We start from the raw sequence: 55,998 nt of genomic DNA, 5'->3' as shown, positions 1-55,998 counted from the left end.
CTGCCTCGAAAGTGCCGGCTGGCTCAGTTTCGCCCTGACGGCCGACTGGCTGGTCACCGACGCCCTCAAGGTCAACCTCAAGCTCGACAACCTGTTCGACACCCGCTACACCCGCTATCAGGATGTAGCCGGGCTGGAAGCCGGGACCGATGCTTCCCTCTTCACCCAGAGCGGCCGCACCCTGAGTGCCAGCCTGCGCTACACCTTCGTGGGGATCTGATGCACAGCCTATTGATCCTGGCCAGCCTGCTGGCCACGCCGGCCCCCGCCTCCCCCCTGCCTGAGGCAACCCTGGAGGCCGCGCCCCTCATCCCCGAGCGCCCGCAACTGATGAAGGGGGAGATAGCCCGTCTCGATCCCTATGGTGGCTGGCGTGACGACAGCCGCCAGGATCCCGCCCTCCTGGCGCTGCTGCGCGAGCAGAACCGCTGGACCGAGCAGCAGCTCGCCGGCCAGGCGCCACTGGTGCAGCGCCTGCAGATGGAGTGGCAGGGCCGGGAGCGGGGCGAACCCGTGCCGGACGACTGGCTGAGCCAAGCTGGCAGCCAGTGGCGCATGGAGGCGGACGGCAGCCTGTGGCAACGCAGCGACTCCAATGACGCTCCCCGAAAGCGGCTGGCTCCCCGCCAACCTGCCGAGGGGTATTACGAGCTCGCCGCCTGGGCCCTGCACCCGGACGGGCACCTGCTTGCCCTGGCCGAAGACCGCAGGGGAGATCGGGACTACCGCATCACCCTGCTGGATCTGGCGAGTGGCGAGACACTGGCCTCTTTGCCTCACCGCGCCGGCGATCTGCTCTGGAGTCTGGATGGCAAGACCCTCTACACCCTCGCCAACGAGCGCCAGACCCTGCGCCCCTGGCAACTGCTGGCCTGGCAGGATGGCAAGGAGACCCTGGTGTATGAGGAGCGCGATCCCGCCTGGCTGCTCGGCCTCTATCGCACCACGGATCGCCGCCACCTGGTGCTGCAAAGCAACAACCACGACAGCTCGGAGCAATACCTGCTGGACGCGGGTCGGGCCGACCTGCTCAAGGGGCGCGAGCGCGGCCTCGAATACTACCTGGATACCCTGGGGGACAGGGTGCTGCTCAAGAGCAACCGGGACGGCGCCCTCGGCCTCTATCAGGTGGCCGACTTGAGCCTGGTGGCGAAGGGAGAGTGGCAACGGCTCTGGTCCGGCGAGGGCCGGGAACTCGAGAAGTGGCGCCTCTTTGCCCGGCACACCGTGCTGCAATACCGCAAGGAAGGGGATGACTGGCTCGATGTGCTGGACGCCAAGGGTGCGTTGACCCACAGCCTGCCGCTCACCGATGGCGCAGGCACGGCCTGGATCCAGGGCAGCCAGGAACCGGCCAGCGACAAGGTGCTCATTCGCCGCCAGGGGATGGCCGAACCACCTCACCAGCGCTGGCTGGATCTCGCCTCCGGCGCCTGGGAGGGGACACCCGAGAGCAGGGACACTTCTCCCTATCAGAGCGAGCGACGCTGGATCGCGGGCAAGGACGGGGTCAAGGTGCCTGTCTCCCTGGTCTGGCGCAAGGGCATTACCCACCCCAGGGTACTGCTGCTCTACGGCTATGGGGCCTACGGCACCCCCATGCGCCCCTACTACCAGCCCCGGGTGCTGAGCCTGCTGGATCGTGGCTTCGTCTACGCCATCGCCCATGTGCGCGGGGGCGGTCTGCTCGGCGAATCCTGGTACCGGGAGGGTCGTGGCCGGGACAAACAGCACAGCGTGGATGATTTTCTCGCCGTGGCCGATGCCCTGGCACGGGATCCCGCCATCGATCCCGCCCGGCTGTTTGCCATGGGCGGCAGCGCCGGCGGCCTGCTGGTGGCAGCGGCACTCAACCAGGCGCCCACCCGTTTCGCCGGAGCCGTGCTGCAAGTTCCCTTCGTCGACCTGCTGGGCACCATGCAGGATCCCGAGCTGCCCCTCACCCGGCAGGAGTACGCCGAGTGGGGCAATCCGGCCATCCCGGGTGACTATGCCGCGATGCGCCGCCTGAGCCCCTACGACAACCTGCACAAGGCCCCTTATCCCCCCGTCTATGTGACGGGCGGCCTGCACGACAGTCAGGTGCCCTACTGGGAACCCCTCAAGTGGATAGCCCGCCTGCGATCCCGTAGCACGGGAACAGGCCCCTATCTGCTGCGCACCGAACTCGACGGCGGCCACCTGGGCGCCCCCAAAACGGCGGCGCTGCGTGCGGCGCAGGAGTTTGCCTTCCTGCTCACCCTGGCGGGCGTCAACCACTGACCCCTTGTCCTCTTTTTCTGGAGTGAACCATGAAACCCTCTTCCCTGGCCCTCTGGCTGGCGGCAACCCTGATCTCATCGCCGCTGCTGGCGGCCGATCTGCAGTTTGTCGATGAACCACCCCTGACCACGACGCCGAAGCGCTGGCTCGAGCAGCGCCTCGGTGTGCTCCTCGCCCCCGATTACGACAGGGCCAGCCTGCTCGGCCACCATTACAGCTTTCGCCAGCTGGTGAACGGCCTGCCGGTGGCCGCCACCCAGGCCGCCGTCAGTGTCGACGGGGACGGCCGCCCCTGGCGCCTCTATCACAACCTGCGCCCCTTGCAGAGCACAGCGCCCGGCTGCGATGCCAGCGGCACCCTGGATCCCCTGCTCGCCACCCTGCGCACCGACGGCAACCAGATAGAGACGCTGGGGCCGGTCGAAGCCTGGTACTGGCGAGACGGCGATACCCTGGTGCCTGCCCTGCGCCAGCGGGTGCGCGAGCACAAGGCAGGCAATGCCAAGGCCAGCCAGGTGCAGCTGTTTGCCCGTTGCGACGGGGAGCAGGAGCTTGGCCGTCTCGGGGATCAGGCAACTACCCGCCCTCTGCATGTCGCCGACGCAGGCGATCAGCAGGTTCAGGCACGGGTGTTCGACCCCGATCCCCGCACCCGCCTGCAGGACGCCAGCCTGGTCTGGCACGATGAGCTGGTGCTGGCACAGGCCGCCTACCAGGATCCAGTTCCCCTGCCGGTGAGCCTGCAGGCCGGGCAGTATCGCCTGAGCGGCCCCCATGCCAGGGTGGTGGATGTCACGGCCCCCGAATCGGCCCCCTACAGCAGCAGTGACGTGCAGGGTTTTCGCCTGACCCGGGACGATCGCGGCTTTGCGGACATCAACGCCTACTACCATCTGGATCTCGCCCAGCGCCACCTCAAGGCGCTCGGCTTCACCGATCTCATCCCCGGGGCGCTCGACATCGACACGGACGCGGGTTATCAGGACAACTCCCTCTACGATCCGTTCGAACGCAGGCTGGAGCTGGGTCGCAGCGGCGTACCCGATGCCGAGGATCCCATGGTCATCTGGCACGAGTTCGGCCACGGGGTGCAGCACCACATCCTGCCGGATCTCGGGGAAGAGGGTGACTGGGGAGCCATCGGCGAGGGCTTTGGCGACTACCTGGCCGCCAGTCATCGTCAGCGCAGCGAAGCCGGTCGCCAGTTCGAACCCGCCATGGTGTTCAACTGGGATGCCCGCTTCACCGACCGAACCCCGCGCCAGCTCGACGATCTGCGCGCCCGCTACCATCCGGACTACCGCTACCCCGCCCACCGCACCATCAACGGCAGCAACGGGGATCAGCTCTGGGGCACCCCGCTGTTCCAGGCCCTGCTGACGGCGGTGGCCGAGCACGGCGAGGCGGCCAGGGACGAGTTTGATCGCGTCATCATCGAATCCCACTTCGGCCTGGGGCCGGCCATTCGCATGCCGCAACTGGCCCGGATCACCGTGGATACCGCCGCCCGTCTCTACCCGACGCGAGCCTATGCCCGTCTGCTGGAGCAGGCATTTCGCCAGCACGGGCTGCTGCAAGCTCCCGTCAATATCGCCCTCGCCGAGGGGAGCGCCATCCCGCTGGGGCAGCGCCAGTCGGTGCAGCTGACCTTCAGCAACCCGGGCAAAGGGGAAGTGACCCTAAACGAGCTGGCCCTCACCCTGCCAACCGGGTTGCAGGCCGATCCTGACAGCTGGCAACCAGCAACCCTGGCCGCCGGTGCCAGCATGATCACCACCCTGCGCCTGCTGGCCCAGAGCCCGCTCGCCTGCGGCGACGAGGCGAGCCTCTCGGTGAATCTCGCCATGAACGGTACCAGCCCCACCGAGCGCCAGTGGCAGCAATCCCTGACCCTGCCCATCGGCACCCCCGTCATCAGCCGGGCCAGTGGTCGGTCGCAGCGACTGAACGATGCCCAGAGCGAGGAGGTGCGCGGCCTGAGCGAAACCAGCCTGCTGCTGGAGAAGAGCGATGCCCGTGTGAGCGACAGGCTGCAACTGAGCCTGGATCTGCAGCACGAGGCACTGGATGAGCTGGAGATCTGGCTCAGCTCCCCCGCCGGCACCCGGGTCCAGATCTGGGACAAGGGTTACAGCCCCCTGCCGAGCCTGAAAGGGGTCTTCCCCACCGAGTTGCAGTCCCTGCAACCCTTCAGCGCCTTCGAAGGAGAACCCCTGGCCGGTCGCTGGACCCTGGAGGTGGTGGACAGCAAACCGGGCAATCAGGGTCTCCTGAACGGGTGGAGCATCAGCCAGCGTACCGGCGCCCAGTGCGGCAACACCGTGCCCGTGCCGGATGACGGCATCATCCGCTTCGATACCTCGGACAGCAGTGGCGGGGGGACCTTCCCCCTGCTCTGGCTGCTGCCGCTGGCCCTGTGGCGCCGTCTGCGTCGCCTCTGACTCTCCCTATATAAAGAAGAGAGGGGCCAAGGCCCCTCCAAGGACACACCATGACCATGAGAATGACCCCGATCGTCTGCCTGCTGGCCCCCCTGCTCAGCGCCTGTGGCGGCGGTTCGGACGAGGCTCCCCTGACCGCGCCGGACTACCGCCTGACGGTCAGCCTGCCCGCTGCGGGCACCCTGTGCATCAACCTGAACCAGAACGACGGCTGCGAAGCCAATGAGCCCGCCGTCAGCGGCGAGGCCGGTGCCCACACTCTGACCCGGCACCACCCTGATCTGCTCACCACTCCCCTGCTGTTCATTCCGGCGGATCCCGCCGCCCTGCCCCTGGCCCACCCGGCGGCGCGCCAGGACAACCAGCACCTCACCCCCAGCCCCCTCAGCACCCTGCTGCAAACGCGTATCTCGGACGGGCTGCCACCGGCTCAGGCCCTGACGGACGTGCTGCTCGCCCTGGCCCCCCTTCACCCCGGCCCAGATCTGGCGGCCCTGGCGCAGCTGGGCGACTTCAACCGCGCCCTCGCCGAGCTGGCCCTCACCGCCTTCGATGACGAGGCCACCCTGCCCGCCTTGGCCGCCAGCGAACGCCGCCAGCAGATCTGGCAAGGCCTTGTCACCCTGCTGCCCGAGCTCGCCCGGCACTTTGCCGCCAGCCCCGAGCTACTGAGCCAGCAGGCCAGACTCGCCGCCGTGCTGATGCAGCAGCAACCTAGGGCGTTGGTGACCGCCAGCGGCGTCACCACCTACACGGACGGGGTGGATTACCTGCTGACCCAGGAGCCTGCGGATCACCCGGGCCAGGAGGCGAGCCTGGGCCAGGCGCCCCTGCGCTATCGCAAGCTGGACGGCAAGGGGCAACCCCTGGCGGACAATGCCGACGAGTGGGAGTGCGTGGAGGATCTCAATACCGGCCTCGTCTGGGAGAAGAAGCTCGATGATCCGGACAGTCCGCGGGATCTGCACCGCACCTTCGCCTGGGAGTTCGACGAATATCACCCGACCCAGGAGGAGCGGGATTACGCCTGCCCCGAGGGGGAGGCTATCTGCTCCACCGAGCAGTATCGCCAATGGCTCAATGGACAACGACTCTGCGGCATCACCCACTGGCGCCTGCCCCACGCCCGTGAGCTGATGAGTTTGCAGCACTACGGCTCCCTCGCCCGCCAGGATGGCCAGCTCGTCACCCTGGATGTGCGCTACTTCCCCGATGTCGGTACCGGACTCAATGGCTTCGATGGCTATTACTGGAGCCAGACCCTGACCCCGTCCCGCCGGCTGGAGAGCGCGCCTCTGAGCGCCATCGCCCACATCTTCCTCGGCGAGGACGCCGGTGCCGACTATCCCACCCCAGTTCAAAACAGCAATGACGCCAACGGTCTGCAACTGCGCCTGGTGGCCGAGGTAACCCGATGAACAAGTATCTTCTGACCCTGCTGCTCACCCTGTGCAGCCCCCTGGCACTGGCCATCGCCATCTGCGACGACGCCCTGCCCCGTACCAGTCCCACCGCCCGTTTCCAGGATCACGGCAACGGCACCGTCACCGACAGGGGCACCGGTCTGACCTGGATGCGCTGCCAGCTCGGCCAGACCTGGCGCAACCAGAGCTGCGAGGGGGAACCCACCCGCCTCTACTGGCAACAGGCACTGCAGACGGCGGAACGGATCCGTACCGAACCGAGCCATGCCCTGTATGGCTTTGGTGGTCATCACGACTGGCGCCTGCCCACCATCAAGGAGCTCGCCAGCATTCTGGAGTCCGCCTGTTACAAACCGGCATTGAACGAAACCATCTTCCCCCGCGCCATGGCCGGGGATGGCAAGGAGGTGAACGACGGCTATGTCTATCTCTGGTCTTCCACCCCGGTGCCAGCCCTTCAGGGCGTCGCTTACCTGGACATCACCAGCGGCTCCGTCGCCCAGCGCGCCCCCCGCTCTTGGGCGAAACAGGTTCTGCTGGTGAGGTGACAGCCTGGCCATGGGGGCCACCCGGCCCCCTGTTTGACACTAGGCAAGAAGCGCCAAGGTGACCCTGGCCGTCAAAAAAGCATCAAATTGCGTCATGTGATGCCTGTTCAGGGCGGTTTTGCACGCCGCAGCGCTGGCATGAAACCGGCAGAGCGGTTAGTCTAGCGGCGTTGAACCAATCCCAAGAGGTACAGATGAAAACCGTGTTGCGTTTTAGCCTGCTGGGCGCCTTGTTATTGGGTGGCCATGCCTTCGCCGCCGAACCGAAAAAATTTGATATCAGCATGTTCCCCGCCGCCGAAGTGAACCAGGAACGTGTCGTGATCCGTCTGCCGGAAGTCGAGAACGAAGCCGACATGATGGTCGAGCTGCAAGTCGGCAAGAAGATGCTGGTCGACTGCAACCTGCCCCGCTTCGCGGGCAATCTGGAACAGCACAGCGTCAAGGGCTGGGGTTACAACTACCTGACCCTGGGCCAGGTCACCGGCCCCGTCAGCACCCTGATGGCCTGCCCAGACGGCCAGAAGAAGGAGAGTTTCGTCCAGATCTACGGTCAGGGCTTCTTCGTGAACTACAACTCCAAGCTGCCCTTCGTCATCTATGTGCCCCAGGAGTACGAGGTGCGCTATCGTCTGTGGCGTGCCGACAACCTGGCACAGCCAGCCATGATTGAGTGAGTGCCGCGCACTCGGGTTCAGCTCAGTCATGATGACAAAAAGGCGCCATACGGCGCCTTATTTTTAGCTTCCAAACCCGTTTTTGAGCGGTTTTTCCTGTACAAAATCTGACATAACTCCACTATTTTTCAGGCTTTTTTGTGCAGCGCGCCGCAAAATGCCCCCTCGAGATGCGACAAACCCTGTTCGATAAAAGATATTTATTAACATAGTAAGAAAATTGATTTTGCACTCTGCGACGGCCTGATGATACTTGCCCGCAAAGGTCAAACTAACCAGAACAAGAGCACTATGAGCTTCGAATCAGACAAGCGTTTCAACGACTTCAAACATTTTCCCCGTGGCCTGCGTCGCAGTGGCGAATTCACCGTGGCCGAAGCGGACAGTCTGGAAAAATATGGCACCGTGATGCTGGCGCTCTATCAGGGCAACCTGGCCCCGCGCGATGACGTAGAAAGTGCCTTTATCGAACAGGTCAAATCCGGCGCAGCCGGCAACAACCCCCACGCCAAGGTGTGGTTCAAATACCTGAAGGTGATTGGTCCCAAGCGCGTGCACCGTCTGTGCACCGTCGCTGGCGGCGCCAATGAAGATGCGGGTGGCAGCTTTGAAGGCGGCGGTGGCGGCAGCGACGAGTCCCTCGATTAATGGATACCGAGCTGCTTCGGACCTTCATCGAGGTCAGCAAGACCCGGCACTTTGGCCGGGCGGCTGAAAATCTCTACCTGACCCAGTCGGCGGTGAGCTTCCGGATCCGCCAGCTCGAGCAGCAACTCGGGGTCAGCCTGTTTGCCCGTCATCGCAACAACATCCGCCTGACTGCCTCCGGTGAGCGTCTGCTGCCCTACGCAGACGCCATTCTGCATACTTTGGGGCGCGCCAAGCAGGACGTGGCCCTCTCCCCCGGTTTCAGCCAGCAGCTTGCCATCGGCGCCCCCGCCGTCTTCTGGGAGCTCGACTTCAACGACTGGCTCAACCATGTCTATGCCCTGGCCCCCGGCCTCGCGGTGCGCCTCGAAACCGCCTCCCGCGAGCACCTCTGTCGCCAGTTGCTGGAGCGCTCCCTCGATCTGGCCCTGCTCTCCGAGCCGACCAAAATCGACGAGATTGCCCTGCACCCCATCGGCGAGCTGGTGTTCGAACTGGTGAGCCGGGAGCCGGCCGCAAACGCCGACAGCCTGATGCAGATGCCCCACATTCATCTCGACTGGGGCACCAGCTTCGAACCGCCATCGAGCCGATTGCAGAGCCTGCAGAAGACCCCAGTTCTGCATTCAAGCTCCGCCAGCATGGCCCTGCAATTCGTACTGGCCAACGGCGGCGCCGCCTACCTGCCAAGGCGCATGGTGAGCCCCTTCCTGGAGCAGGGGCAGCTTCATCTGGTGGAAGGGGGCCAATCCCTGAGCCGCCCGCTCTACCTCGCCTATCTGGAGAAATCCGACCGCCGGGAGCTGATCGATCAGCTGCTGACCCTGCCGCTGGGCTGGCATAACGCCGACTTGCGTCAACCGCCTGCCGAATGAAACAGGGCGATTTCACGCCCAGACCTGTGTTTTCATCTACCCTGGTTATCGGTGCAGCACAAACAACATGAAAAAGGGGCCATCAGGCCCCTTTTATATGGATGTCTTTGTGCATCAGCCGTGATGGCGACGGTCGTTGGCCTGCGCCAGCAGGGTGCGGCTCTCGCGCAGGAACTCCTCCGCCCGCTCGCCGAAGAAGCCGGAGACCTGGCTGAAGGCCTCGATGAAGCCCTCCCTGTCGCCCCGCTCCAGCAGGCCCAGCGCCTCGCCGAAGTTCTGGTAGTAGCGGCGGATCATCGCGAGGTTCTGGGGCGACGACAATATGATGTCGGCGTAGAGATGGGGATCCTGGGCGAACAGCCGTCCCACCATGGCCAGCTCCAGCCGGTAGATAGGAGAGCTTAAGGCAAGCAGGCGGTCGATGTTGGCCTGCTCCCGGGAGAGATGCCAGCCGTAGGCAAAGGTGGCAAAGTGGCGCAGCGCCTGAATGAAGGTCATTGCCTCGTCGTGGGCCTTGGCCTCCACCTGCTGCAAACGCGCCCCCCAGATGGTCATCTGCTCCAGCAGCCACTGGCTGGCGGCGGGTTCGCGCCCCTGACAGCAGACGATCACCTGCTTGGCGAGGCTCGCCACGTCCGGCCCGAACATGGGGTGCAGCCCCAGCACCGGCCCCTGGTGTACCGCCAGCATATGGGCAAGCGGTTCACTCTTGACGCTGGTCACGTCCACCAGCAGGCAGTTCTCAGGCAGGTTGCCGAGCCGGTCGATCACCTGGCAGGTGACGTCGATGGGCACCGCCACCATCACCAGTCCGGCGCCGTGCAGGATCTCGTCGGCGCGCGGCCAATCGGCCTGACCCAGGGTTTCGACCCGGTAGCCCGAGAGGCTGAACAGGTTGCCGAACAGGCGGCCAAGCTGCCCCTGGCCACCGATGATCACCACCTTGCCGAGCTCAGGCTTCATGCACTTGAAGTGGTGCTCCTTGTCGCTGGCGGACTCCAGAATATAGGACTCGCGCATCACCCGGCGCAACACATCCTCGATAAGGTCCCCCGGCACCCCCAGTGCCTCGGCCTCGGCGCGGCGGCGGGCCAGCATGCTCGCCTCCCGATCCGGTGCATAGATGGGCAGGCCGTGCCGACTCTTCACTTCCCCCACTTCCCCCACCAGGGCGAGACGGGCAGCCAGCAGATCAATCAGCTGCTTGTCCACCGCATCTATCTTGTCCCTGAGGGCATTCAACTCTTCCGCCATGTCCAGTCCCTGCTGGCGCCGCCCGCAGCGACGCCCTGTCATTCAAGAGGCAACAAGGTATCACTGCGTGGGCAGTGATACCTCGATGGTTCAATCAGTTACAACAAGATACCACGGCTTATGCCGATGTTCTGGCCAAAAGTGGTGCCGCCAGCTGGCTGTGGCAGCGGGCCAGCAGCGCATCCGTGGTCTCCCAGTCGATGCAGGCATCGGTGATGGAGACGCCGTAGCGCATCTCGCACTTGGGCTGCTCGCTGGACTGGTTGCCTTCGAACAGGTTGGATTCGAGCATCACCCCGATGATGGAGCGGTTGCCCTCCTGGATCTGGTGAATGACGTTGTCGGCCACCTTGGGCTGCAGCCGGTGATCCTTGCTGGAGTTGCCATGGCTGCAATCCACCACCAGACCGGGCAGCAGGCCCGCCTTCTCCAGCGCATCTTCCGCCAGCGATACATTGACCGAGTCGTAGTTCGGGTGCTTGCCGCCGCGCAGGATCACATGGCCATCCGGGTTGCCCTGGGTCTGCAGCAGCGCGACCTGACCCTGCTGGTTGATCCCCATGAAGGCGTGGGGGCTGGAAGCGGCCTGCAGCGCATTGATGGCGGTGCCCAGGTTGCCGTCGGTGCCGTTCTTGAAGCCGACCGGCATGGAGAGGCCGGACGCCATCTCCCTGTGGGTCTGGGATTCGGTGGTGCGGGCACCGATGGCCGACCAGGAGAAGAGCTCAGCCAGGTATTGCGGGCTGATGGGGTCGAGCGCCTCGGTCGCCAGCGGCAGCTCCAGCTCGGCCAGCCAGCAGAGCAGCTCGCGGGCGCGGTGCAGACCCAGCTCCACGTCAAAGGTGCCGTCCAGGTTCGGATCGTTGATAAAGCCCTTCCAGCCGACCGTGGTGCGTGGCTTCTCAAAGTAGACCCGCATGACAATGTAGAGAGAGTCCTGATAGGCGTCATGCAGCGCTTTGAGTCTGGTTGCGTACTCTTTGGCAGCGTCCATGTCGTGGATGGAGCAGGGACCACAGATCACCAGCAAGCGGTGATCGCGACGGTGGATGATGTCGGCGATGGTATTGCGGGCCCCTTGCACGAATGCCAGCGCGCGATCGGAGATGGGCAGTTTCTCCTTGAGCTGGGCAGGCGTGATCATCACTTGTTCGGACTGGATATGGATGTTGTTCAGGGGATCTCTTTGCATCTTCTCATTCTCTCTACTGTTTCAAGCCAAGGGCGCTGACCGTTCATTTTTGTTTACACAAGTCAGCGCTTTGTTACGCAACCGCCCCCACCTTACCAAGGAAAAACAAACAATCAAGTGAAACTAGCGTCTTTGCACGCTGACAGATGGATAAATGACCAAGAATGCAGAGTGAGACAACTCAAAAGTAGCGACTCGCGAGGCCAAATCAGCCTCAAATTGTAAACATTACATTACACCCATCCATTTCAATATCATCTCTCTGCCCCCTCTCATGGCCCCTTATCCCGGCGACGACACCGGGCACAAAAAAGCGGGGCACCTGGCCCCGCTTGCATTCCCGTGTTGCTCTTCTTTTATTATTTGCCGTGAGCCTTGATAGCCTCGACCGCCTTGTCGGGGAAGTCGCTGAATACCCCATCCACATCGGCTTGGTAGAGGAAGATGTTGAGCAGGTCGGTGAAGTCTTTCGCATAGGCCGGGATCTGCCCCTCATCCTGACGGAAGGTATAAGGATGCACCTTGAGACCGGCCGCGTGGGCCTCTTTCACCATGCCGGTGAAGACCGGCTTGCCAGGAGTGCCCGGCTCGGTCACCACCATGGGTTTCCAGGGACCGATTCCCTCGGCATAGGTGGCGATGGTCTTCATGGCCCCCGGCTTGAACATCCAGTCGTAGTCATAGGGGGTCGCCTTGCCCTTGGCGTCGTAGACCATGGTCTCGTTCCAGTCGGTCTCGGCCATCAGCTGCACCAGCTTGAGATCCATGCCCATGGCGGGCATCAGCTCGCCGTTGATGCGCTTGAGCTCGTTGGCATCGAAGCACTGCAGATAGACCTTGTCGCTCTTGCTGGTGTAGCCGTACTCCTTGAGCACGTTCAGCACCGCCCTGGAGATGTCCTTGCCCTCGTGGCGGAACAGCCAGGGAGCCTTGATTTCCGGGTAGATGCCGATGTGCTTGCCGGTGCTCTTGTTGAGCCCCTGGATCATCTCGATCTCTTCCTGGAAGGTATGGATCCTGAAGCTCGACTTCCACAGCGGGAAACGGGCCGGATAGACCGGCACCTGCTTGCCGTCCACCAGCTGGAACGGCTCGGTCATGCGCAGGGAGCGCACCTCGTCCAGGGTGAAATCCACCACATAGTAGCGTCCGTCCGGGCGGGCCCGGCCGGGGAAGCGCTCGGCCACGTCCGTGATGCCATCAAGGAAGTGATCGTGCATCACCACCAGCTGGTCATCCTTGGTCATCACCAGGTCCTGCTCCAGATAGTCGGCGCCCATGCCATAGGCCAGGGCCTTGGATTCCAGGGTGTGTTCCGGCAGGTAACCGGAGGCACCCCGGTGGGCGATCACGATTTTGCCTTCGTCGGCCGCCAGTGCGGGCAGCGCCAGGGCGGCCCCGAGGCCAAGGGCTATCAGGGTACGGTGAGGTTGCTTCATCAAGAGGTCTCGTTGTTATGGTGTGTAGGATGCAGGTAATTGTTATAGCAGGGGTTTATTGCAGTTTGACGGCGGGCGGCAAAGGCCGCCCGCCATGGGTCATCAGCAGGCTTCGGGCAGGGCGTGGTGGTGCTCGAGCAGCCAGGCACCGAGCTGCTGCTGTTCGGATTCCGACAGGCGCAGCCCCAGCTTGCTGCGGCGCCACAGGATGTCCTCCAGGGAGTGGGCCCATTCGCGCGCGATGAGATAGCGCACTTCGGATTCATACAGCCCGGCGCCAAAGTGCTGGCCGCGCTCCTCCTTCAGCCAGAGGCGGGCATGAGCGCCATAGGCTTCGGCGATGCGCAGGGCGCTGCGATCGTCGAGCCAGTCGAATTCCAGCGCAAAGGCACGCGCCAGTTCACGCACCGAGCAGTCGAACTCGCCACCGGGCAGCCGGCAGGAGGCGGTCCAGTCCTCTCCCATCTGGCTGAACCAGGGCTTGAGCTTGTTGCAGGCGGCCTGGGCCAGCTTGCGGTAGGTGGTGAGCTTGCCGCCAAACACCGACAAGAGCGGCGCGCCGTCGGATTCACCACTGAGCTCGAGCGTGTAGTCCCGGGTCACCGCCTGGGGTGAATCGGACTCGTCGTCACACAGGGGGCGCACCCCGGCATAGGTCCACACCACATCTGCCGGGCTTATCTGCCTGGTGAAGTGGGCATTGACCACCTTGCACAGGTAGTTGATCTCGGCATCGCTGATCTTGGCTTCCCGCGGGCTGCCCTTGTGCTCCACGTCCGTGGTGCCGATGAGGGAATAGTCCTGCTGGTAGGGGATGACGAAGACGATGCGGTTGTCCTCGTTTTGCAGGATGTAGGCCTCTTCGCGCTCATGGATGCGCGGCACTATCATGTGACTCCCCTTGATGAGACGAATGCCGCGGGGGGATTTCTCGCTCAGGCTCTCGTCATAGAAGGTCTTGACCCAGGGGCCCGCCGCATTGACCAGACCACGGCAGCTGACGGTGAACTGCTCGCCCCCTTCCCGCTCCAGCGTCAGGGTCCAGTGCTTGGATCCGCGCACCGCCTTGACGCAGCGGGTACGGGTCTGCACATCAGCGCCCTTGTCCCGCGCCAGCATGGCATTGAGCACCACCAGCCGGGCGTCGTCGACCCAGGCGTCCGAGTATTCAAAGCCCTTGTTGATACCGCTCTTGAGACCGTCCTGCGGCAGGAAGCGCAGGCCGCAACTCCCCTTGAGCTTGTCCCGCTTGGCCAGGTTGTCATAAAGAAAGAGACCGGCTCGGATCATCCAGGCCGGACGCAGGTGCGGGCGATGAGGCAGACGAAAACGCATGGGACGGGCGATGTGGGGAGCCATGCCGAGCAGGACCTCCCGCTCCGCCAGCGCCTCTTTCACCAGCCGGAATTCGTAATGTTCGAGATAGCGCAGGCCGCCGTGGATCAGCTTGCTGGAGTTGGACGAGGTGGCAGAGGCGAGATCGCTCGCCTCGAACAGCGCCACCTTCAGCCCCCGCCCCGCCGCATCTGCCGCGATGCCGACCCCGTTGATGCCGCCGCCGACGACGACCAGATCATAATGTTCGCTCATGTTCACCTACTTTCTTATTTTGTGTTTGCCATGACAGCAATGTTTGATTTCGCTCATATTAGAACATGAAAAACCAATAAACGAACATTTCGTGAGAGAAATGTGATCGCGATTGTTTTCACAATGCTAAAAATGCTGCCAGTCGGTGACGGCCAGGCAAGGCTACGGCATGTCGGAAACAGCCATTTCGGGCAGGGAAGAGAACAAAGAGTCCCGGATGGGGGCACCCATGAAGCAAGGTGATGAAGGCGATGGCGTGAATTCCTCGCAGGCGCCTAGCGTCGGTGCAAACCTGGCGCCAGAGTGCGGGGGCAACATCAGGGGTCAAAGAAGGTGTGTCAGCGCCAGGAACTGGCCTCTTTGGCGCCGCAAGGGAGACGCCGCAGGCCGGGAGGGGGCAGAAAAAAAAGCGGCCGCCCCGAGGCGGCCTGATGCCTGTGCGGGGAAGCTCAGCAGATATGGCAGGCGATCTGATGCTGGGACATCAGTCGCATCAGCTTCTCCGGCGGCTCCTGATCCGTGAACAGGGCGTGGATCTGGTTGAGATTGCCGAGGTTGACCATGGCGTTGCGGCCAAACTTGGTGTGGTCGGCGGCCAGGAACACCTGGCGGGAGTGGGCGATGATGGCCTGGGCGATCTTCACCTCGTGATAGTCGAAATCGAGCAGGGAGCCGTCGCTGTCGATGCCCGAGATGCCGATGACGCCGTAGTCCATGCGAAACTGGCCGATGAAGTCGCGGGTCGCCTCCCCGACAATGCCGCCATCCCGGTTGCGAATTTCGCCGCCGGCGATGATGACGGTGAAGTCATCCTTGGCGGTCAGGATGCTGGCGACGTTCAGGTTGTTGGTGACCACGCGCAGCTCCCGGTGGTCGAGCAGGGCCCGGGCGATGGCCTCGGTGGTGGTGCCGATGTCGATAAAGAGCGACGAGCCGTCGGGGATGTTGGCGGCCACTTCCCGGGCGATGCGCTCCTTCTCCTTGAGCTGCATCACCTTGCGGGCACTGTAGGCGGTGTTGACGGTGCTCGAATGCAGTGAGGCCCCGCCGTGATGGCGCCGGATCTTGTTCTGTTCGGCGAGATCATTGAGATCCCGGCGAATGGTCTGGGGGCTGACGTCAAAATGGGTCACCAGATCGTCGGTCGAGACGAAACCCTGCCGGGTCAGGACGTCCAGGATCTCCAGATGTCGTTGGGTTTGCTTCACGCTTGCACTCCGCAGATGAGACGAAAAAAGGCCCCGGCAGGTGCGGGGCCTTTGGCAGTGTACCTGATCCCTTTTCCAATCGATAAGGGCAGGATCACGTTTTATGCCTTATGGGCAGCCGCCTTGGCGGCAATCGACTCGTTCTCGTGCTTGAGGGTCATGGCCAGCAGGATGATGGAGAGCACGCAAGAGACGGTGAGCACCATGAAGCCGCCGTCCCAGCCGAAGTGGTCAACGGTATAGCCCAGCATGGCGTTGGCCGCGACCGCGCCACCCAGATAACCGAACAGGCCGGTGAAGCCCGCCGCGGTACCGGCCGCCTTCTTGGGCGCCAGCTCCAGGGCGTAGAGGCCGATCAGCATGACGGGGCCATAGATGAGGAAGCCGATGGCGACCAGGGCAATCATGTCGATGGTCGGGTTGCCCGCCGGGTTGAACCAGTAGACCAGCACGGAGAGGGTCACCAGCACCATGAACAGGATGCCTGCGGGGGCACGGCGGCCCTTGAACATCTTGTCGGAGATCCAGCCGCACAGCAGGGTGCCCGGGATCCCCGCCCACTCATAGAGGAAGTAGGCCCAGGAGGAGTGATCCACGCTGAAGTCCTTGGCCTCTTTCAGATAGGTGGGCGCCCAGTCCAGCACGCCGTAACGGATGAGGTAGACGAAGGCGTTGGCGATGGCGATGTACCAGAGCAGCTTGTTGTGCAGCACGTACTTCATGAAGATCTCCTTGGCGGAGAACTCCTGCTCGTGGCTTTCGTTGTAATCCTTCGGGTAGTCGTTCTTGTACTCCTCGATGGGAGGCAGACCGACCGACTGCGGGGTATCGCGCATCACGAAGAAGGCGATCACCGCGATGGCCGCCGCCGCCGCCGCAGGCACATAGAAGGCGCTGCGCCAGTCGTTGAACCAGCCCATGCCGAGGATGAACAGGGGGCCTATCATGCCGCCGCCCACGTTGTGGGCCACGTTCCAGACCGAGACGATCTCACCCCGCTCCTTCTGTGACCACCAGTGCACCATGGTACGGCCGCAGGGGGGCCAGCCCATGCCCTGTGCCCAGCCGTTCAGGAACAGGAGCACGAACATGATGCCAATGCTGGAGGTAGCCCAGTGCATGGTCCCCATCATGAACATGATGCCTGCCGAGAGCAGCAGACCGGCGGAGAGGAAGTAGCGCGCGTTGGATCTGTCCGACACGTTCCCCATCAGGAATTTGGAGAGACCGTAAGCGATGGAGACGCCGGACAGCGCCAGACCCAGATCCCCACGGGAGAAGCCCTGCTCGATGAGGTAGGGCATCGCCAGACTGAAGTTTTTCCGTACCAGGTAGTAACCCGCATACCCGAAGAAGATCCCGAAGAACACCTGCCAACGCATGCGTTTGTAGAAGGGATCCACCTTGTCGGCCGGCAGCCGGTCGATATGGGGTGCAGGCCTGAAGAGACTAAGCATGTTCTGCTTCCTTTTATTGTTGTTCTGGGCGGTTGAGGACGCCCCGCTCATGCCGGCGATCAGACGCGTCATAATTCGCAAGCGAGCCAATTATGCTCAATTGTGAACATTTGATCTGTGATGAGCGCTAAATTATTGCAGTTTTATTACAAAAATTGTGACGCTGTGAGTGAACGCGCATCCAGGGTCAGCCCACGCATGGCGTGGCCTTTAGCTACTCACTAAGGAGTAATATGGCCGATAACTGTTGCTTTTCGTCACATTTTCTTAGCAATGAATGGGATCTTGCCCACATTTCCGGTGGCGGGGGTATGGTGAATTGACGCAGAAGGTTTATTTTCTCTCTCGTCCAAGAACGAGCGCAAACGAGCATAACGTTTGCGCAAGCTCAAAAAACAAGAAGAAACGTTTTCGGGCGCAATGAATGGGAATGAAAGATAACAAAACGGAACATCAAACCTACTGTGGGTGGATATAAGGAATAACAACTATGAGCATACAAAGACCCAATACCCTGCTTGGCGAGTGCCTCGCCGAGTTTATCGGCACCGGCCTGCTGATCTTCTTCGGCGTCGGTTGCGTGGCCGCCCTGGTGCTGGCTGGCGCCAACTTCGGGCAATGGGAAATCTCCATTACCTGGGGCCTGGGTGTCGCCATCGCCATCTATGTCACCGGTGGCATCTCCGGTGCCCACCTCAACCCTGCCGTGACCCTGGCCCTGATGACCTTCTGCGGCTTTGACAAGCGCAAGGTGGTGCCCTTCATCATCGCCCAGATAGCCGGGGCCTTCGCCTCCGCCGCCCTGGTCTACGCCCTCTACAGCAACCTGTTCACCCAGTGGGAACTGACCCACAACGTGGTGCGCGGCAGCGTCGAGAGCCTCGGCACCGCAGGCATCTTCTCCACCTACCCCAATGCCCTGCTCTCCAACATGCAGGCTTTCGCGGTCGAGATGGTGATCACAGCCGTCCTGATGCTGGGCATCATGGCACTGGGTGACAACAACAACGGCGCCCCCAAAGGCTTCGCCGCCGCCCTGCTCATCGGTATCCTGATCGCGGTGATCGGCGCCTCCCTCGGCCCCTTGACCGGCTTTGCCATGAACCCGGCCCGTGATTTCGGCCCCAAACTGTTCGCCTTCGTGGCTGGCTGGGGTGACGTGGCCCTGACCGGTGGTCGTGACAACCCCTACTTCTGGGTCCCCATCCTTGGCCCCATCGTCGGCGCCCAGATCGGTACCGCCCTGTATGTGAAAGTGCTGGCTCCCTGCGTCCCGGGCAACCGCGTCGCCACCGAAGAAGCCGCCAAGCTGTCTAACAAAGAAGAGGCCGCCGCCTGAGAGCGGCCCTCCCCAACGTGTAACAACGTGGAAAATAAAAACGTGGAGAACATCATGTCTGCTGAAAAGAAATTTGTCGTTGCGCTGGACCAGGGCACCACCTCCTCCCGTGCCATTGTCTTCGATCAGGACGCCAACATCGTCGCGACCTCCCAGCGCGAATTCACCCAGCACTACCCGAAAGCGGGCTGGGTCGAGCACGACCCCATGGAGATCTGGGCGACCCAGTCCTCCGTCTTCACCGAAGTGCTGGCCAAGAGCGGCCTGCACAGCGAGCAGATCGCCGCCATCGGCATCACCAACCAGCGTGAAACCACCGTCGTCTGGGAAAAGGCCACCGGCAAGCCCATCTACAACGCCATCGTCTGGCAGTGCCGCCGCACCGCCGCCATCTGTGAAGAGCTCAAGGCCCGCGGCCTTGAAGAGTACGTTCGCGAAAACACCGGCCTGGTGCTGGATGCCTACTTCTCCGGCACCAAGGTGAAGTGGATCCTGGACAACGTGGAAGGGGCCCGGGAGAAGGCAATGAACGGCGAGCTCTTGTTCGGCACCATCGACACCTGGCTGGTGTGGAAGATGACCAACGGCGAGGTGCACGTCACCGACCCGACCAACGCCTCGCGCACCATGCTCTACAACATCCGCGACCTGAAGTGGGATGAGCGCATGCTGGACGAGCTGGGCATCCCCGCCTCCATGCTGCCGCAAGTCAAACCCTCCTCCGAGGTCTATGGCTACACCACCCGTGGCGGCGGCGCCCGCATCCCCATCGCCGGTATCGCCGGTGACCAGCAGTCCGCCCTGTTCGGCCAGCTCTGCTTCGAAAAAGGGATGGCCAAGAACACCTACGGTACCGGCTGCTTCATGCTGATGAACACCGGCACCGAGCCGGTTCGCTCCAGCAACGGCCTGCTGACCACGGTCGCCATCGGCCCGAAAGGGGAAGTGAACTACGCACTGGAAGGGGCGGTCTTCATGGGCGGCGCCACCATCCAGTGGCTGCGCGATGAGCTCAAGATCATCCACGATGCCCGCGATACCGACTACTTCGCGAGCAAGGTAGGCGACACCAACGGCGTCTACCTGGTACCGGCCTTCGTGGGCCTGGGCGCCCCCTACTGGGATCCGTATGCTCGCGGCACCATGGTCGGCCTGACCCGTGGCGCCAACCGCAACCACATCATCCGTGCGGCGCTCGAATCCATCGCCTACCAAAGCCGCGACGTGCTGGATGCCATGCAGCAGGACTCCGGCATCAAGCTGGCAGCCCTGAAGGTGGACGGCGGCGCCGTGGCCAACGACTTCCTGATGCAGTTCCAGGCTGACATGATGCACACCCCTGTGGTGCGTCCGACCCGCATCGAGACCACCGCCATGGGCGCCGCCTTCCTGGCCGGCCTCGCCGTGGGCTTCTGGAAGAGCTCCGAAGAGCTGGAAGACAAGTTCAGCGTGGACCGCGAGTTCATTCCGCAGATGGATCGTGACGATCGCGCCAAGCGCTACAGCGGCTGGAAGAAGGCGGTGGAACGCTCACGCCGCTGGGCCGAAGAGGAGTGATGGGGTAACCGACGCATCCTTGAGATGAAAAAAGCAAAGAGGCCGACAGCGATGTCGGCCTCTTTTTATTGGCGAGCACGACTGTTCTGACCGCCCCTGACCCCAGCCCTCCCCTTGCCAAGGGGTGGGAGAAAATGACCCCTCCCCCTCGTGGAGGGGGTTGGAACTGTCGACATGCCCTCTACAACGCCTCAGCACCGAGCTGCTCTTTCAGGAAATCGAGCCAGACCCGCAGCCGGATGTCCCGCTGGGCATCGGAGTAGAAGACCGCATGGATGGGGCGCGAGGCGCCGCTGTTGCTGCGGGCCAGCACCTCCACCAGCGCCCCGCTCGCCCTGTCATCCCCCGTCATGAAGTCCGACAGGCAGACGATCCCCTGCCCCGCCAGCGCCAGCTGACGCAAGGTTTCCCCGCTGCTGGCCCGCAGGGTCGGGGTGATGGCGAATCGGTCCCCCTGCTCCTCGCTCAATAGGGGCCAATGATTGAGGTGATCGGGGTGCAAAAAACCGAGCAACTCGTGGCCAGCCAGCAAGTCAGCCGGCTGGCGCGGGGTACCGCGTGCCTTCAGATAGTCGGGGGAGGCCAGCAGCCGCAGCCGCGAGCGGCCCAGCGGCAGGGCCCGCAGGGAGGAGTCCGTCAGCTCGCCGATGCGAATGGCCATGTCCACCCGCCGCTCCATCAGGTTGATGAAGCCCTCGGAGCTGTGCAGTTGCAGCTCGATGGCGGGGTAGCGGCGGCGAAAATCGCCGATGATGGGCACCAATCTATGCAGGATGAAGGGGGTGGCGGCGTCCACCCGCAATATGCCCTCCGGCTGCTCCCGGCGCATCAGCAGCAACCCTTCCGCCTCGCTCATCTCGGTCAGGATCTTCACCGCCCGCTGATAGAACCAGCTCCCCTCCTCGGTCAGGCTGACCCGCCTCGTGGTGCGGTTGAGGAGCACGGTGGCGAGCTTCTCTTCGAGGCGCTTGATGCCGCGGCTCACCACGGAATTATCCATGCCAAGATTCTCCGCCGCCTGGCGAAAGCTGCCCGCCTCCACCACCGCCACAAACAGGGTCAATTCATCGGAATGGGTCTTCATTGTTGTCATCCTGGCAAGAGTAATGGGCCTTTATAGGTGCAATGGCCGGGAGTTGGCAAGACAGGCGTCGCTTCGTATCGTGACGCACCACCTGTTTTATCTGCGCCCTTGCCAGTACAATGCCGCCAACCGGCACCGTATGGCGCCACACTATGGCAGGGACGATCCATGACATTCGACAACAGGCTGGCCGCCGCCCATCGGGAGCTGGCCGAGAAGGGCGTGCAAACGCTCAACTACAACCCGCCGATCATCTGGCTGCTGCGAAAGGCGGGGTTCACCATCAGGCCGCCCCACTACGAACGCTTTCTGATCAACGTTCTTGCCCTGGGACTCCCCATCGGCGCTATCTGGGGGGTGTTGATGTGGTGCCTCGGCTGGCAGGATGAGGTGAGCCCGGGGTTTGCCCTGCGCCAGAGCCTGCTGTTTGGCATCGGGCTCGGTCTGCTGATGGGGACCTGGTTCTGGTTTAGGCGCAAGCAGCTCAAGCTGACCCCCTGGGACGCCTTGCCCCACTCCACAAGCCCCACGCAAAAGCGCTGGCAACCGAAATAACCACCGATATCGACAAGGAGCGCCTTATGACCAGGGCCCATGAAAAACTGAACTATGTGGAATTTGCGGCCAGGGATCTTGCCGCCACCAAAGCCTTCTTTCAGGCCGCTTTCGGCTGGCAGTTCGCCGACTACGGCCCCGATTATTGCGCCTTCGAGGGAGAAGGGCTGGATGGCGGCTTCTACCGCGCAGATATGTGCAGCCAGAGTGCTCAGGGCGGGGCGCTCCTGGTGTTCTACAGCGCCGATATCGAGGCGACCCAGGGCAAGGTGAGCCAGCATGGCGGCACCATAGTGCGCCCCCTGTTCGACTTTCCAGGTGGCCGCCGTTTCCACTTTGTCGAGCCCAGCGGCAATGAATTTGCGGTCTGGTCCGAACCGGCCAGCGCTTGATAATACGCCGCCCTCCCCTGGCCCACCTGCACCACGACCAGCCATGGGGAGGCCACATTGCTGCACTCACCTCAATAGTGTTTTGCGACTGCTGCCCTGTATCCCCCAGTCTGGGGCGGGCATACTGACTCCCGTCTTAACGAGGAGGTTCAGATGCCATCCCCCCTGATCGTGATTGCCCAGCTTGACGCCAAACCCGAATTCGCCGCCCAGTTTCGCGCCGCCCTCGAGCTGCTGATCGCCGCTACCCTGCAAGAGCCGGGGTGCCTTCGCTACCAGTTGCACCAGAGCCTGGAGAGCCCCCACAGCTGGATGCTGTACGAGGAGTGGGAGAGTGAAGCTGCCCTCAGCGCCCACCAGCAGCAGCCCCATTTTCTCGCCTTCGTGGCCGACACCCAGGAGTGGTTTGCCAGCAGCCTGGTGCGCCGCTATCACAGGGTCTGAGGCTGCCGGCGCCCTCCCCGCCGGATCTGCACCGCAGGCCCGGCAAACAGACAAAGCATTGAGCGTAGAAACACTAACCTGAGGAATTTGATGATGAAGATGCCCAACCTGGGTCTTGGAACCTTCCGCCTGAAAGATCAGCCCCTTCGCGACTCCCTGCTCCAGGGGCTGGAACTTGGCTACCGCCATATCGATACCGCCCAGATCTATGACAACGAGGCCGACGTCGGCCAGTTGATGAGCGAGAGTGGCGTGCCCCGCCAGGATATCTACCTGACCACCAAGGTGTGGACCAGCGAGTTCGGTCCGGGCAAGGTGATCCCGAGCCTGGAAGTGAGCCTGGAAAAACTCGGCACCGACTATCTGGATCTGGCGCTCATTCACTGGCCCTCCCCCCAGGATGAGGTGACGATGGCGGTCTATCTGGAGCAGCTCGCCGAGGCCAAAGCCCGGGGCCTGACCCGGGAGATCGGGGTCTCCAACTTCACCGTGGCTCAGCTTAAACAGGCCATCGATATTCTGGGGCCGGGCGCCATCGCCCACCAGCAGGTGGAGATCCACCCGCTGCTGCAAAACCGCAAGGTGGTCGAATTCTGCCAGGCCCACGGCATCGCCATCACCGCCTATATGCCACTCGCCTATGGCAAGGTGCTCGCCGAGCCGCTCTTGATGGAGATCGGCCAGCGCCACGGCGTCTCGGCAGCCCAGGTGTCGCTAGCCTGGCTGCTGGCTCAGAATATGGCGGTAATCCCGAGCTCTACCAAACGGGAGAATCTGGCCGCCAACCTGGCTGCGCTGAAGGTGCAACTCAGTCGCGATGAGATGGCCGCCATCGCCACCCTGGATCGGGGTGAGCGCTGCGCCAACCCGGACTTTGCGCCGGATTGGGATTGATCCCCCTCATCCCCAGCCCTTCTCCCGCAAGGGGAGAAGGGGGCAGGTAACGCTCAACGGTATTTTTCAGCAGAAGCGGGAGGCACAATGCCTCCCGCTTTTTTTGTACCCAATACCGCGCGTCACTGCCACCCGCGCCGCTGGCCCCCTCCCCTGCAACCTTCCGCTGCCCTTCCCTCTTTATTCCCAGTTCGGTCTGTACGCTTTACCTCTGCACTCAACTCGCGCTGTACGGCCCCCTCTTCTCTCTGCAACCTCAGCCACTCCCACTTCCACTTCCACGACCCCATTGCTGCTGATTTGGCAAAAGTAATTTGACGTTACCGTCATTTTTACCAACAAACACCCTCGGCATACTGGCGCCATTCTCCCGTCGGGAGTCCCAATCCAAGGAGTTGTTATGCCACTGGCGTTATTTGCCCTCACCTTAAGTGCCTTTGCCATAGGCACCACCGAATTCGTGATCGTGGGGCTCATCCCCACCATCGCCGAGCAGCTCAATGTCTCGCTCCCCTCGGCGGGCCTCCTGGTCAGCCTCTATGCCCTCGGTGTCGCCATCGGCGCCCCCGTGCTCACGGCACTCACCGGCAAGCTGCCGCGCAAGTGGCTGCTGGTGGGGCTGATGGCCCTCTTCACCGTCGGCAACCTGCTGGCCTGGCAGGCCCCCGGGTACGAGAGCCTGATTGTGGCCCGCATCCTCACCGGGCTGGCCCACGGGGTCTTCTTCTCGGTAGGCAGCACCATCGCCACGGGTCTCGTGGCCAAAGAGAAGGCGGCCAGCGCCATCGCCATCATGTTCAGCGGCCTCACGGTCGCCCTGGTGACCGGCGTCCCGCTTGGCACCTGGATTGGTCAGGTCTTTGGCTGGCGCGAGACCTTCCTGGTGGTGAGCCTGCTCGGCCTCGTCGCCATGGTGGGCAGCATACTGCTGGTACCGGGGAACCTGCCGAAGGGGGCCGCCTCCAGCGTTCGCGAGCAGCTCTCGGTGCTCACCAGGAAGCCCTTGCTGCTGGTCTACGCCAAGACGGCGCTCGGTTACGGCGGTGCCTTCACGGCGTTTACCTTCCTCGCCCCCATCCTGCAACAGGTGAGCGGCTTTAGCGCCGGCGCGGTGAGCCTCATTCTGCTGGTGTACGGGGTATCGGTCGCCGTCGGCAATATCTGGGGCGGCAAGCTCGCCGACCGGATGGGCCCATTGCCTGCGCTCAAGCTGCTGTTCGCCGGGCTCGCCGTGGTGCTGCTGGTGCTCACCTTCACCGCGCCGCACCCGGTGCTGGCGGTACTGACCGTGCTGGTGTGGGGCGCCTTCGCCTTTGGCAACGTGCCGGGTCTGCAGGTACTGGTGGTGAAACAGGCCGAGCGCTACACCCCCAATGCCGTGGATGTGGCCTCCGGCCTCAACATCGCCGCCTTCAACGTCGGCATTGCGCTGGGCTCCGTGGTCGGCGGTTTCGTGGTGGAGCACCTCGGCCTGATGCACACCCCCTGGATTGGCGCCCTCATCGTGCTGCTGGCCTACGGCCTCACCCATGTCAGCGAAGCGGGCGAGCGCCGCGCCGCCCTTGCCTGACCCCCGGGCAAGCAAAAGGCCGACATCCTGTGTCGGCCTTTTTTCATGGGCAAGATGCGAGGCTCAGGGCTCCTTGAGATCCTCATCGGCAGCCCAGCGCGCCTCCAGCCAGAGCAGGTTGACCAGCCCGCAGAGCAAGGCGAACCCCAGCCCCAGCAACCAGGTGAAATACCACATATCGCGTTGATCCTTGTGTTGAAGCGGATTAGTAGAGGCTGTGGCCGTGCTGGCGCACCTGCTCGGCGCTGACCCTGCCGCGCACCACCCGATATACCCAGAGGGTGTAGCCGATGTTGACCGGCATCAGTACCCCGACGATCCCCAGCATGATAAGCAGGGTGCGCTCGCTGGAGGTGCTGTCCCACAGGGTCAGGCTGCTGGCCGGATCCAGGGACGAGGGCAGCACGAAGGGGAAGAGCGCGATGGCCACGGTCAGCATCATGGCGGCGCAGGCACCGCCGCTGGCAACGAGCGCCAGCCCGGACTTGCCGAAGCGGCTTGCCAGCGCGCACACCAGGGGCAGCAGGAGCCCGAGCACAGGCACGGCCCAGAGCACCGGATGGGCGACAAAGTTGCCAAGCCAGCCTGCCGGCACCGCCACCACCTCTTTCATCAGCGGAGTGAGGGCGCCGTTGAGATCGCCGATGGCCGTGATGCGATACCCCGCCATCTCTCCAAGCCAGACGCCGCCAAGGGCAAAGAGGACGCTCGCCAGGGGGCCGAGCCAGAGGGCGAGGCGGGCGCTGCGCGCCGCTATGGCCCCCTGGGTTTTGCACTGCAGGAAGCTGGCACCGTGCAGCAAGAGCAGCGCCAGCGCCGTTCCCATGGCGGTCAACAGCAGCGGCCAGTGGAACGCAAAGGCGCCGTAGTGGATGCGAAGGGCCGCATCGAAGCGAAACGGCAGCCCTTGCAGCACCAGGCCAAGGGTGGCACCAAACACCAGGGTCGGCAGCAGACCGCCCACCACCAGGGCGCGGTCCCACCAGCGGCGCCAGACCGGGTCCGGCAGCTTGCTGCGATAGTCAAAGCCCACCGGTCGCAAAAAGAGACCGAACAGCAGGAACATGAAGGGCACGTAAAGCGCCGAGAAGGCGGCGGCATAGACTAGGGGCCAGGCGGCAAACAGGGTGCCGGCACCGGCGATGAGCCACACCTGGTTGCCCTCCCACACCGGCCCCACGCTGTTGAGCAGCACCCGCCGCTCGTCATCCGTCTTGCCGACCACGGGCAGCAGCATGCCGACCCCGAGATCGAAGCCATCCATCACCACGAAGCCGACCAGCAGGAAGAGCACCAGCCCCCACCAGATCACTTTCAGGGTTTCGTAATCCATCAGGCAGGACTCCCGTTTTGCAACACTTCACCTTGATAACGACCCGTCTGCAGGCTGGCAGGCCCTTTGCGGATCACATGACGCAACAAGAACAACTCCACCACCAGCAGGCTGCTGTAGATGAGGAAGATGGCGATGAGGCTGAACCAGAGCTGCCCCGGTTGCAGCAGGGAGACGGAGGCCGACACCGGCAGCACGTCGCTGATGGTCCAGGGCTGGCGACCGAACTCCGCCACGAACCAGCCCGCCTCGATGGCAATCCAGGGCAGCGGAATAGACCAGAGCAGGGCCCTGAGCAGCCGCGGGGATTGCACCAGCCTGCCCCGGCACAGCTGCAGGAAGGCAGCGGCAAACAGCGCCAGCAGCGCCACGCCGATGCCCACCATCAGGCGAAAGCTCCAGAACAGCGGCGCCACCTGGGGGATGGAGTCCTCCACCGCCTTGGCGATGGCCCCCTCGTCCGCCTTGCCAATCTCCTTGGCATAGGGGGTGAGCAAGAGGCCGTAGCCCAGATCGCCTCGGTGGCGCTCGAAGGTGGCTCGCGCCGCCTGGTTGCTGCCATCTGCCCGCATCGCTTCGAGCGCCTCGTGGGCCAGCATGCCGCTGCGAATGCGCGCCTCGTGCTGCGCTTTCAGATCTTTGAGGCCCGTCACCTGTTCATCCAGGGAGCGGGTGGCGATGATGCCCATCAGATAGGGTATCTTGATGGCCGCGTGGGTGGTCTCGGCACGCTGATCCGGCAGGCCGAACAGGGTGAAAGAAGCCGGGGCGGGCTCCGTCTCCCACTCCGCCTCGATGGCGGCGAGCTTGACCTTCTGCACCTCCCCCGAGCGATAACCCGACTCGTCCCCGAGCACGATGACAGAGAGGATGGCCGCGAGGCCAAAACCCGAGGCGATGGCAAAGGATCGCAGGGCGAAGCGCACCTCCATGCCGCGCAGCAGATACCAGCTGCTCACCCCCATCACGAACAGGGAGGCCGCCACATAGCCTGCCGCCACCGTGTGGACGAACTTGACCTGGGCCACCGGGTTGAAGATGACCGCGGCCACGTCCACCAGCTCCATGCGCATGGTCATGGGGTTGAACTCGGCGCCGACCGGGTTTTGCATCCAGCCGTTGGCGATGAGGATCCAGAGGGCGGAGAGGTTGGAGCCGAGCGCCACCAGCATTGTCACCAGCAGGTGCTGACCGCGGGAGAGCTTGTCCCAGCCGAAGAAGAAGAGGCCCACCAATGTGGACTCGAGGAAGAAGGCCATCAGCCCCTCCACCGCCAGCGGCGTGCCGAAGATATCGCCGACATAGTGGGAGTAATAGGCCCAGTTGGTCCCGAACTGGAACTCCAGGGTGATCCCGGTGGTCACCCCCATCACGAAGTTGATGCCAAACAGCTTGCCCCAGAAGCGGGTGATGTCCTTGTAAATCACCTTGCCGGTCATCACGTAGGCCGACTCGGCGATCACCAGGATCCAGGACAGCCCCAGGGTGAGGGGCACAAACAGAAAGTGGAACATCGCCGTCGCCCCGAACTGTATTCGGGAGAGGCTGACCACATCATCCAGGCTTATCATGCATGACTCTCTATGTTGCATTTAACGGACAGGTTTTCGCCCGCCAAGTACACCATGGTCCATGACACCTATAACAGATGCAGTTATAGTGAAAAACACCTATAACAGTTTGGGCCCACCATGTCCCGCTACGGCCAGTTGGCAGACCAGCTGCAACAGCAGATCACGAGCGGCCTCTGGCAGCCGGGGGAGCGCATCCCCTCCATCCGCCAGAGCTGCAAGACCCACGGCCTCAGCCCCATGACGGTGCTCCAGGCCTATCAGCTGCTCGAAAGCCGCGGCCTCATCCTGGCGCGGCCCCAGTCCGGCTACTACGTCAAGGCCGCGAGCACGGCCCGGCGGGAGAGCCAGCCCCAGCAGGCCCGCTACAGCGGCTCGGTGGACATCAACGATCTGGTGTTCGAGGTGCTGCAGGCGAGCAAGTCACGGGAGCTGGTGCCCCTTGGCATGGCGGTGGCGGACCCGACCCTCTTCCCCCACCCCCAGCTCGGTCGGGCCCTCGGCAGTTGCATGCGCCGCCTCGATCCCTTCAGCACGGTGGCAGATCTGCCCCCCGGCAACGAGGCACTGCGCCGCGCCATCGCCCGGCGCTACGCCGGCGAGGGGATGGCGGTGGATCCCCAACAGATCATCATCACCACGGGGGCCATGGAGGCGCTCTCCCTCAGTCTTCAGGTGCTGACCGAGCCCGGGGACTGGGTGGTGGTGGAGTCCCCCACCTTCTACGGCGCCCTGCAGGCCATCGAGCGGCTCAAGCTCAAGGTGGTGGAGATCCCGGTGATCCCCGGGGTGGGCATCGATCTCGCCCTGCTGGAGGAGGCCCTCGCCCAGCGCCCCGTCAAGGCGTGCTGGCTGATGGGCAATGTGCAGCACCCCCTCGGCCACACCATGCCGGATGAGCACAAGCAGGCGCTGATGGGACTGCTCAACCGCCATCAGGTCCCCCTGGTGGAGGATGACGTCTACGCGGAGCTCTATGTCGGGCGTGAGCGGCCAAGGCCCATCGCCCATTGGGATGCGCGGGGAGAGAGCCTGCTGTGCGGCTCCTGGACCAAGTGTCTGGCGCCGGGCTTTCGGGTCGGCTGGGTGGTGGCGAAGCGCCACGCCGAGCGCATCCAGCGGCTGCAACTGATGTCGACACTCTCGACCAATGTGCCCAGTCAGCTGGCGCTGGCCGACATGCTGCGCCAGGGCGGGGTGGACGCCCACTTTCGCCGCCTGCGCCACACCCTGGCCCAGCGCCAGCAGCAGATGCGGGCAGCCCTGATGCGCCTCTTCCCCGAGGCGCGTATCTCCTCCCCCGACGGGGGCTACTTTCTCTGGCTCGAATTTGACGCCCGCCTCGATGGCCGGGCGCTCTATGCCAGCGCCATCGAGCAGGGGGTCTCCATCGCCCCCGGGGCCCTCTTCTCCAGCCAGGGCCAGCACAACCACTGCCTGCGCCTCAACAGCTCCCATCCCTGGAGCCCGCAACTGGACGCGGCGCTCAACCGGCTTGCGGGCCTCATCGCCCGGCAACGGGAGACCTGGCAGAGCCCCCCTGACGCCTCACACGACAAGGGCCCGTAACGGGCCCTTTTGCAAGCGAGTGCGCCTTATCTGGCCATGGTCTGTGACTGGGCCTTGAAGCCCAGTCGCTCGTAGAGGGCCCTGGCCCGCTCGTTGAAAGCCATCACCTCCAGGCGCAACTGGCTTGCGCCCCGCGCCTTGCCCCACTGGTCCCCGTGGGCGATCAGCGCCCGGCCGATGCCCCGGGAGCGCTGCCCCTCATCCACCACCACGGTCGTGATGCGGCAGACGGGCAGCTTGCTGAGAAAGGGGACGCTCTCGTTGAGGTCGATGCGGGCGGTGAGAAAGCCCGCCACCTCTCCCGCCACCACCGCCACGCAGAAAAGACGCGCCTCGTCGGCAATGGCGCCGAGCAAGAAGGCCCTGTCCTCCGGGGACGGGGGGCAGAACACCTCGGGCACCTGCTCGAAGTGGAGCTGACCTATCTGCCGGTTCAGGGCCAGAATGGCGTCGATATCCTGTTCAGTTGCCTTGCGAATGTCCACCTGATGCTCCTTGCAGTGAGGGTCGCCAGCGAGGAAAGAGGCTCGGCGGTCACCCTTTGGAACCCGCATCTTATCGGCTCGTCACGGCAATCAACAGCCCCCGGCAACGACAAGGCCCCATGACGGGGCCTTGTGGACAATCCTGATGGCAATGCGGGCTCAACCCGGCGCCCCCAGCTGGGCCACCTGGCGCTCTATGCTCCCCTTGAGGTTGTCATCCAGCTTCAAGGCCCGCGCCAGCTCGTCCAGATAGCCGCGCTCCATGAAGTGATCCACCTCGATGGTGAGCAGGGAGGCGAGGTAGACCTCGGTCGCCAGCTCCATGTCGGTCACTTCTCGCGCCAGGACATGGGGGTCGAGGGGGCGGGAGAGCTCGGCGTCAATCCAGCGGGCCGCATCCCGCTCCCCCTGTTCGGTCAGGTACTCCTGGATCTTCTGGCGCTCGGCGGCATCGATGTGGCCGTCGGCCCGGGCCGCCGCCACCATGGCGCGCACCAGCAGGTTGGCGCGGGCATCCAGGGCCTTGCCCTCCAGGGTGTCCAGGGGCTGGGTCGGCTGGGCCGGGGTGGACTGCTGGGTCTGCCAGTCCTGATAGAGCTTGTAGGCCAGCCCCCCGAGGGCTGCCGCCCCCCCCACCGCCGCCACCTTGGTGCCATATTTGCGCATCTTCTTGTTGCCAAGCAGCAGCGCCATGGCCCCGGCGGCCAATCCCCCCTGCGCCATGCCCTTCATCTGGGCCTTGCGCGTGTCACCACCGTCGTTGAGCCAGCCCTTGCCAGCTCCCATCAATTGCTCCAGCATCTGTTTCATGGGGCCTCCTCCCTCGCGTGATGAGTCATGCTGGGCCGCCTGCGCTGAACTCAAGGTGAATGACGGCGCAGACAAGAAGAGGCGCTGGTTGGATCAGTGCCGGCCCCGCCCGCTGCTATTGTCCCCGGGGGACAGCCAAGGAGTCCCCCCTTGCCTCGACATAAGGAAGTACCATGAGCGCCCGTGAACTGACCCTGCAATTTCTCGCCGAACCCGCCGACGTCAACTTTGGCGGCAAAGTCCATGGCGGCATGGTGATGAAGTGGATTGACCAGGCCGGCTACGCCTGCGCCGCCGGCTGGTGTGGCGGCTATGCCGTCACCGTCTATGTGGGGGGCATCCGCTTCTTGCGCCCCATCCAGATAGGCCAGCTGGTGGAGGTGCACGCCAAGGTGATCCACACCGGCACCACCAGCATGCACCTGGCGGTGGATGTCTACAGCCGCCACCCCACCGACCCGGAGCGGCGCAAGACCACCCACTGCATCATCATCTTCGTGGCCATGGACGAGCATGGCAAACCCACTCCGGTGCCCCAGTGGCAGCCGGTGAGCGAGAGCGATCTGCAGTTGCAGCAGTACGCCAAAAAGCTGATGGCCCTGCGCGAGGAGCTGGACAAGGAGATGCGCCAGCACATGTGACCCGTCCCGCCCCGGGCAGCCGGGGCGTGTCTTCGCGCCGCCGGGCGCTATAATGGCGACCACCCTTGCCCTTGAGAACCCAAGATGTCCCTGGAAAATGCCCCCCCCGAGGTCCAGCTCGCGGTGGATCTGATCGAACTGCTGGAAACCAACCACATCGCCCCCGCGCTGGCCCTGGCGGCACTCGCCATCGTTCGCCGGGATTATGAGCGCAAGCTCGAGGAAGGTCGGGAGGCCTGAGCGCCCCCGCAGGAGGCACCATGTCAGCACCCATTCGCATCGAACAAGGCCGCGCCATGCTCCTCGGGGGGCTGCGCCGTCACCACCCCTTCGAGCAGGGGGACTTCGCCGGCCAGTGGCGCGACCTCAGCGCCCTGCTTCCCCTGCCGGGGCAGCTCGGTGAGCACGCCTATGGCGTCATCTGCGCCGCCACCGACACCCACTGCGAATACCTCTGCGGGGTGGAGGTCGCCGCCCTGGAGGTGCTGCCTCCCGGGCTTGGCCGCATGCGCATCGCCCCCCAGACCTACGCCATCTTCTTGCATCAGGGGCATGTCGCGACCCTGCCGCACACCTGGCGCCAGGCCCTGGCGTGGCTCGCGCAATCGGACTATCAATCTGCCCAGCAGCCGGATTTCGAGCGCTACGGCGCCCGCTTTGACGCCGCCACCGGCAGCGGCGAAGTGGAAATCTGGCTCGCCGTGGTGCCAAAACAGGCCCTGGCCTGACCCCTGACCGCCCGGGCTACCTCGGCCCCATCACCTCGTCACAGAGCGCGATCAGCGCCTCCCCCAGCCGGGCGAGGGGCTCGCTCGTGCCCGGCCCCTGGTGCAGGGCCAGCTCCACCGAGCGCACCGCAGGCCAGTGAGCCAGCACCACCTGATCCGGTTGCAGCAGGCGCGCCGGCAGCAGACTGACCCCGATCCCCGCGCTCACCGCCCCTTGCAGGCTGGCGAGACTGCCGCTCACGTAGGCGATGCGCCAGGGGATCCCCTCGGCATCCAGGGCGTCGGTCATCTGGCGCCGGTAGAGCCCCTCGCTTGGAAACACCACCAGAGGCAGGGGGTCGCGCCCGGCGGCGGGCCACTCCCGGCTGTCAACCCAGGCCAGGGGCTCGCGCCAGCGGGCGATGGGCTCTCCCTGGCCGCGCCCCTGCTTGATGAGGGCCAGATCCAGCTCTCCCCCTTCGAATGCCTGCCACAGGGCATGGCTGAGATCGCTTTGTACCTCCAGCCGCACTTGAGGGTGCGCGCGGGCGAAGGCGGCCAGCACCGGGGTCATGGCCCCCGCGGCAAAATCCTCCGGCACCCCGAGGCGCAGGGGGTGGCTCGCCTCGCTCACCCGCTCCCCCGCCCGGGCCAGCAGCCCCAGGATGCGGCGCGCCAGCCCGAGCAGGGTCTCCCCCTGGGCCGTGGTCACCACCTGGCGGCCGGATCGGTCGAGCAGGGTGCAGCCCAGCTGCTGCTCCAGGCGGCGCATCTGCTGGCTCAGGGTGGACTGGGTGAGGTGGATACGCTCGGCGGCGCGGGTAAAGCTGCCGGTTTCGACGATGGCGACGAAGCTCTGCAGCAATTGGGGGTCCAGCAGGGGGCGCTCCATGGGCAATCTCCATTTATAAAACCACTGGAAGTCATTTTATCATTTAATTTCCAAATGATGCGGCGACCCTCTAGGCTGCTGTCCTCCCCCTTTTTTGCCAGGATATGACCATGCCACCCCCTTCCCAGTCCGGTGCCCGCCTCCTCAACTCCCTCACCGCCGCCTCGGCCCCCAGCCATCAGGAGTGGCTGGAGCAGGCCCTGCACCTGGCCCTGACCCATCGCCAGCAAGGGGGGCGCCCCTTCGCCGCCCTGCTGGTGAGGGAGAACCGGCTGGTGGCGAGCGCCGTCAATCGCATGCTGGAGGCGGGGGACCCCACCCGTCACGCGGAGCTGGAAGCGCTGCGGGAAGGGAGTCGCCAGGGGCCGCTGGCCGGGGCCATCGTCTATGCCAGCGGGCACCCCTGCCCCATGTGTCTGTCGGCCCTGGTGATGAACGGCATCCAGGCGGTCTACTACGCCTTTGACAACGACGATGCCGTCCCCTTCGGCTATGACAGCCGCGCCGCCTACGCGGCCCTGCGACTGCCGCTGAGTCCGCCGCCCCTGCCCCTCATCAAGCTGGCGAGCCCCATCGCGGCCGAAACCCTCTACGGTCCCCTGCCCCATGCATAAGCGCCGCCTCCCCCCGGGCAGCGGCGCCTTGCTGGTGTTGGTGATCCTCATCGCCCTCAACCTGCGCCCCTTCCTCACCGCCATCGGCCCCCTGGCCCCTCGCATCGACGCGAGGCTGGCCCTCGGGGTAGATACCCTGGCCTGGGTCACCCTGCTGCCCCTCTGGCTTATCGGGGTCGGCGTGCTGCTCACCCCGGCGCTCCTGGGTCGCACGGGCCCGCGCCCCCTGCTCGGAGCGGCCCTGCTGTTGCTCGCCCTTGGCAGCGCCCTGCGCATCGATCTCGCGAGCGGCGCCCTGCTCATCGCCAGCGCCGCCCTGTGCGGGCTGGGCTCGGCCCTGGTGCAAGGGGTGCTGCCCGGCCTCATCAAGGAGGGGTTCGCCCAAAAGGTGCCCCTGGTGATGGGGATCTTCTCCGCCTGCATGATGGGGGGCGGGGCGCTCGGGGCCGTGCTCACCCCGCGCCTTGCCGAGTATCTGGACTGGTCTCGGGCGCTGGCGCTCTGGGGCCTGCCGGTGCTGCTGGCCCTCGGCTGGCTGGCCTGGCGGGTGCCCCTGCCTGCCCCGGCCAGCACGCCCGCCCCCACCGGGGAGCAGCGGCTGCTCCCCCTGCCCCGCACCTGGCTGCTCATCGCCTGCTTTGGCATCATCAACAGCGGCTACGGCATCGTCGTGGCCTGGCTGGCCCCGGCCTACATGGCGGCGGGCTGGAGCGCCCAGCAAGGGGGCGAGCTGGTGGCCTGGCTCGCCCTGGCCCAGACCGCGAGCGGCCTTGGCCTGCCTCTGCTGGCAGCCGGTCGGCTGGACCGCCGTCCCTGGATGGCGCTGGCCATCGCCATGCAGCTGGCGGGCTTTGGCGGCCTCTGGCTCGCTCCCCAGACCGCCCCCCTGCTCTGGTGTTTGCTGTGCGGCGCCGGGCTTGGGGGGAGCTTCTCCCTCATCATGGTGATTGCGCTGGATCACCTGCCCGACCCGCGCCGGGCGGGCGCCCTCTGCGCCCTGATGCAGGGGGTCGGCTTCATGGTGGCGGCTACCGGCCCCTGGGTGGCGGCCCGCCTGCACCATGCAAGCGGTGACTTCGCCGCCGCCTGGCAGTGGCAGCTCGGCGCCCTGGTCCTGATGAGCCTGCTGGTGGTGCGTCTCAACCCGCGCCACTACCCAGGGGCCATGGGCCTGCCCCCGGAGCAGGCCATGGCTGTGCAGACGGCAGGCCACAAGCCTGCCTGATCCGGCGAGCACCGGCCTTGGGGGCCAGAAAGAACAACACCGGCCTTGGCCGGTGTTGTTCATCAGGGTGCGGGAAGGCCTGGCGCTCAGCGCCCCTTCTTCTGGCGCCCGCCCTGCCCTGGCCGGGGTTTGCCCGGGGCGGGTTTGCCCCCCTTGCCGGGCGCGCTTTTACCTGCCCCCCCTTTGCTGGCAGCCCCTTTGCCCGCCCCGCCCTTGCCTGCGGGGCTCTTCTTCTCGAAGGCCTCGGGACCCGGCACATTGGGCCGCCCGCCAATCTCGTGATCGTCGCTGCGCCGCGGCTTCTTGCCCTGGGCCGGGGTGCCAGCCGCAGCCGCCTTGGGCTTGGCAACCTGAGCCCCCTTGGCCGGTTTGGCCTCGGAGGAGGAGTCCTCAATCAGCTTGAACAGCTCGATCAGCTCGTCGTCGGTGAGATCGCGCCACTCCCCCACCGGCAGCCCCTTGAGGCTGACGTTCATGATGCGGATGCGCTCGAGCTTGGTCACCTCGAAGCCGAAGTGCTCGCACATGCGGCGGATCTGGCGGTTCAGCCCCTGCACCAGGGTGATGCGAAACACGAAGGGGGCCTCTCGCTTCACCTTGCACTTCTTGGTGACGGTGCCGAGGATGGGCACCCCGGCCCCCATGCCCCGGACGAACTCGTCGGTCACCGGCTTGTCCACGGTCACCAGGTACTCTTTCTCGTGATCGTTGCCCGCCCGCAGGATCTTGTTCACCAGATCCCCGTGGTTGGTAAGGAAGATGAGCCCCTGGGAGTCCTTGTCCAGGCGCCCTATGGGGAAGATGCGGGTGCTGTGGTTGACGAAGTCGACGATGTTGTCCTTCTCCCCCGCCTCCGTGGTGCTGACGATGCCCACCGGCTTGTTGAGGGCGATGAAGACCAGGCTGTCGGCTTCGCGCGGCTCGATCACCTGACCGTTGACCTTGACCAGATCCCCGGCAAACACCTGATCTCCCACCCCGGCCCGCTTGCCGTTGATGAAGACGTTGCCCTGCTCGATGAAACGATCGGCCTCACGACGGGAGCAGATGCCGCTCTCGCTGATGTATTTGTTCAGGCGCATGGATTCATCGGCCAGCATGGGTCACCTCCCGGGTCGGGTGGGCCTTGAGAATGGCTGGCTGGATCAGCCGCGCTGTGGTCGGGTTCGTCTGCATACAACTCCATGAAATAAGGGCCTGCGCCCTGCATGTTCGGCAAAAAACGCCGCTACAGTAGCACATTGCACGCGCCCGCGCCCGGCCCCGTCGCACCCTGGCCGCCGGCTCACAGGGGGTGCTGCACCTGATGCAGCAGCAGGCCCCCCATTATCCAGCGTGCGGTGACGCCGCGGCCCTGATTGGGCTGCACCGCGCACTCCCCGCCTCTTTTCACTTCATGGTGCTCACTTCATGGGCCAGGCCCCCGCCGCCGAAGATAGGGTGCGGCCTTTGGCAGATAGCCAGATGATCTAACGCTTGATATTTATCCAGCAAAAATGCATAAAAAGATTTTGGTCATCGCGAATTATCTGCTCTGACCCGCCGACGACGGGAAATGACACCCCCATCGGGGCGCAACAACGGGCCCCTTGAGCCCCGCGAACCCTGAAGACGGGCATGAACCCCTCTCTGGCAGGACGCCACTTTCATCATTCACGACAGGAGTTAAAGATGAGTCATTCCCTCTCCCAGGAGGCCTTCCTGGCCCAGGTCGCCAGCCGCAACCCTCACCAGCCCGAGTTCATCCAGGCCGTGAGCGAGGTGATCGCCTCCATCTGGCCCTATGTGGAGCGCCACCCCCGCTACCTGCAACACGGCCTGCTGGAGCGACTGGTGGAACCCGAGCGCCTGGTGCAGTTTCGGGTAAGCTGGGTGGATGACCAGGGTCGGGTGCAGGTGAACCGCGGCTACCGGGTGCAGCACAGCTCCGCCATCGGTCCCTTCAAGGGCGGCATGCGCTTCCACCCCTCGGTGGATCTCTCGGTGCTGAAATTCCTCGCCTTCGAGCAGACCTTCAAGAACGCCCTCACCACCCTGCCCATGGGCGGTGGCAAGGGGGGCAGCGATTTCGATCCCAAGGGCAAGAGCGAAGGAGAAGTGATGCGCTTCTGCCAGGCCCTCATGCTGGAGCTCTATCGCCACCTGGGGGCCAACACCGACGTGCCGGCGGGCGACATCGGGGTGGGCGGGCGCGAGGTGAGCTACATGGCGGGCATGATGAAGAAGCTCACCAACAGCGCCGAGTGCGTCTTCACCGGCAAGGGACTCTCCTTTGGCGGCAGCCTCATTCGTCCGGAAGCCACCGGCTACGGCCTGCTCTACTTTGTCGAAGCCATGCTGGCCCATCGCGGCCAGTCCCTCGATGGCCTGCGGGTCTCGGTGTCGGGCTCGGGCAACGTGGCCCAATACGCCATCGAGAAGGCGATGGCCCTCGGCGCCCGCGTTATCACCGCCTCCGACTCCGGCGGCACCGTTTACGATCCCGAGGGCTTCACCCCCGAGAAGCTGGCCCGCCTGATGGAATTCAAGAACGAGCAGCGCAAGCGGGTGGCGGATTATGCCCATGAGCTCGGGCTCGAGTTTTTCAGCGGCCGCACCCCCTGGCACCTGGCGACAGATGTCGCCCTCCCCTGCGCCACCCAGAATGAGCTGGATGCCGAAGATGCGGTGCAGCTTATTGCCAACGGCGTGCAGCTGGTGGCGGAGGGAGCCAATATGCCCTCCAGCGCCGCCGCCATCCGTCTCTTCCACGAAGCAAAGGTGCTGTTCGCCCCGGGCAAGGCGGCCAACGCCGGCGGGGTTGCCACCTCGGGCCTCGAGATGAGCCAGAATGCCCAGCGCCTCTCCTGGACCCGGGAGGAGGTGGACGCCCGCCTCAAGGGGATCATGACCAGCATCCACGCCACCTGTGTCCGTTACGGTCAGGATGATGACCATGTGAACTACGAAAGCGGCGCCAATATTGCCGGCTTCGTCAAGGTGGCCGACGCCATGTTGGCGCAAGGGGTCTGCTAGTCACGCCATTTCCCGTGACATCCCCCAAAGCAACAGGGCAGCCCATGGCTGCCCTGTTGTGTTATCTGCATAGCTGTTGCTTTAACCTGGGCGACGCAGGTTGCATGCCCGATACCACTTCACGCTCGCTTCACCCAGCCATGACACCCTCCCCCCTCTTCCATACGCGAACGAGGAGAACGAGATGACAACGACCATAGGCGCCCTGCTGATCCTGGCCGGGCTCGGCTGCTTTGTGGCATTCAACCTGCTGGGCTCCACCCTCGATGCCCAGGGCTTCCTGCACGAGCCCTTCGCCCTGCTGCCCCTGGGCTATCTGCTGCTCTTCACCGGCATGGTGCTCACCGTGATCCCTCTGCTGCGCAAGGGGCGCACCAGGGAGCAGTGACACAAACCGCAAGGTGCCAGGAGCTCAGCAATAACGGCTGATCTCGATGAGGTTCCGATCCGGGTCCAGGCAATAGACCGATTCGATGGGGCCACAGGCACCGCTTTTCATCACAGGCCCCTCCACTATCTCGACCCCCTGGCTCGCCAGCTGGGCCATCACCTGATCCAGGGGCCAGCGGGTGATGAGGCAGAGATCCCCCGACCCCACCTGCGCCCGGTTGCGCGCCTCCTCCCCCAGCAACTGCAAATTGATCTTCTGGTTGCCAAAGCGCAGCGCCCGGCGGCCTGCCCCGAAGGTGATGGGCTCCATCTTGAAGGCGCCGCTGTAAAACGCCACCGCCCGCTCAATGTCGCTGACCGTCAATACCAGATGGTCGATATGGCTGATCATGGTCTCTCCCTGTGGTGGTGATTGCCGCACCATCATACCCACCCGCCTCAATAGAAACTGTGGCATGGTGCACAGGAGGGCTAACCACTTATTTTGACTAGGGAAATACCTTAACGCACGGCAGCACACGCCTTGTCACGCTGGGCCAGCAGGGTTTCGTCATCACTGCCCATGGCCGCCAGAATGGCCTGATTACAGGCCCGCTCCGCGAGCTTCCCCGGGCTCTGCTGGGCGTCGGCGATCTCCGCAATCATGGGGCGATAACCGACAGCCGCTGAGCAGTACATGGTGCGGTACTTGGGAAGCTGCCAACTGCTGTCGTCTTGTCGTGTCAGGTCATCGCACAGTTTGCCAAACAGTGCCTGCGCCTTGACCGTGCACTGACTGAAGCGCCGCACATCTTGCTCGTAGGGACGGCAGACACTTTGCTGTTTTATCTGCCAGAGCTGGAAAGAGAAGGGAACCTGCTCTCCCTCATAGGGCACTACCAGCGTTTTTAGCTCGGTGCCATAGATATCCGTCACCTGTTGCTGCACCAGATTGAGATAAGCCGAAAAAAGATAAGATATTGGATCCATCACCACCTCCCTGTGGTTCGCCTTCTCTATCTTCGCCGCCCATGGCTAGATAGATCTTCAAATGGGCAAAATTAGATAACACCTTACTGATTTAGCTAAAAAAAATGATACCCTGCCTACTCCCCCTATGCACAAGATTCAAGGTCAGTCACCATGCAGCAATGTGGTATTTATGAACAACTCATCACACAACTGTTGGCATCAAGACTAGATCGATCGCATTTCTACATCGGGGAACGACAACTGGAGTCTGCGGAGGCCGCAGTCTGGTTATCACGATTCCTAACTCGTGTGTTGGAATATGCTGTAGGCTCGGTCACTGGCGATGACCCATTACAACGGCAGATTGAGCTGGCTAACCAGTTATTGCTTTGGCTAAAAGATCGCATACAAGACCCAGACTTTATTGGCGAGAACCTTATCGACAGTCAGGGAAAAATTCTGACCGCGCTCTACCAGTTGGATAACCCCATCTCTGCCAATTTAAAACAATATGTTGACGATATTTCCCCTCTGACCGGTCTAACGCAAAGTGAGCTGTTCTGCGGCAGCAATGCGGGTTTGTCGATGGAGTCAGAGATTAAACGGGAGATATTATCGGCAGATAGCATCTGCTGGCTGGTCTCATTTATCAAGTGGGCAGGTATCCGTATTTTCCGTCATGAGCTGGAAGAGTTCACTCGCAGCGGCCGCCAATTAAAAGTAATTACTACCTCATATATGGGGGCGACCGACGCCAAGGCAGTTGAATTTTTAGCCAGCCTCCCAAATACCGAAATCAAACTCAGCTATAACACCCAGCGCGAGCGGTTGCATGCCAAGAGCTATCTCTTTTGCCGAAATACCGGTTTTCATACCGGCTATATAGGTTCCTCCAATCTCTCTCACTCTGCCCTCACCAGCGGCTTGGAGTGGAACCTAAAAATCACCTCGCAAGAGATCCCTCATATTATCGAGAAATCCCTGAGTACCTTTGAAACCTATTGGGAATCCGATGATTTTGAGCTGTTTGATGGCAAGCTCGAAAGCCGTACAAAATTGCAGCATGCACTGCAAGAGGCCCGTGGGGATGGGGACAGAAATAACCCTGCCTATTTCTTTGATATCACGCCGTTTCCCCATCAACTGGAGATCCTTGAACAATTGGCGATGGAGCGCGCTTTACACCAGCGCTTTCGTAACTTGGTGGTAGCGGCTACCGGTACAGGGAAAACTCTGATCTCCGCCTTTGATTTTGCGCGTTTTTTGAAAACCAAACCCGATGCCAAGTTTCTGTTTGTCGCCCACAAAGAGGAGATCTTGCGCCAAGCATTAGCCTCGTACCGCGGAGTGCTCAAGCAATCAAATTTTGGCGAACTCTTGGTCGGCGGCGCCGTGCCAACCCACTACCGTCAGCTGTTTGCCTCGGTGCAATCCTTGAATAACCAGCTGGCTAATTTACGTCTTAGTCAAGACTATTTCGATTACATCGTCATTGATGAGGTTCACCATATTGCGGCGGCCAGTTATCGCGGTCTGCTCGCCACCTTTGAACCTCAGATTCTGTTGGGATTAACCGCAACGCCAGAGCGCCATGATGGCGGTGATATTCTTGCCGACTTTTGTGGTGTCATCGCAGCAGAGATCCGCTTGCCCGAGGCCATCAATCGTCGCCATCTCTGTCCGTTCCAATATTTTGGTATCGATGATGATACTGACTTGCGCCAAGTGACTTGGAAAAATGGCCGTTATGACATCACTGAGCTCACCAATATCTATACCCACAATCAGCAGCGGGTACAGAAGATAGTCCAGAGCCTCAATGAGATCGTCACCGATATTACCAAGATCAAAGCACTGGCATTTTGTGTGAGCCGTGAACATGCCGACTTTATGTGCAAGGCATTTTTATTGAAGGGCATCAAGGCTGACATCCTCACTAGCGATAACCGAGACGAGCGACATAGTAAGCAACAAGATTTGCGTACCGGCGTTATCAATATTCTCTGCGTGGTGGACATCTTCAACGAAGGGGTTGATATCCCGGAAGTCGATACCTTGCTGTTTTTACGACCAACGGAAAGCCTCACCATCTTCTTGCAGCAATTGGGACGTGGCCTGCGGCTGGCGAGCGATAAAGAGTGCTGCACCGTATTGGACTTTGTTGGGAATGCCCGTGCGGAGTATGACTTTGCCCAGAAATTCCGGGCACTGGTGGGTAAAACCAATAAGGCGATCAGCCACGAGATCAAACAGGGCTTCCCTCACGCCCCCTTGGGCTGCCGCATCGAGCTCTCAAAACAGACCCAAGAGTTAATTCTGAGCAATATCAAAAAGGCGACTCTCAATACCTCGCGCCTCATGGGCCTGATCCGCCGTTTCTCACAGGATTGCGATTTACCGCTGACACTGGCGAATTTTCTGAAGTTCAACCCTCATATCAGCCTTGAGGAGATCTACAAGCGCGGCAATTGGAGCGCCTTGGTCAAACAGGCCCACAACCATACCATTTCTGAAATGAGTGATGAGAAGCTGTCGACCCTCTACACCCGGGCCATCAAAACCCGGCTATTGGGCTGCGATGCGCTCCATTACTTGAACTTCTTACAAACCTTGGTGGAAAGCGCCTTTACCTTAACGGCTGAGCACGATGAGCGGATGGCCTTGATGTGCCATTACGACTTCTGGCAACAAAGCGGCCCCAACGCAGGCTTTAGCTCCTTGGCGCACAGCCTGAAACAACTCAATCAACCAGAGTTGAGGGCCGAGCTTGCAGATCTGTTGGCCATGCTGATCAACCGGGTGCAACACGAGCAACTGGCCATGCCTGACCTTCCCGGCAATCCACTGCAACTGCATGCCCGTTATGCCAGAGAGCAGGTACTGGTTGGCTTTGGCGCGACCACCTTCGCGCAGCAACCCACGGCTCGCGAAGGGGTCTATGTCATCGCAGAGCAAAATATCGAGTTGCTGTTCGTGACCTTGAACAAAACGGAGCAGCACTTCTCCCCCACCACCCGTTATCACGACTACGCCATTAATGAGTCACTGTTCCATTGGCAGAGCCAAAACAGCGCTCGCCCAGAGCGAGGTAAGGGGCTGAGTTACATAAACCACAGGGCAGAGGGTAAGCGCGTGTTTCTGTTCGTTCGTGAGCAGAGCAAAGATGAATTTGGCCGCACCCTTGGCTTTGTGAACTTCGGTGAGGTGGAGTACATCTCCCACAGCGGTAGCCAACCGATGAACATTAAATGGCGTCTCACTACTCCGATGCCGCCTTTTATGTGGAAAGAAGCGGCCAAATTGGCAGTTGGCTGAGCGACCCATCACAACAAGGCCCACCCACGGCGGGCCACCTTCGTGTGGTCAGCAGGCAATCCGTTCTATGCGACCGCCACTGAGTTTGAAGAAGGCATCCTGCGGCAGCTCCTGCAGCCAGGTGGTGGTGTAGTCCAGATCCACATAGGCGCCGCGCAGCATGGCGCCAAAGAGACCGTGAGAAACCACGATGGCCTGCTCGGCAATGTACTCGTCCTCAAGCCATTGCCGGGCCCGGCGCTGAATGCTCTCAAAACTCTCGCCATGGGGGGCCCGCAGATACCAGTCCGGCTCCTCCAGATCCAGCTCGGGGTGGGCCGCCAGCAGCTCGGGCACCCGGCGACTCTCCCACTCCCCCATCCCCAGCTCCACCAGCCGCTCGTCCCAGATGATGCGCTCCTGGTCCAAGCCAAGCTGCTGACACACCCGCTCCGCCGTCTGCCGTGCCCGGCCGAGGGGGCTGGCGTAGATCGTCCAGTCGGTGGGCTCGGCCAGGAGCTTGGCCAGACGGGCCCCCATGGCGAGGGCCTGGGCTTCGCCCCTGGGGGTCAGCTCGGAGTTGCAACGCCCCTGCAACCGCAATTCGGCGTTGTAACGGGTCTGGCCATGGCGCAGCAAATAGAGGGTTCGAGACATGGTTTCTCCAGCAGAGTCAACGAGATAAGAAAACAGGGGGAAGATGATAACAGATGTACCGGGTCAACCAAGACCCGGAGGATGCAGGCTTGTGCTGACTCCTTGAGCGCATGGCCTGCGGCTATCGTGAAAGGACGACAGGGGCTACGCGCCTTTATCGCACAGGCGCCTTGTGCGCATACCACACGCCTTCGCCACGAGCCCGCCAGCGCCGTGGCAAGCGCCCCATGCCCCCCTATCTTGTTGTTCAGACGGGATAAAATGGGGATGTGCCGGTTTATCGGTCACAGGATGGCGGCCAATGCCAGAAAAGACAGAGTTTTTGCTCTGATCCGGGGGCCATTTTGGTACGTATCTCTGGCTCATGACAGGGACGCCTGGTGTACAATCTGCCACCCGATTTCCCCTGACCCGGCCCAGGCTCAGGCCATGATGTACCCCAGAGTAAATGAACGTGACCCCAACCCACCCCATGCTCGACAGTTATTACAGCCAGGATCTGGTGTTCTTCTCCATCCTGGTGGCGGTGCTCGCCTCCTACACGGCGCTGACCATGACCAGCCGGGTGAGCCAGAGCCGGGGACGGGCCGCCGTGCTCTGGCTAGCGGGGGGAGCCTTCGCCATGGGGCTCGGCATCTGGTCCATGCATTTTATCGGCATGCTCGCCTTCAACCTGCCCATCGCGCTGGGATACGATCTGACCCTCACCGGTCTCTCCCTGGTGGCGGCCATCGGCTCCTCGGCCTTTGCGCTCTGGCTGGTGAGTCGTCCCCAGCTCCCCTGGCACCAGATCCTGTTCGGGGCCGTGCTGATGGGGGCCGGCATTGCCACCATGCACTACATCGGCATGGCGGCCATGAAAATAGAGCCCGGCATCCACTACCTCCCTGGGCTCTTCATCCTCTCCATCCTCATCGCGATATTCGCCTCGGGTGCCGCACTCTGGATAGCGTTTCGCCTGCGCAACAGCTCGCCCCGCGCCTTCTTCAGCAAGGCCTTCGCCTCCCTGGTGATGGGGGCAGCCATCATCGGCATGCACTACACCGGCATGGCGGCGGCCCAGTTCCCCGCAGAGAGCCTGTGCGGGGCCCTCTACACCGGTCTCAATACCCAGTGGCTGGCAACCGTGGTCATCATAGTGACCCTGGCGGTGTTCGCCATCGCCTTCGTGCTCTCCATGCTGGATGCCCACGCCGCCAGGCTCTCCACCTCCCTGCATCAGGCCCACGACGAGCTGCTCAAGCTGGCGCTCCATGACAGCCTGACCCGGCTGCCGAACCGGCTGCTGTTTGCCGACCGCCTGGAGCAGCGCATCCAGGAGTGCCAGCACAGCCAGCGCAGCTTCTCCCTGCTGTTTCTCGATCTCGACGGCTTCAAGATCATCAACGATGCCCACGGCCACCACACCGGGGATCTGCTGCTGGCCGAGGTGGCCCAGCGCATCACCGGGCTGCTCGGAGCCAGCGACACCGCCTCGCGCTTTGGCGGGGACGAGTTCGTGCTGGCCCTGGCGCCGGGGGATGTGAGCCAGACCACGGCCTTCGCCGAGCGGCTGCTGGCCACCCTGGCCCAGCCCTATGAGTGGGAGCACCACAGCCTGCACATCACCGCCAGCATCGGCATTGCCGTCTATCCCCAGGATGGCACCAGCCTGCACGAGCTGACCCTCAACGCCGATGCCGCCATGTATTACGCCAAGGAGCAGGGGCGCAACGACTACTACTACTTCGACAGCGCCATGAACGCCAACGCCCACCAGCAGTTCCTGCTGCACAAGGAGTTGCAACACGCCCTGGAGCGGGGGGAGCTGGCCCTGCACTACCAGCCCAAATACTGTGCCCGCAGCGGCCAGGTGGTCGGCGCCGAGGCCCTGCTGCGCTGGCAGCACCCGGAGCATGGTGCCGTCTCGCCGGCCAGCTTCCTGCCGCTGGCGGAGAAGAGCAGGCTCATCATCCCCATCGGCAACTGGGTCATCGACGAGGCGTGCCGACAGATGAGCGCCTGGCGGGCGGCGGGTCATCACGACTGGAGCGTGGCGGTCAATCTCTCCACCATCCAGCTCGCCAGCCCCGGGTTGCTGGAGGAGGTGCAGGGTGCCCTCGCCCGCCATCGGCTCGAGGCCCGTCACCTGACCCTGGAGATCACCGAATCCACCGCCATGCAGAAGGCCGAGGAGAGCCTCGCCATCCTCAACCGTCTGGCCGAGCTCGGCCTTGGCATCTCCATCGACGACTTCGGCACCGGCTACTCCAGCCTGCTCTACCTCAAGCGCTTCCCCGCCAACGAGCTCAAGATTGACCGGGGCTTTGTCACTACCCTGGAACGGGGGGGCGATGATGCCACCATCATCGCCGCCATCATCGCCCTGGGTCAGGCCCTGGAGATGCGCATCGTGGCAGAGGGAGTGGAAACCCCGGAGCAGCGCGACCTGCTGACCGAGCTGGGCTGCGACACCTTGCAGGGCTACCTGCTCGGGCGCCCCATGACCGGGGAGCAACTGCTTGTCCACTGCGCTCCGGAGACTCCCCAACAGGTGCTGGAAGGTGTGCTTGCCTGACAAGCTGGTGGGGCGCTGCGCCCGTGTCGCCAGGGTCATCACCAGCCCGATTGCGTCCCTTCACGACTCAAGGTAGTCTGCTGCAAGACTCGAATGCTACTTTATCTTGCCGGGCGCATCGAGCGCCCCATGGCAGATCACCCGTTCAGAGGAGCCACATCCATGGCCAGATACCAGTTCTTCAGCGTCCCCGCCTCCCGCCGTCAGCAATATACCTATGTCGACATGGCCTCCCCCACCTTCCTCACGGAGAAGGAGGCGCTGCTGACGCAAGGGTTCGAGGTGGAAGAGGATTTCATCGACGCGGCCACTCCCCGCGAGGCGGTGGAGAAGTACAGATCCGGCTTTCTCTACGTGGCGGACGAGATAGGCAAGTCAGACGAGACCTATGCGGCGGCAACGGCCTTGCTGGAGATGGGCAAGAAGATCCTGGGCCGCAAGGCGGGCTGAACAAGGCGGGCCGCCGGGACGATACCCCCGATGGCCCGCAGGCAGTCAGCGTTGGGGGTGCTGGCGGAGCATCTCCACCAGCTCCTCTTCACTGCCGGGTTCATGGGCAAGCTGCAGGCTGGGGGCGGCGCCCCCCATCAGCATATAAACGTGAGTGCTGCAGTGATCGTAGTGATACCACTTACCGTCGATACAGACGTCGGTATAGCATCTCGGGTCCCTCTTGAGTTCCATACGCACATCCTTATGTGTCATTCACCAACCTCACCCTTGACCGTAAAATAAGGGACCTAAGTCCCCCTTGACCTGGATCAAGGGAGGTGGCAGGCAGTAGCCGGATCTGGCCGGGGCCGGATGCCCCCAGCCCGGGTGACCTAGCCCGCCAACCGGCCCCAGCCAGGCAACAGCACAACAAAAACGGCGCCCGAAGGCGCCGTTTTTCATGTCCGTCATTTGACCGACGGGGAACAAGCCGCTGGCTTATTCGTCTTCCAGGTAGGCGTAGCCTTGCAGACCCAGCTCCAGCTCGTCGAGCAGGGCCTTGCGGGTCTCTTCGTCTAGCGCCGGGTGGGAGACGATGCGCTGGTAGTTCTCGCGGATCACGGACGGGTCGATGTTGACGTAACGCAGCAGCTGGTCGACGGTGTCGCCACGCACCACGTTGCGGATGTCCATCTTGCCTTCTTCATCCAGCCACACTTCCGCGCAGTGGGTGTCACCAAACAGGTTGTGCAGATCCCCCAGGATCTCCTGATAGGCACCCACCAGGAAGAAGCCGACGTGGCACTCTTCGCCTTCACCGTAGACCGGCATCGGCAGGGTGCTCTCTACCCCCAGACCGTCGACGTAGTGCTCCACCTGACCATCGGAGTCACAGGTGATGTCCATCAGGATACCGCGGCGGGTGAGCGGACGATCAAGACCGGCCAGCGGCATCACCGGGAACACCTGACCAATACCCCAGGCATCCGGCAGGGACTGGAACAGGGAGAAGTTGGCAAAGCACTTGTCCGCCAGTTTCTCGGAGAGCTCGTCGGCCAGGGCGCGGTGGTTGCGGTTGACCGGGTTGAGCAGCTCCTTGAGCGCCAGACAGGTGTTCTGGTGCAGCATCTCGGCCCAGGCGCGCTGCTCCAGGTTCAAGAGGCCCATGGTGTACTGGGCGTTAACGTCACCGAGATCCGCCACGGAGTCGTGGAAGATCTCCAGCAGGGAGGGATCTTCCCCGCGCAGGTCCAGCCAGCCTTTCCACATGTTCTGCAAGATGGTGGGCGCGTCTTCGTCCGGGGCGCTGATGTCGTTCACCTCCACCCCTTCGGCACCAATGATGTTGGTGACCAGCACGGCGTGGTGTGCAGTCAGGGCACGGCCGGACTCGCTGATGATGGTCGGGTGCGGCAGGTCGAACTCGCGGCACACATCGCCGATGCCCCAGACCACGTTGTTGGCGTACTCGGAGAGGCTGTAGTTCGCGGAGCAGTGGCTCTGGGAACGGGTGCCCTCGTAGTCCACACCCAGGCCGCCGCCCACGTCCACCACCTCGACCTTGGCGCCAAGACGGCACAGCTCGGCGTAGAAGCGGCCGCACTCGCGGATGCCGCCCTGGATGTCGCGGATGTTGGCGATCTGGGAGCCCAGGTGGAAGTGCAGCAGTTGCAGGCAGTCCAGCTTGCCGAGGCTGCGCAGACGCTCCACCAGCGCCAGGATCTGGGAGGCGGAGAGACCGAACTTGGACATGGAACCGCCGCTCGATTCCCACATGCCGGAGCCGGTGGACGCCAGACGGGCGCGCACCCCGATGTTGGGCTTGATGTTGAGACGAGCTGACTCGTCCAGCACCATTTCCAGCTCGGAGGGCTTCTCCACCACGATGTAGACCTTGTGGCCCATCAGGTTGCCCAGGAGGGCGTGGCGGATGTATTCGCGGTCCTTGTAACCGTTGCAGACGATCACGGACCCTTGCTCATGATGATGGGACAGCACGGCCAGCAACTCGGGCTTGGAGCCCGCTTCCAGCCCAAGCCTCGGCTTGTCGCTGTAGGACTGACTGATGGTCTCGATGACGCGGCGCTGCTGGTTTACCTTGATCGGGTAAACGCACAAGTAATCCCCTTCATAGCCTGACTTTTCGATGGCCTGACCGAAGGCGTTGAACAGCGCATCGACCCGGCTCTTGAGGATGTCGGGGAAACGCAGCAACACCGGCGTGGTCAGCCCGGACTGGCGCAGTTGCTCGATGGCCTCGGACAGCACGATCTGAGCCTCGGGGCGAGACTTGTCGGGAGAGACGGTCACATGACCGGCGTCATTGATATTGAAAAAACCCGCACCCCAGTAGGGAACGTTGTAGACCTTCAAGGAGTCCTTGCTGGACCAGTTAGTCATGGGCTATGCCTCGCAAATGAGCGGCCGTGGGCCGCCTTCGTTACCCTCAATCACATCCAGACCATTGATTGCAAAATGCGGCAAGCCAGAGCGGCCTGCTGACGTTGGACCCGCAACGGAGCATGCTCCGCCACATCCTGTTCATTGCACATCGCGGCAAGCCAAGGCTGCCTGGTGGATCTTGGGAAGTAACGAGTCTTGATGTGGGGCTGGTGGCTTTACATCAAGCTCAACGGTATGCGGTAACACCTTGCCGGCGTACCGCGGTACTTTGATGACAATCGGCATCAGCCACGCCGTTTGTTCATCATTCGGCAGCCATCCCGACGGACAGGAGAGGGTTTCAAGGAAGAGAAGGGAAGACGTCAGCACGCATCGTGTTGATGGACGACAACCACTACGACCCGCTCAACGCCAGTGACCGCCCATGACAAGGGAGATGATGAGCCCGAAGCCCACTCGGTCAGCTGAAAGATGAGAGTCCGTTGTTCTCCCTGATACCGGAGCCTAACCGGTATTAAAGAAACCATTCCCCAGCAGTGTCTGTCGTTTCTGCGTGCCTCGCCCTATAGGCGTCATGATCCTGCGGGTCTGGCGGACACGGCCTGCGCAGGGTTGCCCTTGGATCGGCGCGGAGTGTACACACTTACCGCAGCCAGTGACAATAAAAAATCGTGTTAAAAAACGGGTTTTCATCGGGGGGCAAAATCTCGCTGCCAGCAAGGCGGGCTCTGGGATGGCGGGGGATGGGAGTGCGTGGGCGAGGCGATGAAAATAACCAACACATCACGCTTTTTGGATCACCCCTTGCCAGCGCTGGGCCGAGGGGAAATTCAGCTTTTTCGCAATTGCTTAACCAGTTTTCATTTTGGAATTTTTATGCAAACTGCCGAGCAATGATCCCCGCCCCTCCCCTTCGATGGCCCTCCTCTCCCCCACAAAGTCATCAAAAACTGCGCTGACGCAATAAGCGGCGCCGCCTTCTTGGCCACAATGACTCCTCTTTCGTGACCCGAGGCTTGCCCATGAACACCCTGCTTTCGCGCTTTCTCCACTACCTCACCTTTCATACCCGTTCCGATGCGACCAATCCTGACTGCCCCAGCAGCGAGGGACAGCGCCTCTTCGCCCGGGCCCTGTGCGACGAAATGACGCAGATGGGGCTAAGCCAGGTCACCCTGGACGAGCATGGCTACCTCACCGCCTGCCTGCCGGGCAACCAGCCGGATGCCCCCGCCATCGGGCTCATCGCCCACATGGACACCGCCGATTACGAGGCCGAATGCGTCGTTCCCCAGATAGTCGAGAACTATCAGGGGGGCGATATCTGCCTTGGCAAGGGAGACGAGGTGCTGGCCATCCGCCAGTACCGCTTCCTGAAAAACTACCTGGGGCAGGATCTCATCACCACCGACGGCACTACTCTGCTGGGGGCCGACGACAAGGCGGGCATCGCTGAGATCCTCACCGCCGTGGAATACCTGCAGGCTCACCCCGAGATCCCCCGTGGCGATGTCTGGGTCGGCTTTACCCCGGACGAGGAGATAGGGCGCGGTGCCGACCGCTTCCCGCTGGACCGCTTCCCGGCCAAGTGGGCCTACACGGTGGATGGTGGCGAACTCGGCGAGCTCGAATGCGAGAACTTCAACGCCGCCAGCGCCACGGTGCGCATCACAGGCAACAACGTCCACCCCGGCACCGCCAAGGGCAGCATGATCAACAGCCAGACCCTGGCCGCCCGCTTCCATGCCGCCATGCCCGCCGAGCAGACCCCGGAGTGCACCCAGGGGTATGAGGGCTTCTTCCACCTGGCCCGGATGGAGGGTACGGTGGAGGAGACCACCCTGCACTACCTTATCCGCGACTTCGACGATGACTGCTTCGCCGCCCGCAAGGCCCAGCTCAAGGAGCGGGTCGCCTCCCTGCAACTGGACGCCCCCAAGGCGCGCATCACCCTGGAAATAGTGGACAACTACCGCAACATGCGCAGCCAGATAGCGCCCCATCCCCACATCGTCGAGCTGGCCAAAGCCGCCATGGAGGCCGCCGACGTGGTGCCCAAGATCAAACCCATTCGCGGCGGCACCGACGGCGCCCGGCTCTCCTTCATGGGGCTGCCCTGCCCGAACCTGTTCACCGGCGGCCACAACTTCCACGGCAAGCACGAGTTCATCCCCCTGCAATCCATGGAAAAAGCGGTCGCCACCCTGGTGGCGCTGGTGCGCCTCACCTCTGCCTGGCGGGCAGAGTAAGGGGGCAAGGACGGGGCTCGCCCCGTCATCAAACCGTCACCCAACCGACACACGAAAGGCACGCAGGGGCGTCAAGCTGGGGCAAAGTTCAGCGGAGCCTTGCCCATGTTCGACGTCGATACCCTGTTGGGGCAGCACCTGCCCCGCCTCGCCAGCCAGCCCCTCCTCCGTCCCCTGATGAGGCAGGGGCTGAGCTGGTTGCTGCATGAAGAGGCCTTCACCCGCTTTGCCGCGCGCCATCCCCACCTGCGCGGTCTGGACTTCGTCGAGCAGGCCCTCACCGAGCTCCACTTCGACTACCGGGTGAGCGAGGCCGAGCTCGAGCATATTCCCGCCAGCGGCCGGGTCATTCTTGTCGCCAACCACCCCATCGGCTCCCTGGACGGGCTGGCCCTGCTGCGCCTCATCGGGCGCATCCGCCCCGACGTCAAGATAGTGGCCAACCAGGTGCTGGCCCAGCTCGCGCCGCTGCGCCCTTTGCTGCTGCCGGTGGACAACCTGGGGGGCAAGACCGACAGGCAGGCCATCCTCGCCATGAATGAACACCTCGCCGCCGACGGGGCCCTGGTTATCTTCCCCGCAGGCGAGGTCTCCCGCCTCGGCCCCAAGGGGGTGAAGGATGGCCCCTGGCAGGCCGGCTTCATCAAGCTGGCCCAGCGCAGCCGAACGCCCCTGGTGCCCATTCACCTGGGAGGGCGCAACAGCCTCTGGTTCTATCTCGCCTCCTGGCTCAACAAGCCCGCCTCCGCCCTGCTGCTGGTGCGCCAGCTGTTTCGCCAGCAGGGGCAGACGCTGCCGGTGACCATAGGGGCGCGCATTCCCCTCGCCAGTTTTCAGGAGCTGCCGGCCAAGACGGCGGCCCGGCTGGTGCGCGGCCACCTCTACCGAATCGCTCGGGGCAAGGCGGGACGGTTGCAGACCGAGGCCCCCATCGCCCTGCCGGAGGATCGCCGCCTGCTGAAACAGGCCATCGACGGGTGCGAGCTGCTCGGCCAGACCCCGGACGGTCAGCGCATCCTGCTCTATCGTCGCCACGAGCAGAGCCACTCGGTGATCCTGCGTGAGCTGGGGCGCCTGCGGGAGATCGCCTTTCGGGCGGTGGGGGAAGGCTCGGGCAAGCGGCGGGATCTCGATGCCTTCGACGATGACTATCACCACCTCATCCTCTGGGATCCCGCCCGCCTCGACATCATCGGCGCCTATCGTTTTGCCCCGGTGGCCGAACGGCTGGCCAGCAAGGGACTGGATGGCCTCTACAGCCACACCCTGTTCGGCTTCGAAGAGAAGCTGCTGCCCCGGCTGGAACAGGCCATCGAGCTTGGCCGCAGTTTCATCCAGCCCGCCTACTGGGGCAAGCGGGGGCTCGATTACCTCTGGTTCGGCATCGGGGCCTATCTGGCCCGCTATCCCCAATACCGCTACCTGTTCGGGCCAGTCACCCTCTCCGGCAGCCTGCCGCCGGCGGCCAAGGATCTGCTGGTGAGCTTCTATCGCCAGCACTTCGCCCCCGCCCTTGCCCTCGCCCCTTCCCGCCGCCCCTATCCCGCCACGCCGACGCTGTTCGAGGGGCGCGATTACGGGGACGACCTCAAGGTGCTCAAGGCCGGGCTCGACAACCTGGGCTGTGCCATTCCCACCCTCTACAAGCAGTACGCCGAGCTGTGCGAGCCGGGGGGCGTGCAGTTCATGGACTTTGGCATCGACCCGGACTTCAACCACTGCATCGACGGCCTGGTGTGGGTGGACGTGAGCCGCATCAAGCCCCACAAGCGGGCCCGCTATATCGGCCTCCCCCCCGGGGAAGCGCTGGCCACCTCTGGCGACCGTTGACCGGGCGCTGCAACGAAAGAGGGAGGCCTGCGCCTCCCTCTTTCACATCATGGGTGATGCCGCCTACTCGGCTGCGGGTTTGCGATCCGCATGGCCGAGATCCCGCTCCGGGGCGATGACATCCCGCACCCGCTGCTTGATCTCCTTGGCCTCGGGGAAGCCCTCGTCGGCCACCCTGTCCCACACCAGCACCCCGTCCACCAGGATGCGAAACTCCCCCTTGCTGGCGGGCACCAGGGCCACCTCGCCCAGTTCGCCGTCGAAGGTGGAGAGCAGCTCCTGGGCGAGCCAGGCGGCCCGCAGCATCCAGCGGCAGAGGGTGCAGTAACGGATTTCGATGCGCGGTTTCGCAAGGGGCAAATGGGTATCTGTCATGGGGTGACTCCGTGAAAATCGGTCAACCAGTGGCGAGCGATACGCTGCATGGTGGCCTGGGGCAGTTCGTGAAGGCCCGGGGTGGATGCCTGATGGGCCAGTTGGTGCACCCCTTCGATGATCTCCGCCAGCACGAGGTAGACATATTCGCCGATGACGGCGCCGTGGACGAAGTTGACCGCCTCCCCCCGGTTGAGCAAAAAGATGGTGCTGCCGTCCGGCCGGGTCAGGGCCAGCACATGGGGACACACCTCCTCGCTCGGCCAGGGCAGCTGGGCGAGGCTGAAGGCAAATTCGTCGTCGGCGGAGGTGACCGAGGCCAGCATGGCGCCGGGGCGCAGGGCCTGCAGATCGGTGATGTCGAGGGAGCCGTTGCCGGTGGAGCAGATCACCAGCTCGGCGCGGCCCAGGGCCTCGGCCTTGTTCACCAGCTTGAAGCCGTGGGAGAGCGCTTCCACCTGGCGCAGGGCATCCGTCTCCACCAGTTCCAGATGCAGGTTGCGACAGCGCAGTTCCCGGGCGATGCTGCGCCCCACCTTGCCATAGCCGAACAGGGCGGCCTGGCAGACGTTGAAGGTACGCCTCAGAGTACGTGCGAGAGACTCCGCGGAGTAGACCACGCTCAGGCCGATCTGGATATCTTCCGCCTGCTTGAGGGGGCTGCGGGCCACCGAGATGACGGGGGCCGCCAGGGACTCCTGTTCGTAGCGCTGATGGCCGTTCTCGGTCATCTCCACCACCCCGATGAAGCGTGCGCCAAAGTGCTCGGCCAGTACCGCCTGGCTCTTGGCGAAGTAGCCGCCGATGTCGAGGATGATGAGCCGCTCGTGAGACATCACCAGGGGGGCAATCTGGGCGATCACCTCACCGGGATCCGAGGTCCAGTGGCGATTGAGGGGCAGCACGGGGTAGTGCTGCTGAGCCCAGGTCAGGGTCGGACCATGCACGGACTTGGGTTTGGGCAGGATGGCACCGACCCGGCCCACCCGATCGAGCACCTGGATGAAGTCGGGTCTGTCGGGAAGCAGGTGGGTCACCAGCAGGATGCAGAGATCCCCAAGACATCCCTGTTCGGTGAAATGGCGAAAAAACAGATGCTCAGATCCCTGACTGCGCAACTGTGGCCTCCTTAGCGTGCCGCGTGAAAGCAGGCAAACAGAACCCGGCATAGCCGGGTTCTGTGTGTATCCAGATAATTGAAAATCCTTTTTATCCGAAAGCACCATGGGTCTCAATCTTTATCTGTCCAGACTTTGACAAGCCCATCAATTTCTAAGGTAATAGCCTGTTTTTCATGCAGAAATCAGTAAAGTGACGCCTCTGGCCATACCCACCACAGACTCACTCCGGCACCGACGGCCGCCACCAGGATCAAGACCCCCCAGCGAGAGAGTCCCGGGCGCCCGTGCAGGGCACGTTCCAGCAGCGGCAACAGCCAGACCGGCAGCAGCACCAGCAGGGGCACTTCCACGTACTGCCAGGCGAGCATCTGCACGAAGGCGAGTGAAAGCCCCAGTGCAGCCGGGGTCACCTTGACCCCTGCAAAGGCGCCGAGCAGGGCACGGAATCCGGCAAACGCGGCCAGGGCCCCCGTCAGCTGGGCGATGAGCAGGCTGCCATCGATGCCGATGACCAGCGCCAGCCAGATGAAGGCCAGGGCGAAGCCGAGCCCCTCCTCGCTGTCACCGCGCCAGCTCGTCCAGCCAGACCAGAGGATGGCGGGCAGCAGGGCCAGCCAGATCCCGGGCTCGCTCGCCAGCACGGAGGCCAGCCCCTGCCACCACACCAGGGCGCCCAGCCCCCCGAACAGCGCGAGGGCGATCCCCTTGTTGGAACCCTGGGTCAGGGCGGGCACCAGCAGGGTCAGCGGCAGCCACTGCCACGCCTTGACTGGCAGGCCATAGGCACCGCCCAGCAGGCAACCCACCAGCCAGATCCCCAGGGCGCCCCACAGATAGCCCAGCCGCGGCCAGCGCCACGACAGCAAAGCGGCCCCTAAAGGAGCCGCCAGGGTTTGAAGCAGGAGTGCTGCGCCCATTACTTGCGCACGCCTTCAACGAACAGGTTGATGGTCATCTCGTCAGGGATGTTCGGCACCATGTAGTTCACGCCGAACTCGCTGCGCTTGATGGTGGTGGTGGCGTTGAAGCCGCTGCGGTAGCCGCCCCAGGGATCCTTGCCTTCGCCGATGTGGACCAGGTCGAAGGCCACGTCCTTGGAGACGCCGTGCAGGGTCAGGGTGCCCTTGAGTACGCCTTTGTCCTTGGTGCCTTCATAGCCGGTGCTGACGAAGGTCATCTTGGGGTACTGCTTCACGTCCAGGAAGTCGGGGCTGCGCAGGTGCTTGTCGCGGGCCTCGTGGTTGGAATCCACGCTGGCGGCATCGATTTCGAAGCTCGCCTTGGCCGCCGCCGGGTTGGCGTCGTCCATGCTGAAGGTGCCACTGAAGGTGTTGAACCGGCCGACCAGTTCGGAGAAGCCGAGGTGGCCCACCTTGAACTGGACTGTGGTGTGCGCTGCATCGACATCGTAATCGGCAGCCATCAGGGGAGCCGCCATAAACAGGCAAGAGGCCAGCAGGGCCTTGGTCATTTTCATTCCGATCGTTCCTTCATTGGGGGTTCACAACGGTGTCCAAAATGCTAACCTCCTATCGAGAATAGATAATCATCGATTTATTAAAATAATTATCAACCGAGAGTGGAATATGGATCAGATAGCCGCCATGCGCACCTTCATCAAGGTGGTGGAGTGCCAGAGCTTCACCAAGGCCGCCCATCAGCTCGGGATCTCGGTCGCCATGACCTCCAAGCTGATGCAGCAGCTCGAGGAGTCCCTCTCCACCCGGCTGCTGTCGCGCACCACCCGCCAGGTCAATCCCACCGAGGCGGGCCAGTTCTACTACCAGCGCTCCCTGGCCCTGCTGGCGGAGCTGGAAGAGACCCACAGCCAGCTCACCCACAACAACCAGCAGCCCCAGGGCACCCTCAAGCTCTCGGTGCCCATGGATTTCGGCTACCTGCACCTCTCCCCCGCCCTGCCCCTGTTTCGCGAGCGCTACCCGGACTTGAAGCTCGAGATTGAGTACAGCGACCGGCGGGTGGCCCTGGTGGAGGAGGGGTTCGATCTGGCCCTGCGCATCGGCAAC

General features: G+C 63.3%; 52 protein-coding genes (2 of these 52 only partly in view). 29 read left to right on the top strand and 23 right to left on the bottom strand.

Annotation, left to right across the window (positions count from 1 at the left end):
* The 8 genes from ACVDHI_RS03910 to hdfR all read left to right on the top strand — a co-directional run.
* On the top strand, positions 1-220 hold the 3' end of the coding sequence (locus tag ACVDHI_RS03910; RefSeq protein WP_447211869.1) for a TonB-dependent hemoglobin/transferrin/lactoferrin family receptor. Its footprint begins 1,919 nt before the window's first position; 220 of the gene's 2,139 nt are visible here — the last part of the coding sequence; its start codon lies off the left edge, out of view; it ends in the stop codon at positions 218-220.
* The gene (locus tag ACVDHI_RS03905) at positions 220-2,262 is read left to right on the top strand and encodes a prolyl oligopeptidase family serine peptidase (protein ID WP_447211720.1); all 2,043 of its coding nucleotides are present in this window, start codon (positions 220-222) and stop codon (positions 2,260-2,262) included. The genes ACVDHI_RS03910 and ACVDHI_RS03905 overlap by 1 nt, the downstream gene beginning before the upstream one ends.
* A 29-nt stretch (positions 2,263-2,291) precedes the next feature.
* A complete protein-coding gene (locus tag ACVDHI_RS03900; protein WP_447211719.1) occupies positions 2,292-4,703 on the top strand; it encodes a proprotein convertase P-domain-containing protein in 2,412 nt (803 codons plus the stop codon).
* A 50-nt stretch (positions 4,704-4,753) separates the two neighbouring features.
* A complete protein-coding gene (locus ACVDHI_RS03895) occupies positions 4,754-6,121 on the top strand; it encodes an Lcl C-terminal domain-containing protein (RefSeq protein ID WP_447211718.1) in 1,368 nt (455 codons plus the stop codon).
* The gene (locus ACVDHI_RS03890) at positions 6,118-6,675 is read left to right on the top strand and encodes an Lcl C-terminal domain-containing protein (RefSeq protein WP_010674241.1); all 558 of its coding nucleotides are present in this window, start codon (positions 6,118-6,120) and stop codon (positions 6,673-6,675) included. The genes ACVDHI_RS03895 and ACVDHI_RS03890 overlap by 4 nt, the downstream gene beginning before the upstream one ends.
* Positions 6,676-6,869: 194 nt before the next feature.
* Positions 6,870-7,352 (top strand): serine protease inhibitor ecotin, encoded by a 483-nt coding sequence (gene eco / locus ACVDHI_RS03885; protein WP_010674240.1) that lies wholly within the window; start codon positions 6,870-6,872, stop codon positions 7,350-7,352.
* A gap of 291 nt (positions 7,353-7,643) precedes the next feature.
* Positions 7,644-8,000, top strand: a complete 357-nt coding sequence (locus tag ACVDHI_RS03880; RefSeq protein ID WP_010674239.1) for a DUF413 domain-containing protein — start codon at positions 7,644-7,646, stop codon at positions 7,998-8,000.
* Entirely contained in the window at positions 8,000-8,875 is an 876-nt protein-coding gene (gene hdfR, locus ACVDHI_RS03875) for an HTH-type transcriptional regulator HdfR (protein ID WP_447211717.1), read from the top strand. The genes ACVDHI_RS03880 and hdfR overlap by 1 nt, the downstream gene beginning before the upstream one ends.
* 114 nt (positions 8,876-8,989) lie before the next feature.
* Here the strand turns inward: hdfR and tyrA are convergent, their stop codons facing one another.
* From tyrA to glpT, 6 genes are all read right to left on the bottom strand, one after another.
* Complete coding sequence (tyrA, locus tag ACVDHI_RS03870; protein ID WP_336573706.1) at positions 8,990-10,129, bottom strand: bifunctional chorismate mutase/prephenate dehydrogenase; 1,140 nt, start codon at positions 10,127-10,129, stop codon at positions 8,990-8,992.
* 118 nt (positions 10,130-10,247) lie between these two features.
* Complete coding sequence (locus tag ACVDHI_RS03865; RefSeq protein ID WP_447211716.1) at positions 10,248-11,321, bottom strand: 3-deoxy-7-phosphoheptulonate synthase; 1,074 nt, start codon at positions 11,319-11,321, stop codon at positions 10,248-10,250.
* A 359-nt stretch (positions 11,322-11,680) separates the two neighbouring features.
* Positions 11,681-12,760 (bottom strand): glycerophosphodiester phosphodiesterase, encoded by a 1,080-nt coding sequence (gene glpQ, locus ACVDHI_RS03860; protein WP_039038618.1) that lies wholly within the window; start codon positions 12,758-12,760, stop codon positions 11,681-11,683.
* 102 nt (positions 12,761-12,862) lie between these two features.
* The gene (gene glpD / locus ACVDHI_RS03855) at positions 12,863-14,350 is read right to left on the bottom strand and encodes a glycerol-3-phosphate dehydrogenase (protein WP_039038617.1); all 1,488 of its coding nucleotides are present in this window, start codon (positions 14,348-14,350) and stop codon (positions 12,863-12,865) included.
* Positions 14,351-14,799: 449 nt separating this feature from the next.
* Positions 14,800-15,558 carry a DeoR/GlpR family transcriptional regulator gene (locus tag ACVDHI_RS03850; RefSeq protein ID WP_010674233.1) on the bottom strand — a complete coding sequence of 253 codons (759 nt, stop codon included), beginning with the start codon at positions 15,556-15,558 and terminating at the stop codon, positions 14,800-14,802.
* Positions 15,559-15,659: 101 nt separating this feature from the next.
* Entirely contained in the window at positions 15,660-17,015 is a 1,356-nt protein-coding gene (gene glpT, locus ACVDHI_RS03845; protein ID WP_041215475.1) for a glycerol-3-phosphate transporter, read from the bottom strand.
* Positions 17,016-17,505: 490 nt separating this feature from the next.
* Between glpT and ACVDHI_RS03840 the strand changes: the two genes are divergently transcribed.
* Positions 17,506-18,354: an MIP/aquaporin family protein gene (locus tag ACVDHI_RS03840; protein WP_039038615.1), complete on the top strand. Its 849-nt coding sequence runs from the start codon at positions 17,506-17,508 to the stop codon at positions 18,352-18,354.
* A 54-nt stretch (positions 18,355-18,408) separates the two neighbouring features.
* Positions 18,409-19,911, top strand: a complete 1,503-nt coding sequence (gene glpK, locus ACVDHI_RS03835; RefSeq protein WP_010674229.1) for a glycerol kinase GlpK — start codon at positions 18,409-18,411, stop codon at positions 19,909-19,911.
* A gap of 181 nt (positions 19,912-20,092) precedes the next feature.
* On the opposite strand, the gene ACVDHI_RS03830 is transcribed toward glpK, so the two are convergent.
* On the bottom strand, positions 20,093-20,995 hold the full coding sequence (locus ACVDHI_RS03830) for a LysR substrate-binding domain-containing protein (RefSeq protein ID WP_447211715.1): 903 nt from the start codon (positions 20,993-20,995) through the stop codon (positions 20,093-20,095).
* A gap of 168 nt (positions 20,996-21,163) precedes the next feature.
* Here ACVDHI_RS03830 and ACVDHI_RS03825 point away from each other — a divergent pair, with 168 nt between their 5' ends.
* The 5 genes from ACVDHI_RS03825 to ACVDHI_RS03805 all read left to right on the top strand — a co-directional run bounded on the left by ACVDHI_RS03825 (position 21,164) and on the right by ACVDHI_RS03805 (position 24,850).
* A complete protein-coding gene (locus tag ACVDHI_RS03825; protein ID WP_010674227.1) occupies positions 21,164-21,550 on the top strand; it encodes a DUF6404 family protein in 387 nt (128 codons plus the stop codon).
* Between the two features lie 26 nt (positions 21,551-21,576).
* Positions 21,577-21,942: a VOC family protein gene (locus ACVDHI_RS03820; protein ID WP_447211714.1), complete on the top strand. Its 366-nt coding sequence runs from the start codon at positions 21,577-21,579 to the stop codon at positions 21,940-21,942.
* Positions 21,943-22,095: 153 nt separating this feature from the next.
* Entirely contained in the window at positions 22,096-22,386 is a 291-nt protein-coding gene (locus ACVDHI_RS03815) for a putative quinol monooxygenase (RefSeq protein ID WP_201934924.1), read from the top strand.
* Positions 22,387-22,476: 90 nt separating this feature from the next.
* Complete coding sequence (gene dkgB, locus ACVDHI_RS03810; protein WP_447211713.1) at positions 22,477-23,280, top strand: 2,5-didehydrogluconate reductase DkgB; 804 nt, start codon at positions 22,477-22,479, stop codon at positions 23,278-23,280.
* A gap of 400 nt (positions 23,281-23,680) precedes the next feature.
* Positions 23,681-24,850 carry an MFS transporter gene (locus ACVDHI_RS03805; RefSeq protein WP_447211712.1) on the top strand — a complete coding sequence of 390 codons (1,170 nt, stop codon included), beginning with the start codon at positions 23,681-23,683 and terminating at the stop codon, positions 24,848-24,850.
* 63 nt (positions 24,851-24,913) lie between these two features.
* Here ACVDHI_RS03805 and ACVDHI_RS03800 read toward each other — a convergent pair whose 3' ends face one another.
* From ACVDHI_RS03800 to ACVDHI_RS03790, 3 genes are read right to left on the bottom strand one after another with little or no spacing between them, the layout of a single operon-like run.
* Positions 24,914-25,027 carry a CydX/CbdX family cytochrome bd oxidase small subunit gene (locus ACVDHI_RS03800; RefSeq protein WP_010674207.1) on the bottom strand — a complete coding sequence of 38 codons (114 nt, stop codon included), beginning with the start codon at positions 25,025-25,027 and terminating at the stop codon, positions 24,914-24,916.
* A gap of 28 nt (positions 25,028-25,055) precedes the next feature.
* Complete coding sequence (gene cydB / locus ACVDHI_RS03795) at positions 25,056-26,183, bottom strand: cytochrome d ubiquinol oxidase subunit II (RefSeq protein ID WP_368224226.1); 1,128 nt, start codon at positions 26,181-26,183, stop codon at positions 25,056-25,058.
* Entirely contained in the window at positions 26,183-27,754 is a 1,572-nt protein-coding gene (locus ACVDHI_RS03790) for a cytochrome ubiquinol oxidase subunit I (protein WP_234924026.1), read from the bottom strand. The genes cydB and ACVDHI_RS03790 overlap by 1 nt, the downstream gene beginning before the upstream one ends.
* Positions 27,755-27,874: 120 nt before the next feature.
* On the opposite strand from ACVDHI_RS03790, the gene ACVDHI_RS03785 reads away from it, so the two are divergent.
* On the top strand, positions 27,875-29,323 hold the full coding sequence (locus ACVDHI_RS03785; RefSeq protein WP_447211711.1) for an aminotransferase-like domain-containing protein: 1,449 nt from the start codon (positions 27,875-27,877) through the stop codon (positions 29,321-29,323).
* A 26-nt stretch (positions 29,324-29,349) separates the two neighbouring features.
* Here ACVDHI_RS03785 and ACVDHI_RS03780 read toward each other — a convergent pair whose 3' ends face one another.
* The gene (locus ACVDHI_RS03780; RefSeq protein WP_039038605.1) at positions 29,350-29,808 is read right to left on the bottom strand and encodes a GNAT family N-acetyltransferase; all 459 of its coding nucleotides are present in this window, start codon (positions 29,806-29,808) and stop codon (positions 29,350-29,352) included.
* 159 nt (positions 29,809-29,967) lie between these two features.
* On the bottom strand, positions 29,968-30,618 hold the full coding sequence (locus ACVDHI_RS03775) for a tellurite resistance TerB family protein (RefSeq protein WP_042015902.1): 651 nt from the start codon (positions 30,616-30,618) through the stop codon (positions 29,968-29,970).
* A 173-nt stretch (positions 30,619-30,791) separates the two neighbouring features.
* Here ACVDHI_RS03775 and ACVDHI_RS03770 point away from each other — a divergent pair, with 173 nt between their 5' ends.
* The 3 genes from ACVDHI_RS03770 to ACVDHI_RS03760 all read left to right on the top strand — a co-directional run bounded on the left by ACVDHI_RS03770 (position 30,792) and on the right by ACVDHI_RS03760 (position 31,987).
* The gene (locus ACVDHI_RS03770; protein WP_010674201.1) at positions 30,792-31,259 is read left to right on the top strand and encodes an acyl-CoA thioesterase; all 468 of its coding nucleotides are present in this window, start codon (positions 30,792-30,794) and stop codon (positions 31,257-31,259) included.
* Between the two features lie 84 nt (positions 31,260-31,343).
* Positions 31,344-31,499 carry a pleiotropic regulatory protein RsmS gene (gene rsmS / locus ACVDHI_RS03765; RefSeq protein WP_010674200.1) on the top strand — a complete coding sequence of 52 codons (156 nt, stop codon included), beginning with the start codon at positions 31,344-31,346 and terminating at the stop codon, positions 31,497-31,499.
* A 20-nt stretch (positions 31,500-31,519) separates the two neighbouring features.
* Positions 31,520-31,987 (top strand): GyrI-like domain-containing protein, encoded by a 468-nt coding sequence (locus tag ACVDHI_RS03760; protein ID WP_039038603.1) that lies wholly within the window; start codon positions 31,520-31,522, stop codon positions 31,985-31,987.
* Between the two features lie 16 nt (positions 31,988-32,003).
* On the opposite strand, the gene ACVDHI_RS03755 is transcribed toward ACVDHI_RS03760, so the two are convergent.
* Positions 32,004-32,846, bottom strand: coding sequence for a LysR family transcriptional regulator (locus tag ACVDHI_RS03755; protein ID WP_029314296.1), 843 nt, complete (start codon positions 32,844-32,846; stop codon positions 32,004-32,006).
* 116 nt (positions 32,847-32,962) lie between these two features.
* On the opposite strand from ACVDHI_RS03755, the gene ACVDHI_RS03750 reads away from it, so the two are divergent.
* Positions 32,963-33,472 (top strand): nucleoside deaminase, encoded by a 510-nt coding sequence (locus tag ACVDHI_RS03750; RefSeq protein WP_447211710.1) that lies wholly within the window; start codon positions 32,963-32,965, stop codon positions 33,470-33,472.
* Positions 33,465-34,697 carry an MFS transporter gene (locus ACVDHI_RS03745; RefSeq protein ID WP_447211709.1) on the top strand — a complete coding sequence of 411 codons (1,233 nt, stop codon included), beginning with the start codon at positions 33,465-33,467 and terminating at the stop codon, positions 34,695-34,697. Before ACVDHI_RS03750 ends, ACVDHI_RS03745 begins: the two co-directional genes overlap by 8 nt.
* An 86-nt stretch (positions 34,698-34,783) precedes the next feature.
* Here the strand turns inward: ACVDHI_RS03745 and rluF are convergent, their stop codons facing one another.
* Positions 34,784-35,797: a 23S rRNA pseudouridine(2604) synthase RluF gene (gene rluF, locus ACVDHI_RS03740; RefSeq protein WP_447211708.1), complete on the bottom strand. Its 1,014-nt coding sequence runs from the start codon at positions 35,795-35,797 to the stop codon at positions 34,784-34,786.
* Positions 35,798-36,368: 571 nt separating this feature from the next.
* Here rluF and gdhA point away from each other — a divergent pair.
* Positions 36,369-37,712 carry an NADP-specific glutamate dehydrogenase gene (gdhA, locus tag ACVDHI_RS03735; RefSeq protein ID WP_447211707.1) on the top strand — a complete coding sequence of 448 codons (1,344 nt, stop codon included), beginning with the start codon at positions 36,369-36,371 and terminating at the stop codon, positions 37,710-37,712.
* A gap of 184 nt (positions 37,713-37,896) precedes the next feature.
* Positions 37,897-38,100, top strand: coding sequence for a DUF3955 domain-containing protein (locus ACVDHI_RS03730; RefSeq protein ID WP_319887548.1), 204 nt, complete (start codon positions 37,897-37,899; stop codon positions 38,098-38,100).
* A gap of 24 nt (positions 38,101-38,124) precedes the next feature.
* Here ACVDHI_RS03730 and ACVDHI_RS03725 read toward each other — a convergent pair whose 3' ends face one another.
* Together ACVDHI_RS03725 and ACVDHI_RS03720 are read right to left on the bottom strand one after the other, a co-directional pair.
* The gene (locus ACVDHI_RS03725) at positions 38,125-38,493 is read right to left on the bottom strand and encodes a VOC family protein (protein WP_042017439.1); all 369 of its coding nucleotides are present in this window, start codon (positions 38,491-38,493) and stop codon (positions 38,125-38,127) included.
* Positions 38,494-38,603: 110 nt separating this feature from the next.
* Positions 38,604-39,071, bottom strand: coding sequence for a hypothetical protein (locus ACVDHI_RS03720; RefSeq protein WP_268451949.1), 468 nt, complete (start codon positions 39,069-39,071; stop codon positions 38,604-38,606).
* 153 nt (positions 39,072-39,224) lie between these two features.
* On the opposite strand from ACVDHI_RS03720, the gene ACVDHI_RS03715 reads away from it, so the two are divergent.
* Positions 39,225-42,368 (top strand): DUF3427 domain-containing protein, encoded by a 3,144-nt coding sequence (locus tag ACVDHI_RS03715; RefSeq protein WP_447211706.1) that lies wholly within the window; start codon positions 39,225-39,227, stop codon positions 42,366-42,368.
* A 48-nt stretch (positions 42,369-42,416) separates the two neighbouring features.
* Here the strand turns inward: ACVDHI_RS03715 and ACVDHI_RS03710 are convergent, their stop codons facing one another.
* On the bottom strand, positions 42,417-43,004 hold the full coding sequence (locus ACVDHI_RS03710; protein ID WP_039038865.1) for a histidine phosphatase family protein: 588 nt from the start codon (positions 43,002-43,004) through the stop codon (positions 42,417-42,419).
* Positions 43,005-43,452: 448 nt separating this feature from the next.
* Between ACVDHI_RS03710 and ACVDHI_RS03705 the strand changes: the two genes are divergently transcribed.
* The gene (locus ACVDHI_RS03705; protein WP_232090070.1) at positions 43,453-45,561 is read left to right on the top strand and encodes a putative bifunctional diguanylate cyclase/phosphodiesterase; all 2,109 of its coding nucleotides are present in this window, start codon (positions 43,453-43,455) and stop codon (positions 45,559-45,561) included.
* Positions 45,562-45,723: 162 nt separating this feature from the next.
* Positions 45,724-46,011 carry a hypothetical protein gene (locus ACVDHI_RS03700; protein ID WP_042882535.1) on the top strand — a complete coding sequence of 96 codons (288 nt, stop codon included), beginning with the start codon at positions 45,724-45,726 and terminating at the stop codon, positions 46,009-46,011.
* A 45-nt stretch (positions 46,012-46,056) separates the two neighbouring features.
* Here the strand turns inward: ACVDHI_RS03700 and ACVDHI_RS03695 are convergent, their stop codons facing one another.
* Positions 46,057-46,245, bottom strand: a complete 189-nt coding sequence (locus ACVDHI_RS03695) for a hypothetical protein (protein ID WP_010674183.1) — start codon at positions 46,243-46,245, stop codon at positions 46,057-46,059.
* Between the two features lie 246 nt (positions 46,246-46,491).
* Entirely contained in the window at positions 46,492-48,393 is a 1,902-nt protein-coding gene (gene speA, locus ACVDHI_RS03690; RefSeq protein ID WP_183148704.1) for a biosynthetic arginine decarboxylase, read from the bottom strand.
* Between the two features lie 1,025 nt (positions 48,394-49,418).
* On the opposite strand from speA, the gene pepT reads away from it, so the two are divergent.
* The gene (gene pepT, locus ACVDHI_RS03685) at positions 49,419-50,645 is read left to right on the top strand and encodes a peptidase T (protein WP_270671902.1); all 1,227 of its coding nucleotides are present in this window, start codon (positions 49,419-49,421) and stop codon (positions 50,643-50,645) included.
* A 105-nt stretch (positions 50,646-50,750) separates the two neighbouring features.
* A complete protein-coding gene (locus ACVDHI_RS03680) occupies positions 50,751-52,475 on the top strand; it encodes a lysophospholipid acyltransferase family protein (protein WP_447211705.1) in 1,725 nt (574 codons plus the stop codon).
* Between the two features lie 63 nt (positions 52,476-52,538).
* Here the strand turns inward: ACVDHI_RS03680 and ACVDHI_RS03675 are convergent, their stop codons facing one another.
* The 4 genes from ACVDHI_RS03675 to ACVDHI_RS03660 all read right to left on the bottom strand — a co-directional run bounded on the left by ACVDHI_RS03675 (position 52,539) and on the right by ACVDHI_RS03660 (position 55,448).
* Positions 52,539-52,850: a SelT/SelW/SelH family protein gene (locus ACVDHI_RS03675; RefSeq protein WP_010674179.1), complete on the bottom strand. Its 312-nt coding sequence runs from the start codon at positions 52,848-52,850 to the stop codon at positions 52,539-52,541.
* A complete protein-coding gene (locus ACVDHI_RS03670; RefSeq protein ID WP_039038859.1) occupies positions 52,847-53,968 on the bottom strand; it encodes an adenosylhomocysteinase in 1,122 nt (373 codons plus the stop codon). Before ACVDHI_RS03670 ends, ACVDHI_RS03675 begins: the two co-directional genes overlap by 4 nt.
* A 185-nt stretch (positions 53,969-54,153) precedes the next feature.
* Positions 54,154-54,888 (bottom strand): hypothetical protein, encoded by a 735-nt coding sequence (locus ACVDHI_RS03665; RefSeq protein ID WP_201900818.1) that lies wholly within the window; start codon positions 54,886-54,888, stop codon positions 54,154-54,156.
* Positions 54,888-55,448: a YceI family protein gene (locus ACVDHI_RS03660; protein ID WP_010674176.1), complete on the bottom strand. Its 561-nt coding sequence runs from the start codon at positions 55,446-55,448 to the stop codon at positions 54,888-54,890. Before ACVDHI_RS03660 ends, ACVDHI_RS03665 begins: the two co-directional genes overlap by 1 nt.
* Before the next feature lie 109 nt (positions 55,449-55,557).
* Between ACVDHI_RS03660 and ACVDHI_RS03655 the strand changes: the two genes are divergently transcribed.
* A protein-coding gene (locus ACVDHI_RS03655) for a LysR family transcriptional regulator (protein WP_039038856.1) crosses the window boundary here: on the top strand, positions 55,558-55,998 show its 5' end (the start). The gene runs 462 nt beyond the window's last position; the window shows 441 of its 903 coding nt (coding positions 1-441); its start codon is at positions 55,558-55,560; its stop codon lies off the right edge, out of view.

Source organism: Aeromonas sp. 25-248 (genome assembly GCF_053005425.1).
This window is presented reverse-complemented; position numbering and strand designations above follow the sequence as displayed.

Bases quoted from the DNA above. Each gene is read 5' to 3' on its own strand.
- ACVDHI_RS03905 (WP_447211720.1), top strand. From the start codon at position 220: ATGCACAGCCTATTGATCCTGGCCAGCCTGCTGGCCACGCCGGCCCCC.
- ACVDHI_RS03900 (WP_447211719.1), top strand. From the start codon at position 2,292: ATGAAACCCTCTTCCCTGGCCCTCTGGCTGGCGGCAACCCTGATCTCA.
- ACVDHI_RS03895 (WP_447211718.1), top strand. From the start codon at position 4,754: ATGACCATGAGAATGACCCCGATCGTCTGCCTGCTGGCCCCCCTGCTC.
- ACVDHI_RS03890 (WP_010674241.1), top strand. From the start codon at position 6,118: ATGAACAAGTATCTTCTGACCCTGCTGCTCACCCTGTGCAGCCCCCTG.
- eco (WP_010674240.1), top strand. From the start codon at position 6,870: ATGAAAACCGTGTTGCGTTTTAGCCTGCTGGGCGCCTTGTTATTGGGT.
- ACVDHI_RS03880 (WP_010674239.1), top strand. From the start codon at position 7,644: ATGAGCTTCGAATCAGACAAGCGTTTCAACGACTTCAAACATTTTCCC.
- hdfR (WP_447211717.1), top strand. From the start codon at position 8,000: ATGGATACCGAGCTGCTTCGGACCTTCATCGAGGTCAGCAAGACCCGG.
- tyrA (WP_336573706.1), bottom strand. From the start codon at position 10,129: ATGGCGGAAGAGTTGAATGCCCTCAGGGACAAGATAGATGCGGTGGAC.
- ACVDHI_RS03865 (WP_447211716.1), bottom strand. From the start codon at position 11,321: ATGCAAAGAGATCCCCTGAACAACATCCATATCCAGTCCGAACAAGTG.
- glpQ (WP_039038618.1), bottom strand. From the start codon at position 12,760: ATGAAGCAACCTCACCGTACCCTGATAGCCCTTGGCCTCGGGGCCGCC.
- glpD (WP_039038617.1), bottom strand. From the start codon at position 14,350: ATGAGCGAACATTATGATCTGGTCGTCGTCGGCGGCGGCATCAACGGG.
- glpT (WP_041215475.1), bottom strand. From the start codon at position 17,015: ATGCTTAGTCTCTTCAGGCCTGCACCCCATATCGACCGGCTGCCGGCC.
- ACVDHI_RS03840 (WP_039038615.1), top strand. From the start codon at position 17,506: ATGAGCATACAAAGACCCAATACCCTGCTTGGCGAGTGCCTCGCCGAG.
- glpK (WP_010674229.1), top strand. From the start codon at position 18,409: ATGTCTGCTGAAAAGAAATTTGTCGTTGCGCTGGACCAGGGCACCACC.
- ACVDHI_RS03830 (WP_447211715.1), bottom strand. From the start codon at position 20,995: ATGAAGACCCATTCCGATGAATTGACCCTGTTTGTGGCGGTGGTGGAG.
- ACVDHI_RS03825 (WP_010674227.1), top strand. From the start codon at position 21,164: ATGACATTCGACAACAGGCTGGCCGCCGCCCATCGGGAGCTGGCCGAG.
- ACVDHI_RS03820 (WP_447211714.1), top strand. From the start codon at position 21,577: ATGACCAGGGCCCATGAAAAACTGAACTATGTGGAATTTGCGGCCAGG.
- ACVDHI_RS03815 (WP_201934924.1), top strand. From the start codon at position 22,096: ATGCCATCCCCCCTGATCGTGATTGCCCAGCTTGACGCCAAACCCGAA.
- dkgB (WP_447211713.1), top strand. From the start codon at position 22,477: ATGATGAAGATGCCCAACCTGGGTCTTGGAACCTTCCGCCTGAAAGAT.
- ACVDHI_RS03805 (WP_447211712.1), top strand. From the start codon at position 23,681: ATGCCACTGGCGTTATTTGCCCTCACCTTAAGTGCCTTTGCCATAGGC.
- ACVDHI_RS03800 (WP_010674207.1), bottom strand. From the start codon at position 25,027: ATGTGGTATTTCACCTGGTTGCTGGGGCTGGGGTTCGCCTTGCTCTGC.
- cydB (WP_368224226.1), bottom strand. From the start codon at position 26,183: ATGGATTACGAAACCCTGAAAGTGATCTGGTGGGGGCTGGTGCTCTTC.
- ACVDHI_RS03790 (WP_234924026.1), bottom strand. From the start codon at position 27,754: ATGATAAGCCTGGATGATGTGGTCAGCCTCTCCCGAATACAGTTCGGG.
- ACVDHI_RS03785 (WP_447211711.1), top strand. From the start codon at position 27,875: ATGTCCCGCTACGGCCAGTTGGCAGACCAGCTGCAACAGCAGATCACG.
- ACVDHI_RS03775 (WP_042015902.1), bottom strand. From the start codon at position 30,618: ATGAAACAGATGCTGGAGCAATTGATGGGAGCTGGCAAGGGCTGGCTC.
- ACVDHI_RS03770 (WP_010674201.1), top strand. From the start codon at position 30,792: ATGAGCGCCCGTGAACTGACCCTGCAATTTCTCGCCGAACCCGCCGAC.
- rsmS (WP_010674200.1), top strand. From the start codon at position 31,344: ATGTCCCTGGAAAATGCCCCCCCCGAGGTCCAGCTCGCGGTGGATCTG.
- ACVDHI_RS03760 (WP_039038603.1), top strand. From the start codon at position 31,520: ATGTCAGCACCCATTCGCATCGAACAAGGCCGCGCCATGCTCCTCGGG.
- ACVDHI_RS03750 (WP_447211710.1), top strand. From the start codon at position 32,963: ATGACCATGCCACCCCCTTCCCAGTCCGGTGCCCGCCTCCTCAACTCC.
- ACVDHI_RS03745 (WP_447211709.1), top strand. From the start codon at position 33,465: ATGCATAAGCGCCGCCTCCCCCCGGGCAGCGGCGCCTTGCTGGTGTTG.
- rluF (WP_447211708.1), bottom strand. From the start codon at position 35,797: ATGCTGGCCGATGAATCCATGCGCCTGAACAAATACATCAGCGAGAGC.
- gdhA (WP_447211707.1), top strand. From the start codon at position 36,369: ATGAGTCATTCCCTCTCCCAGGAGGCCTTCCTGGCCCAGGTCGCCAGC.
- ACVDHI_RS03730 (WP_319887548.1), top strand. From the start codon at position 37,897: ATGACAACGACCATAGGCGCCCTGCTGATCCTGGCCGGGCTCGGCTGC.
- ACVDHI_RS03725 (WP_042017439.1), bottom strand. From the start codon at position 38,493: ATGATCAGCCATATCGACCATCTGGTATTGACGGTCAGCGACATTGAG.
- ACVDHI_RS03720 (WP_268451949.1), bottom strand. From the start codon at position 39,071: ATGGATCCAATATCTTATCTTTTTTCGGCTTATCTCAATCTGGTGCAG.
- ACVDHI_RS03715 (WP_447211706.1), top strand. From the start codon at position 39,225: ATGCAGCAATGTGGTATTTATGAACAACTCATCACACAACTGTTGGCA.
- ACVDHI_RS03710 (WP_039038865.1), bottom strand. From the start codon at position 43,004: ATGTCTCGAACCCTCTATTTGCTGCGCCATGGCCAGACCCGTTACAAC.
- ACVDHI_RS03705 (WP_232090070.1), top strand. From the start codon at position 43,453: ATGAACGTGACCCCAACCCACCCCATGCTCGACAGTTATTACAGCCAG.
- ACVDHI_RS03700 (WP_042882535.1), top strand. From the start codon at position 45,724: ATGGCCAGATACCAGTTCTTCAGCGTCCCCGCCTCCCGCCGTCAGCAA.
- ACVDHI_RS03695 (WP_010674183.1), bottom strand. From the start codon at position 46,245: ATGGAACTCAAGAGGGACCCGAGATGCTATACCGACGTCTGTATCGAC.
- speA (WP_183148704.1), bottom strand. From the start codon at position 48,393: ATGACTAACTGGTCCAGCAAGGACTCCTTGAAGGTCTACAACGTTCCC.
- pepT (WP_270671902.1), top strand. From the start codon at position 49,419: ATGAACACCCTGCTTTCGCGCTTTCTCCACTACCTCACCTTTCATACC.
- ACVDHI_RS03680 (WP_447211705.1), top strand. From the start codon at position 50,751: ATGTTCGACGTCGATACCCTGTTGGGGCAGCACCTGCCCCGCCTCGCC.
- ACVDHI_RS03675 (WP_010674179.1), bottom strand. From the start codon at position 52,850: ATGACAGATACCCATTTGCCCCTTGCGAAACCGCGCATCGAAATCCGT.
- ACVDHI_RS03665 (WP_201900818.1), bottom strand. From the start codon at position 54,888: ATGGGCGCAGCACTCCTGCTTCAAACCCTGGCGGCTCCTTTAGGGGCC.
- ACVDHI_RS03660 (WP_010674176.1), bottom strand. From the start codon at position 55,448: ATGAAAATGACCAAGGCCCTGCTGGCCTCTTGCCTGTTTATGGCGGCT.